Consider the following 48,220-nt stretch of genomic DNA (forward strand, 5'->3'; position numbering starts at 1 on the left):
GCCCGGATCCAGGGGATCCGGGCCTCAGGCGTTCTCCATCAGTAGCGGGGACAGGATTTGAACCTGCGACCTCTGGGTTATGAGCCCAGCGAGCTACCGAGCTGCTCCACCCCGCGTCGGTGAACCCAACCTTACGCCACTTCGCGCCCCTCGGTGACCAGCGACGGTCCGCGCCCCACACCGCCCGGAGCCTTTGCCTGCACGACCATTCCTGACGGGTCGTCAGTTCAGTAACCTGACAGAGCGTCAGCAAACCGCGCCTGCCCCACACGGACACCGGGCCGGCGGGCCATCGAGCAGGACCATCGAGCAGGAGTGGCGGAACGATGCTTGGATCGACTCACGGCACCCTCACCACCGACTTCCGCGCCCGGGTGGTGGCCTGCGGCGAGGAGCCGCACGCCTCCGTCGTCAGCCTGCCCACCGCCACGCGGCAGGGCGGGCTCGATGTCAGCGGCCGGCCGCTGCACCTGGCCGTGCCCGACCTGGACCACTTCTTCCGGCCGCGCTCCGTGGCCGTCGTCGGCGCCTCCGACACCGAGGGGCGCCCCAGCACCGGCATCACCCGGCAGCTCATCGCCTGGGCCGAGCGCGTCGGGGCACGGCTGCACCCGGTGCACCCGGCCCGGGAGGCAGTCTTCGGGCGGACCTGCGTCCCCTCGGTCGCCGAGCTGTCCGAACCCGTCGACCTGGCGGTCCTGCTGGTCGCCGACCCGCTCCCGGTGATCGAGGAGCTGGCGGAGGCCGAGGTCCCCTTCGCCGTGGCCTTCGCCTCCGGGTTCGCCGAGACCGGGGAGGCGGGCGCGGTGGCGCAGGCCCGGCTGGCGGCGGCCGTGGAGCGCTCCGGGGTGCGGCTGCTCGGGCCGAACACCAACCTCAACGCCTTCGAGGAGTTCCGGGACGACCTGGACGGCCCGGCCATCGCCCTCATCACCCAGTCCGGACACCAGGGCCGGCCCCTGTACGCCCTCCAGGAGCTGGGCATCCGGCTCTCGCACTGGGCGCCCACGGGCAACGAGGCCGATCTGGAGACCGCCGACTTCATCGCGTACTTCGCCCAGCGCCCCGAGGTGGGGGCCATCGCCTGTTACGTGGAGGGGCTCAAGGACGGCCGGTCCTTCCTGCTCGCCGCCGACCGGGCCGCCCGCGCCGGGGTGCCCGTGGTGGCGGTGAAGGTGGGGCGTACGGAGGCCGGGGCCGAGGCAGCCGCCTCGCACACCGGGAAGCTGACCGGGGCGGACCAGGTGGTGGACGCGGCGATGCGGCAGTTCGGAGTCATCCGGGTGGGCGGTCTCGACGAACTCCAGGACACCGCAGCCCTGCTGGCCCGGGCCCGGCCGCCCCGGGCGGAGGGCGTCGCCGTGTATTCCATCTCCGGCGGCACCGGCGCCCACTTCGCCGACCTGGCGACGGCGGCCGGGCTCCTGCTGCCCAGCCTCTCCCCCGCCAAGCAGGACGAGCTGCACACCTGGATACCCGGCTACCTCAACGTCGCCAACCCCATCGACAACGGCGGCCACCCGGTCGGCGACCGGCGCGGCCGGAAGATCATCGACGCGATCCTCGCCGACCCCTCCATAGGCATCCTGATCTGTCCGATCACCGGCCCGTTCCCGCCCATGAGCGACCGCCTCGCCCAGGACCTGGTGGACGCGGCCGAGGCCACGGACAAGCTGGTCTGTGTGATCTGGGGCTCCCCCGTGGGCACCGAGGACGCCTACCGCACCACGCTCCTCGGCTCCTCCCGCGTCGCCACCTTCCGTACGTTCTCCAACTGCGTCACCGCCGTGAAGGCCTACCTCGACCACCACCACTTCGCCACCGGCTACCGCTCCCCCTTCGACGACGTCCCGCGCACCCCCTCCCCCTCCTTCCGCAAGGCGCAGAACCTGATGCGCCCGGGCCGGCAGCTCAGCGAGCACGCGGCGAAGCAGCTCCTGCGCGCGTACGGGATCCGGGTGCCGCGCGAGCAGCTGGTGACCAGCGCGGCGGGCGCCGTCCGGGCGGCCGGGCCGGTCGGCTACCCCGTCGTGATGAAGGCCTCCGGGCCTCGCCTCGCCCACAAGACGGAGCTGGGCCTGGTGAAGGTGGGCCTCACCTCCGCCAGCCAGGTGCGCGACGCCTACCGGGAGTTGACCGACATCGCCCGGTTCGAATCCGTCGACCTGGACGGCATCCTGGTCTGCCAGATGATCGACCGGGGCGTCGAGATGATGGTCGGCGTCACCCATGACGCCCTCTTCGGGCCGACCGTCACGGTCGGGCTCGGCGGGGTCCTGGTGGAGGTGCTGCACGACACGGCGGTACGGGTGCCGCCCTTCGGCGAGAAGGAGGCACGGGACATGCTCGGCGAGCTGCGCGGCCGGGCGTTGCTGACCGGTGTGCGCGGCGGGGCGCCCGTCGATGTGGACGCGCTGGTGGAGGTGGTGCTGCGGGTGCAGCGGATGGCCCTGGAGCTCGGCGACGACCTGACCGAGCTGGACATCAACCCGCTGGTGGTGCTGGGGCGCGGGCAGGGCGCGGTGGCGCTGGACGCGCTGGCGGTGTGCCGGTGAGCGCGGAACCGGCACAGGAGGCCCCTCGGTCCACCGTCCTCCACCGCACCACCACCGACGGCGTCTCGTGGATCACCCTCAACCGGCCCGAGGCCATGAACGCCGTCACCTGGGAGCAGCGCGAGCGGGTCATCGCCCTGCTGGCCGACGCCTCCGCCGACCCCGCCGTACGGGCCGTCGTGCTCACCGCCACCGGCCGGGGCTTCTGCGCGGGCGCCGACCTGCGCGGTACCCCCGCGCAGACCCGCGAACGGGTCCCCGGGGACGTCGCCCGGACCATCCGCCTCGGCGCGCAACGCCTCATCGCCGCCGTGCTGGACTGCGAGAAGCCGGTGATCGCCGCCGTCAACGGGACCGCCGCCGGAATCGGCGCGCATCTGGCGTTCGCCTGCGATCTGGTCCTGGCGGCCGACACGGCGACGTTCATCGAGGTCTTCGTACGCCGAGGGCTCGTCCCGGACGGCGGCGGCGCCTATCTGCTGCCCCGGCTGGTGGGGCCGCAGCGAGCAAAGGAGCTGATGTTCTTCGGGGACGCCCTGACGGCGGCGGACGCGGAACGGATGGGCCTGGTCAACCGCGCGGTACCGGAAGGCGAGTTGGCCGGCCTCGCCGCCGCGTGGGCCGGGCGGCTGGCCTGCGGGCCCACCCGGGCCATCGCCCTGACCAAGCAGCTGGTGAACGACTCGCTCACCGGCGACCGGGCCACGGCGTTCGCCGCGGAGGCGGCCGCGCAGGAGATCAACATGACGACCCGGGATGCCGACGAGGGGATCGCCTCGTTCGTCGAGCGGCGCACGCCGGAGTACCGGGGGCGCTGAAGGGCGCACCGGGACGCTAAGGGGCGGGCACGGCCAACACCCGCCGGTAGGCTGCCAGTCGGGAGGTCCGGCCGATGGTCAGGGCGCCCACCAGACGGCCGTCCAGGTGGTAGCTGACCTCCAGGCGCCGGGCCTTCCGGTCGCACTCGTGGACCTTCACCGTGTCGCCGAGGGCGGGGAGGCCCACCGAGCGGAGCCGGACGCCGTGGAAGTCGGACCAGAAGGACGGCACCTCGGCGAAGACCGGGGCCGCCTCGCCCCGCAGCAGCGTACGGGCGGCCGCCGCACCCTGCTCCACCGCGCCGGACCAGTGGCCGAGGGCCGGGGCCGCACCGCCCGCCAGGGGTTGCGGGACCCGGGCCGCGTCGCCCGCCGCGACCACGCGGGGTACGGCGCTGCCGTCCGGGAACAGGGCCCGCAGCCGGGAGTCGGTGGGCACTCCGCCGACCGCCTCGATCCCCGATCCGGCCAGCCAGCCGGTGGCCGGCACCGCGCCCAGGGCCAGCACCGCGACATCGGCCTCGACGGTCCGGCCGTCGGCCAGCCGGGCCCCCGCGAGCGTGCCGTCCGGGGCGGTGCGGAACGCGGCCACCGTGGTGCCGGTACGCAGGTCGATGCCCGCCTCCCGGTGGAGCGTCCCCACGAACGCGCCGGCCTCCGTACCGACCGCGCGCTCCAGCGGTACGGACCCGGCCTCCACAAGGGTGACGTCCAGCCCGAGCTCCCGGCCCGCGGCGGCGACCTCGCCCCCGAGGAACCCGGCGCCGACGACGAGCAGCCTCCGCCCGGGGATGAGCGCGGCCCGCAGCGCCGTAGCGTCGTCGCGGCCGCGCAGGGTGAACACATCTTGCTCCGGGCCGGGTTCGCCGGGCACGGCACCGGCCCGAGCGGCAGCGCCGGTGGCGATCAGCAGGCCGTCGTAGGGCAGGCGGGTGCCGTCGGCGAGGGTGAGGATCCTGCTGTACGGGTCGAGCCGGACCGCGGCCCGACCCAGCCGCCAGCAGGCCCGGAGGCCGTCGGGGACCGGGAGCGTGGTGTCGGCGCTGATCTGCCCCGTCAGGAAGCGTTTGGAGAGCGGCGGGCGGTCGTAGGGGGCGTGCGGTTCGGCCCCGACGAGGGTCAGGTTCCCGGTGAACCCCTCGGCGCGCAGGGTCTCGGCGGCCCGCAGCCCCGCCAGCGAGGCCCCGACGATCACCACGTCGCGCGGATGGCCGGCGGCGCTCATGAGGCGGCCACGGTGATGGCCCGGACCGGGCAGGAGGCTGCGGCCTTCTCGGCGCCCGCGCGCAGCCCGTCGTCCGGCGCGGCTTCGTACAGGAGGTAGTCGTCGTCGTCGAACGAGAAGATCTCGGGGGCGGCGAAGACGCAACTGCCGTGGCTCTCGCAGAGGTCCAGGTCCACGGTGATCTGCATGGTGACTCCGTCACGGGTAGGGGAGCGTCGGCCGGGGTTGACGTCAGCCGCTCGTTCGCGGGTTGAAGCGGGAGTAGGCGGGCGCGGACCAGCGCAGCGGGGAGGCCGCCGCCACTTCCCGTACCGCGGTGATCTCGAACTCCACCAGCCGCTGCGCGCCGGGGGTGCGGGCCACCTCCTCCTCGTCCCACACCGTGCGGGCCGAGCCCGTCAGGTGCAGGGAGGCACCGGTCGCCCAGCCGGGGAAGAAGAGGCCTGCGGCCGGGTTGAGTTCAAGGTTGCCCAGGGTCAGGAACATGGCGTTGCCCGCGTAGTCGGGCCAGCGCAGGAGCCGGGGCGAGAGCACCTGGACGAAACCGGGGTTGCCGCCCCGGTGCGAGGCGTCGGCGTCGCCCCGGTCGGAGGCGGTGGCGACGAAGAAGGTGTCGGCGGCCCGGAGCGTCCGCTGCTGCCCGGGGCCGAGCTCCGCACTGTCGACGGCCGTACGGGGCGCCGGAGCCCCCACCAGCGGCTGGTGGCCGCGTTTCTGGATGTACTTGGGGCAGTTGGAGATGACCTGGTCGAGCTCGACGCGCAGGCCGTCGCCGTCGCGGACCGCCCGGCCGTTCATCCGCATCCGGCGCCGGGTGGCCGGTTCGATGCCGATCAGCCCGATCCGGACGGGCTCGGAGGCGACGCCCGGCCCGCTCCCGAGCCCCGCTCCGGCCAGGACGGCGGCCAGCGGGTCCTCCGGCGGAGGAAGCGCTCCGATCCTCAGGGTGTGCGGCCCGGGTACGGTCAGGAACCCCGGCTCCCCGGTGAGCTGGGTCGCCCAGATCCGGCCCCGCTCGTCCGCGCCGCCCATCACCACGTGGGGCTGGTCCGCCAGGAAGGCCACCGCCACGTCGGGGACGGTGTTGCCGATGGCGCCCCGCGCCTGTCCGGCCTGACGGGCGAAGCCCGCCCGTTCCTGCACTGCGGTCTCGCCGCGGTGGTAGCCGCCCATGGTTCCGCCTTTCGTCCTGCGCCGAGAGTGCGACCGCTTTCGTCCTGCGCCGAGAATGCGACCGCTTTCGTCCTGCGCCGAGAATGCGACCGCTTTCGTCCTGCGCCGAGAATGCGACCGCTTTCGTCCTGCGCCGAGAATGCGACCGGTCGTCCTGGCCGGCGCCTAGAAGAATCCGCAGGTAGGAGCTCCGGAGGTGGGCGCGTCGGACGGGTCGGCGCCGGTGGGTGCGTAGATCTCCAGGCGGATGCCGTCGGGGTCGGTGAAGAAGATGCCGCCCGAGCTGCCGGTCTCCCCGTGCGGCACGATCCCGTCGTAGGCGAACGTGGCGCCCAGGGAACGCAGGACCTCCTCGGTGGCCCGGATCTCCTCGGCGGTGTCCACCTGGAAGGAGAGGTGGTGCAGGCCGGGCAGCGCGGGAGCGAACGCGCCCTCGCTCTGCTGCCACAGGGTCACCACGAGCCGGGAGTCCCGTCCGAGGAAGGCCCAGCGGCGGTCGCCGTCCTTGCCCTCGCCCAGCACCTCGAAGCCGAAGACCTCGCGGTAGAAGGCGATCGAACGGTCCAGGTCGGTGACGTTGAGGCCGATGTGGCCGGTCTGCAGGTTCTTCGCCTTGCTCATGGATCGGTCCCCACGCTTTCGGTCAGGGGCTGCGAGGCCACCTCGCAACCAGTAAAAGCGAATTTAAGGGTTAGAACGAGAGCCGTCAACCGGTGAAAGTCTCTTGTCCGGTTAGAATCGATGGAGACGGAAGAAGAACGAAGACACACCCCACGACGGAAGGATCCGCCGACGTGCCGCACCCCCCCGGGCCCGACCCCCGGCCGCTGACCGGCGAACCGCTCGCGCTGGATCTGCTCAACACCCGCTGGATCGGTGCGGAGGGCCCGCGCGACCTGCTGGAATCCGAGAACGGACTGGCGATCTGGCTGAACAGCGAGCCGGTGCGCGCCCACACGGGCCCCCTCGCCCCGCCCGTCGGCCGCGCCACGCTGGAGCGGCTGCTGGAGACCCGCAAGACCCTCGAAGCGCTGGCCGCGTCCGCCACCCGGCGGGAGCCGGCCGCGCCCGCCACCGCGGCGGCGCTCAACGAGGTGCTCTCCCACGGGCGCATCCGCCGCACCCTGGGGCCCGACGGGCTGCCGGAGTCGGCGGTGGAGCTGGACGCCCCGTCCTGGGGGCCCGCCTGGTACGCGGCCGACAACTGGCTCCACCTGGTGGCCGACCGGCCCGACCGCATCCGCCCGTGCGCCAACGACACCTGCGTCCTGCACTTCTACGACATCTCCAAGAACGGGACCCGCCGCTGGTGCTCGATGGCCGGCTGTGGCAACCGAGCGAAGGCTCAGCGCCACTACGCGCGCCGCACCGGCGCGTGAAGCGGGTACACCCGCCGCGCCTGCCGGTTCACATCTGACGGCACGTCAGCTCTAATGGCCGGGTGATGGGACACGCAGGCATGGCCGCCACCGCCGTCCGGTACCTCAGGTCCGTCGGCGCCGCCACGACAGCAGACCGGCCCCCTCTGGAGGCGCTGCCCCGGCCTGACCTCAGGGCCGTCCGGGACGACGAGCGGCTCCCCGTCGAACCGGGCGAATTCCGCCGCGTACTGGGTCACTTCGCCAGCGGCGTCACCGTCGTCACCGCGCACGACACGGACGGGCCGACCGGCTTCGCCTGCCAGTCCTTCGCCTCGCTCTCGCTGGACCCGCCGCTGGTCGCCTTCATGGTCGCCCGTACGTCGACGACCTGGCCGCGCATCGCCCGCGCCGGGGCCTTCTGCGTCAACATCCTGGGAGCCGGACAGGGGCCGCTCTGCCGGGGGTTCGCGGTGAGCGGGGCGGACAAGTTCGCGGGGGTCGCGTACGAGGACGCCCCGGCGACCGGGTCACCGCTGCTCGGCTCCGTACCGGCCTGGATCGACTGCCGCGTCCACGCCGTCCACACCGGCGGGGACCACCTCATCGTGGTGGGCCGGGTGGAGGCGCTGGGGGCGGCGGAGGAGGGCGAGCCGCTGCTGTTCCACCAGGGCGTGTTCGGCCGGTTCAGCCGCTAGCGGCCGCCGGAGCCGCCCGGACCCGCCGGATCACCAGCGACATCAGCGCCGCGACGGCGCACAGCGCCCCCGACGCGTACCAGACCACGTCGTAACTGCCGAAGACGTCCCGGGCGACGCCTCCGAGGAACGCCACGACCGCCGCGCCCACCTGGTGCGAGGCCAGCACCCAGCCGAAGACGATGGCGCTGTCCTCGCCGTACTGCTCCCGGCAGAGCGCCAGCGTCGGCGGGACCGTGGCCACCCAGTCAAGGCCGTAGAACACGATGAAGAAGACCATCGGCGGCTGCACTTCGGGTGCCATCAGCATCGGCAGGAACAGCAGCGAGATCCCGCGCAGCGCGTAATAGACGGCGAGGAGCCTGCGGGCGTCGAAGCGGTCGGTGAGCCAGCCCGAGAAGATCGTGCCGATGACGTCGAAGACCCCGATCACCGCCAGCAGCGAGGCGGCCGCCGTGATCGGCATGCCGTGGTCGTGGGCGGAGGGGACGAAGTGGGTGCGGATCAGGCCGTTGGTGGAGGCCCCGCAGATCGCGAACGTGCCCGCCAGCAGCCAGAACGGGCCGGTGCGCGCCGCCTTGAACAGCACCATCACCGTGCGGCGCGCGGCACCCCGGGCCGGGGCGGGCTTCGCCACGTACACACCGCCGTACGGGGCGAGCCCCGCATCGGCCGGGTGGTCGCGCATCAGGAGCCAGACGAACGGGACGACGACCAGGGCCGCCAGGGCGACGGTGACCGAGGCGGGCCGCCAGCCGTGCTCGTCGACGATCCAGGCGCAGAGCGGCAGGAAGACGAGCTGCCCGGAGGCGCCGGCCGCGGTGAGGATGCCGGTGACCAGGCCCCGGCGGGCGACGAACCAGCGGTTGGTGACGGTCGCGGCGAACGCCATCGCCATGGACCCGGTGCCGAGGCCGACGAGCAGCCCCCAGTAGATCATCAGCTGCCAGGAGGCCGTCATCCAGACACTGGCGAGCGCCCCGGCGGCCACCATCGTCAGCGCGGTCGCCACGACCCGCCGGATGCCGAAGCGGTCCATGAGCGCGGCGGCGAACGGCGCCGTCAGACCGTACAGCGCCATGTCGATGGAGACCGCGAGCCCGATCTCGCCGCGCGACCAGCCGAATTCGGTGTGGAGCGGGCCGATGAGCAGCCCGGGCAGGGAGTTGAAGGCCGCGCCGCCGATGATCGTCACGAAGGTGACGGCGGCGACGATCCACGCCCGGTGCACACGGGGGCGGCGGCGCGCCTCCAGGGGCGGCCGCCGGTCGTCGTCCTGGGCTGCGCTTTCGATGGTCTCGGTCACGTCGACCAGCTTCTTGGCCTGCGAGTTCCCCCACGAGTGGCCGGGAGGACATGGTTCACAGGAATCGGGCCACCGAGCACTGAGCACCCGACAGCACCGAGTCCCGGACGGCCGGGCCACGGCCTGCGGCCTGATCGAGGCCCTGCCCGAGCAGCTGACGCTCCTGCCGGTCTCCGTGCCGGTGTCGGTGCCGGGGCGTGGCGCTGTTCGTCGCGGGTACGGTCCGCCGGCAGGCCAGCGCCCACGTCCTGGAGGTCATCGAGATGCAGCGGGCCGAGGAGCGGCGGAAGAAGAAGCGGTAGCCCGCCTGCGGGCCCCCGCGTGCACGCCCCAGGCCGCCGCCGCGCCCACCGCGTACCAGAACAGGTCCGGGGCGTTGAACGTCGAGCCGAGCACCAGCCGGGCGGCCGTGCTCCGCGCCGCCAACTCCCCCGGCACGCCGGTGAGCTGGAGCAGCTCGACGGCCCAGCTCAGGGCGAGCGCGGCCCCCGCCACGGCAACGGGCCGCGCGCGGGGCGCGAAGAAGGCGACGAGGGCGCAGAGCAGCACCGTATAGAGCGCGCTCCCCGCGTACTTGGCGAAGGCGCCGTCCGCCCCGGCGCGCACGGCGAGGCCGGTGGTGAGGGTGGCGGCGGCCGCGCCCGCCGCGACGGCACGGACGCGGAGGGCGGAGCCCCGAGGCAACGGCCTCACGCGAGCCCCATCCTCTTCCGCTGCCGGATCGGCCTGGCCACCAGCAGCACCACCCTCCTGCGGCGGCGGGGGCCGGGTGTCACGCGAGGCGTCGGGAACGGACGCGGTCTCTGTCGGCTTCTCCATCACGTCGCTAGCCTGTACCAGCCCGTGGTCTATACCAGCCAGTGGGTTACCCGGTATGTTCCCCCAAGCCCGCCGGCGTGTTCCGAGGAGGCCCGCCATGCCGCACCGCGTCGCCGTCCTGGCCCTGGACGGACTGCTCCCCTTCGAGCTGGGCATCCCGGACCGGATCTTCGGCCGCTCCCTAAAACCCGTGCCGGGCGACAAGGGCGCGAAGCTGTACGAGGTCGTGACCTGCTCGGTCCGCCCGCCGGGGCCCGTCCGGACCGACGCCGACTACTCGATCCTGGTGGAGCACGGCCCCGAGGCGCTCGCCACCGCCGACACCGTGGTCATCCCCGCCTCCTACGAACTGGGCCCGGTCTTCGAGGAGGGCAGGCTCACCGAGGAGCTGGCGGCCGCCCTCGCGCTGGTCCGGCCGGGCACCCGGATGGTCTCCATCTGCACCGGCAGCTACGTGCTGGCCGCCGCCGGCTACCTGGACGGCCGCCCCGCCACCACGCACTGGTCGTCCGCCGACCACTTCCAGCGGCTCTTCCCGCAGGTCCGCGTCGACCCGGACGTCCTGTTCATCGACGACGGCGACGTCCTCACCTCGGCGGGGGTCGCCGCCGGGATCGACCTCTGCCTCCACCTCGTACGCCGCGACCACGGGTCCGCCGTCGCCAACGAGATCGCCCGGCGCACGGTCGTCCCGCCGCACCGCGACGGGGGGCAGGCCCAGTACATCCACCGCCCCGTCCCCGAACCGCAGTTCGCGACCACCACGGCCGCCCGCGCGTGGGCGCTGGGGCGGCTGGACCGGCCGATCCTGCTGCGGGACATGGCCCGGCAGGAGTCGATGAGCGTACGGACCTTCACCCGCCGCTTCCGGGAGGAGGTGGGGATCAGCCCCGGCCAGTGGCTGACCCAGCAGCGGGTGGAGCGAGCGCGCCACCTGCTGGAGTCGTCGGACCTGTCGATCGACCAGGTGGCCCGCGACGCGGGCTTCGGCACGGCGACGTCCCTGCGCCAGCACCTCCAGGCGGCACTGGGCGTGCCGCCGACGGTGTACCGGCGCACGTTCCGGGCGTCGGCGGACACCCCGTAGGCGCTGGAGCCCTCGTGCGACGCAGGTCCGCTCCTACCGGACTCGTGGATCAGAAGACCAGCACCCCCCGGGCCACCCGCCCGTGGTGGGCGTCGTCGGCGGCCTTGGCGAAGTCCTCCACCGGGTAGGTCTCGGTGACCAGTTCGTCCAGCAGGAGCCGGCCCTCCCGGTAGAGGTCCGCGTACAGGGCGATGTCGCGCTGCGGCCGCGAGGAGCCGTAGCGGCAGCCGAGGATCGACTTGTCCAGGTACATCGAGGAGACGACGAACGACGCCTCGGCGCTCGCCGCCGGGACGCCGAGCAGGACCGCCTGGCCGTGCCGGTCCAGCAGGTCGATCGCCTGCCGGATCAGCTCGGTGCGGCCGACGCACTCGAAGGCGTGGTCGGCCCCGTCGGGAAGGATGTCGCGCACCCCCTCCGCGCCCGTCAGGAAGTGCGTCGCCCCGAACTGCCGCGCCACCGCCTCCTTCGCCGCATTGCTGTCGACGGCGACGACGGTGAGCGCACCGGCCAGCCGGGCGCCCTGGAGCACGTTGAGGCCGATGCCGCCGGTGCCGATGACCACGACGCTGTCGCCCCGGTCGACCCTCGCCCGGTTCAGTACGGCCCCGACGCCGGTGAGGACCCCGCAGCCGATCAGGGCGGCGGAGGTGAGGGGCAGGTCGGACGGGATCCTCACGGCCTGCACGGCACGCACCAGCGTGACTTCGGCGAAGGCGGAGCTGGAGGCGAACTGGAACAGCGGCTCGCCGCCCCGCGAGAACGGCCGCCCCGGACGCCCGATCGCCTTCCGGCACATCGTGGGCCTGCCCCGGTCGCACTGGGCGCAGGCCCCGCAGTTGGCGAGGGTGGACAGCGCGACGTGATCACCGGGCCGTACGTGGCTGACGCCGGGGCCGACCGCCTCCACCACGCCCGCGCCCTCGTGGCCGAGCACGACGGGGACGGGAAAGGGGATCGTGCCGTCGATCACCGACAGGTCGCTGTGGCAGAGACCGGCGGCGGCCACCGCGACGAGCACCTCGCCGGGGCCGGGGCCGCGTATCTCCAGGTCGTCGACGACCTCGGTCCGTGTGCCGTCGAAGACGACGCCTCTCATCTCGGCTCCCTCGGTAGGCCGAGCACCCGCTCGGCGATGATGGTCCGCTGGATCTCGTCGGAGCCGCCGTAGATGGTGTCGGCCCGGCTGAAGAGGAACAGGTGCTGTGCGTCGTGCAGTTCGTACGGCCGCTGCTCCGACCAGGGCTGGGCGCCGACGGCCCCCGCCTCGCCCCTCACCTCCACCGCCAGCTCGCCGAGCCGCTGGTGCCAGCCGCCCCACAGCAGCTTGGCCACGCTGGGGGCGCCCGGGTCGCCGGTGGTGCCGAGGGTGCGCAGTGCGTGGCGGCGCAGGGTGACGAGTTCGGCCCACTGGCGTACGAGGCGGGCTCTGATGACCGGGTCCTCGGCGGCTCCGCCGGCCCGGGCGGCGGCGACCACCTGGGCCAACTCCTGGGCGAACCCGATCTGCTGGGCGAGGGTCGACACCCCGCGCTCCAGGGCGAGCAGCCCCGTGGCGACGGCCCACCCGTCGCCCTCCCCGCCGACCACCTCGGCCGCCCGGGCCCCGTCGAAGAAGACCTCGTTGAACTCACTGGTCCCGGTCATCTGGCGGATCGGCCGCACCTCGATCCTCCCCGGCTGGTCCATCTCCACGAGGAGGAAGGAGAGCCCGTGATGGCGGGTGGAGCCGGGTTCGGTGCGGGCGAGGACGAAGCACCAGTCGGCGTCCTGGGCGAGCGAGGTCCAGATCTTCTGCCCGGTGACGGTGTAGGCGCCGGTGCCGTCCGGGGTGGCGGTGGTCCGGATGCCGGCGAGGTCGGACCCGGCGCCGGGTTCGCTGTACCCCTGGCACCACAGGGTCTCCCCGCGGGCGATGGGGGGCAGATGGCGCTGCCTCTGCTCCTCGGTGCCGTACGCGATGAGGGTGGGGGCGAGGAGGTTCTCGCCGATGTGTCCCATGCGGGGCGGGGCGGTGGAGCGGGCGTACTCCTCGGCCCAGACGACCTGTTGGGTGAGGGTGGCGGGCCGGTTGCCGTAGTCTGCGCCGCCCTTCTCCGGCCAGCCGATGCCGATCCACCCCGCCTGTCCCAGCTCGCGTTCCCACGCACGGGGGCCGGGGGCGGGGGTTGCGGCGAGGCGGGTCTCCAGCCAGGTGCGGGCGTGGGTGCGGAAGGTGGGGTCGTCCTCGGTGAACCGGAAGTCCATACGTGCCTCCTCGATCAAGCCCGTCCGGAAGGGGCCGGCCCGTCCTCAGTCGCCGGAGGAGCTGGGCGCGTTCGGCCGCGCCCCGGCCCGCGCCGCCGCCGCCATCTCCTCCACCCGCGCCAGCATCGGCATCGGGTCGACGCCCACCGTCCCCGGCAGGAACTCCGCGATCCGTTCGGGGGTCCAGGACGCCCCCTCCGCGTACCCCGCCCGCAGCTCCCTCGGCTGGGCCCAGACCGCGATCTTGGGTCCGGCGATCGTGTACACCTGGCCGGTGATCCTCTCCGCCCGCGCCCGCTCGCTCAGCAGGTAGACCACCAGCGCCGCCACGTCCTCCGGCTCCCCGATCTGCGCCAGTTCCATCGGCACCCCGGCCGACATCCGGGTCCGGGCGACGGGCGCGACCGCGTTGGCCGTCACGCCGTACCGATGCAGGCCCAGCGCCGCGCTGCGGACCAGCGAGATGATCCCGCCCTTCGCCGCGCTGTAGTTGGCCTGGGCCACGCTCCCCTGGTGGCTGCCGCTGGTGAAGCCGATCAGCGTGCCCCCGCCCTCCTGCTTCCGCATCACCGCCGAGGCGGCGCGGAAGACCGTGAACGTGCCCTTCAGATGCGTCGCGAGAACCGGGTCCCACTCCTCCTCGGACATGTTGAACAGCATCCGCTCCCGCAGGATCCCGGCCACGCACACGACCCCGTCGAGCCGCCCGTACTCCGCCAGCGCCGTGTCCACGATCCGCTGCCCGCCCGCCATCGTGGAGACGTCGTCGGCCACCGCCACCGCCTGCCCGCCCGCCGCCCCGATCTCCTTGACGACGGACCGGGCGATCTCGCTCGTGGGCTCGGAGCCCTCCACCGAGACGCCGTAGTCGTTGACGACGATCCGCGCCCCCTCCGCCGCCGCGGCGAGCGCGACCGCCCGTCCGATGCCCCGGCCGGCCCCGGTGACGGCGACCACCTTGCCTGCCAAGAAGTTCCCCATGCCCGGCCCCTTCCCGCGGTTTCTGACGGACCGTTAGATTTTACGGGCAGTCGGACGCTTCGGCACAAGACCCAGGAGGTCCCCATGTCCCTGCCGGCCGAGTTCCACGAGATCGCCAAACGCGTGAACAACTGGGGGCGCTGGGGCGAGGCCGACGAGCGCGGGACGCTCAACCTGATCACCGACGCCGTCGTCCGGGAGGCCGTCGCCACCGTCCGGAGCGGTCGCCGGATATCCCTCGCACTCCCCCTCCGGCACGGCGGGGTGCAGAGCGGGTTCATCCCGGGCCGGATCGACCCGCTGCACACGATGGTCCAGATCAACCAGGAGATGTTCGGCCCGGGGACCGTCGCCACCAGCGACGACACCGTCACCATGGGGCTCCAGGCCGCGACCCACTGGGACGCCCTCACCCACGCCTCGCACAGCGGGAAGATCTACAACGGCCGCCCCGCGGACACCATCACGGCGCACGCCGGCGCACAGTTCTCCTCCATCGCCGCCGTGGAGCACGTCGTGTCACGGGGCGCGCTTCTCGATGTCGCGCGCGCTCGGGGCGTGGACCGGCTGGCCGGTGATCACGCCGTCACGCCGGGGGACCTGGCCGCGGCGGAGGAGTTCGGAGGCGTACGCGTACGGGCCGGGGACGTCGTCCTCGTACGGACCGGGCAGGTGCAGGTCGTCCTGGCCGGGGACCGGCACGCGTACGGCTATCCGTCGCCCGGGCTGTCCGTGCGCACGCCCGAGTGGTTCCACGCCCGGGACGTGGCGGCGGTCGCCAACGACACCCTGACCTTCGAGATCTTCCCGCCGGAGATCGAGGGCCTGTGGATGCCGGTGCACGCGCTCCACCTCGTCGAGATGGGGATGCTCCAGGGCCAGAACTGGGACCTGGAAGCGCTGTCCACGGCCTGTGCGGAGGAGGGCCGGTACGCCTTCCTGCTCACCGCCGCGCCGGAGCCGTTCACCGGGGCCACCGGATCTCCGGTCGCCCCGGTCGCCGTGCTGTGATCCCGTGAGGGGAGACGGCCCGGCTCAGGCCAGGTTGTCGGTGAAGACGCAGGAGGGCGGTTCGCGCACCTCGCCGCCCTGGACGACGACCTTCGGCGACGCCCCCCGGCTCCCCGCCGGACCGCCCCGGTCCACCTCGCACCAGATCTGCTTCCCGGCACCCTCCGGCTGCCAGCCCCAGCGGTCCGCGAGGCCGTCCACCAGCTCCAGGCCCCGGCCGTTGGTGTCGTCGCCCTCCGCGTGGCGCGGGCGCGGTGGGCAGTCGCTGGTGTCGGCGACCTCCACCCGGACGGTCCCGGCCTCCCCGGCACCGCCGCCCCCGCCGAACAGCATCCGCAGCACGGCGGGACAGCCCGTGTGGACGACCGCGTTGGTGACCAGCTCCGAGATCAGCAGGATGAGCGTCTCCGCGAGCGGCTCGTCATCCCCTATCCCGGAACCGACCAGACGGGACCGCGCCCATCTACGGGCCCGCCCCACCTCTGCGGGATCCGGACCGACCTCCAGCTGAACCTGAAGCACCTGCACCGCTCACACCATCCGAACCGGCGGACACATCGCCTCGCGCCTCCTCAGGGTCACGGAACGTGATTCCCTTACGCGACAGCATGGTTGACGTACAGTCACCGCATCAAGCGCTTCGGGCATATTCCAGCGCGAAGGAGTACGCGTGGTGCATACTGTGCGACGCACGCTGCGGGGAGTCGAACAGGAGCGCGCAGAGACCGCGAGAATCGCTCTTCGGGCAGGCCCGGCACATCTCCGGCAAGGGCCCTCGCCCCGGACCGGAGCCGCCGCACAGGCCGCCCCCGGGTCGCCCGGTTCCAGAACCACTCGCATCCCACGGAGAGTACCCGAGCCCGGCGCCGACTCCACCCGGTGACGAATCACGCAAAGGACACAACCCGGTATCGACGCCGACCGGCTGCACTGAGTCACCCTCCACCCCCCGCTTCGCCCGGCCCCTCAACCGTGGGCTGCTGAACCGCCGCGCAGCGGCCGTACGGGACCCAGATCGGCGGCCAGGATCTCCTCCGCCTCGGCCGCCGTGAGCCATCGGGCCGCCCGGAGCCAGGCCCGTTTCAGGTGGAGGTGAACATCTGCCTCCCAGGTGAAGCCCATACCGCCGTGGATCTGGAGGCAGTCCCGCGCGTTACGGACGGCCGCCTCGTCGGCGAGCAGCTTGGCCGCCGCGATCTCCACCGGGTCGCCGGTCACCGCGGCGGCGTATACGGCGCTGCGGGCCGGTTCGGTGCGGGCGAGCATGTCGGCGCAGAGGTGTTTGACCGCCTGGAACGATCCGACGGGCGCTCCGAACTGTTCGCGCGCACCGGCGTGTTGGACAGCCATTTCGGTGGTGCGGGCGGCGCTTCCGAGCTGTTCGGCAGCAGTGAGAAGCGCCCCTTCGCCGCGGAGTGCGCCGGGGTACGCCTCCGTGGCTGCCGCACGCTCCTCCACCCGGTGCAGCGGCGTCAGGGGATCCATCGACCGTACGGGACCGGCCCCGGTCACGAAGGCCGCCAGCGCCTCCCCCGTGAGCACCTCCGCGCCGCCCACCAGCACCGCGTCCGCGCCCACCAGGTCCGCCACCGGCCGGCCGCCTCCCTCCGCGGCCGTCACCACCGCCGCCCCCTCCGCGGCTCCCTTCACCGCCCCCGCCGCCAGGTGCGTGGCCACCAGCGGTCCCGGCAGGAGCGCCCGGCCCGCCTCCTCGAAGAGCAGTACCGCCTCCGGCAGCCCGAGCGCCACCCCGCCCGCCTCCTCCGGCAGCCGCAGCGCGAAGAACCCGGCGGCGCCCAGCTCCCGCCACAGCCCCCGGTCCACCCCACCGCCCCGCTCCACCGCCGCCCGCATCCGGTCCCGGTCGAACACGGCACCGAGCAGGTCGCGCATACCGGACCGCAGGGCCCGCTGGTCGTCCGAGAGCCGGAAGTCCATGGCCGCCTCAGCGCCCCTTCGGGAGGCCGAGGATGCGCTCGGCGACGATGTTCCGCTGGATCTGCGAGGTGCCCGCCGCAAGGGTGTACGAGAGGGAGGAGAGCCGGTCCAGGACCCACTCCTGGTCCAGGTCGAGGGCGTCGCCACCGCCCAGCACCTCCGCCGCCGCCTCGTACAGCTCCTGGCGGGCCCCGGAGTAGCGCAGCTTGAAGACCGAGCCGCCGATGCCCGGGACCCCGCCGGTGCGCTGGGACTCGCTGACGTTCCCCTGTGTGAGCCGCCACAGGGTCCGGAACTCGGCGTTGAGCCGCCCGAGCCTGCGCCGCAGCACCGCGTCGGCCCACCGCCCGTTCCGCCGGGCCTCGGCAGCCAGGGCCTCCAGGGTGCGGCGGCAGGCGACGACCTCGCCGACGAAGGCCGTACCGCGTTCGAAGGAGAGGGTGACCATCGTGATCCGCCAGCCGTCGTTCTCGGCCCCGACCCGGTTCCGTACCGGCACCCGGACCTCGTCCAGGAACACCTCCGCGAACTCCGTCGACCCGGCGAGCGTCCGCAGCGGCCGGACCGTGATGCCGGGCGCGTCCATGGGCATCGCCAGCCAGCTGATCCCCCGGTGCTTCGGCGCCCCCGGGTCCGTACGCACCAGCAGCTCGCACCAGTCGGCCACCTCCGCGTGCGAGGTCCAGATCTTGCTGCCGCTCACCACGTAGTCGTCCCCGTCGCGCACCGCCCGCGTTTGCAGCGCGGCCAGGTCCGAGCCCGCGCCCGGCTCACTGAACCCCTGGCACCAGATCTCGTCCCCGCGCAGCACCGGCGGCAGCCAGCGGGCCCGCTGCTCGGCCGTGCCCTCGGCGGCGACGGTCGGCCCGGCGTGCAGCAGCCCGACGAAATTGGCCCCGACGTAGGGCGCGCCGGCCCTCTCCGTCTCTTCCAGGAAGATCAGGTGCTGGGTGGGAGTGGCGCCCTGCCCGCCCGCGTCCACCGGCCAGTGCAGGCCCGCGTACCCGGCGTCGTACAGCATCCGCTGCCAGGTCGTGTCGTACGCCCGGCGCGCGGGCCAGTCGTCGGGCGAGGGCCTGGGGGGCAGGCCGGGGAGCGCGGCGGCCAGCCACGTGCCCAGCCGCCGCCGGAACTCCTCCTCCGCCTCCGTGTACGCGAGATCCACCGCCCTGCCCCCGCCTACTTGTCCAGGTCCAGGCCGAGCATCCGGATCGCGTTCCCGCGCATCAGTTTGTAGACCGTGCTCTCATCCAGTCCCTTGACGTGGTCGAGGGCGACCTCCTTGGTGTGCGGGAAGGTCGAGTCCACGTGCGGGTAGTCGGTCTCGAAGGTGGCGTTGTCGCGGCCGACGACGTCCAGCGAGGCGATGCCGTGCTTGTCGCGGAAGAAGCAGCAGAACATCTGCCGGTAGTAGTACGTGGACGGCGGCTCGGGGATCAGATCGCGCACCCCGCCCCACGCCCGGTGCTCCTCCCACACGTCGTCGGCGCGCTCCAGGGCGTAGGGGATCCACCCCATCTGGCCCTCGCTGTACGCCAGTCTGAGCGTCGGGAACGTGACCAGCACCCCGCTGAAGAGGAAGTCCATCATCGAGGCCATCGCGTTGTTGAAGGAGAGCGAGGCCTGCACGGCCGGGGGCGCGTCCGGGGACGCGGCGGGCATCTGGGAGCTGGAGCCGATGTGCATGTTGACGACCGTCCCGGTCTCCTGGCAGACCGCGAAGAACGGGTCCCAGTAGCCGGTGTGGATGGACGGGAGTCCGAGGTGGGTGGGAATCTCGGAGAAGGTGACCGCGCGCACGCCCCGGGCCGCGTTCCGCCTGATCTCGGCGACCGCGAGGCCGACGTCCCAGAGCGGGATGATGCAGAGCGGGATCAGCCGGCCGCCGCTGTCGCCGCACCACTCCTCGACCATCCAGTCGTTGTAGGCGCGTACGCAGGCGAGGGCGACCTCCTTGTCGTGCGCCTCGGCGAAGGTCTGGCCGCAGAAGCGCGGGAAGGTCGGGAAGCAGAGGGAGGCCTCGACGTGGTTGAGGTCCATGTCCTTGAGGCGTTCGGCCGGGTCCCAGCAGCCGGGCCGCATCTCGGCCCGCGTGATCCCCTCCAGGGTCATGTCGTCCCGGTCGAAGCCGACGGCGGCGATGTTCCGCTTGTACGGGAACTTCAGGTCCTCGTAGATCCACCAGTCGGCCGGCGGCCCGTCCGGGTCCATCGTGATGACGTACTTGCCGCCCGTGTACGCCAGCTCCCCGATGCCCGCCGTCAGCGGCTGCGGCCCGCGCTCGCGGTACTTCGCGGGCAGCCAGGTGGAGAAGAGGTGCGCGGGCTCGATCACATGGTCGTCGACGCTGACGATCCGAGGCAGTTCCGTATCCGTCATGGTGTCGTCCCCTCCGGCGCACCCGGCGGTACCCGGGGCGGTGGCCGTTTCTGATGACCCGTCAGGTTCTGGTGCGGCACTCAGGCTAGCCCCGCGCCCCTGGACCGACAAGGCGCGGAGCCCTACGCTCTCCGCACTGTCTGACTGATCGTCAGTTCGGAGGGACCCTGTGACCGCCGTGAACGACGTGACCGCGACCGCCCACGCCCTGGGCGACTCCCGCACCTTCTGGGAACTCATCGAACGCCGCGCCGCCCTCACCCCCGACCGCCCGGTCCTGCTCCAGGAGGACCGGTCCCTGACCTTCGGCGAGCTGAGGACCCGTGCCGAACGTGTCGCCGCCGGGCTGCACGGGATGGGCGTGCGGGCGGGCAGTGTGGTGGCCTGGCAGCTGCCGACCCGGCTGGAGACCGCCCTGCTCTCCTTCGCCCTGACCCGGCTCGGGGCCGTACAGACACCGGTCATCCCGTTCTACCGGGACCGTGAAGTGCGGTTCGCGCTGCGGGAGTCGCGGGCCTCGTTCTTCGCCGTACCGGGGGTGTGGCGCGGCTTCGACCACACGGCGATGGCCGAGCGCGTCGCCGGCGAGCTCACCGACCCGCCGCACGTCTTCGAGGCGTACGACGACCTCCCCGACGGCGATCCGGCGGTGCTGCCGCCTCCGCCCGCACCGCCGTCCGGCGAGGAGGTCCGCTGGATCTACTGGACCTCCGGCACCACCTCCGACCCCAAGGGCGTCCTGCACACCGACCGCTCCCTGATCGCGGGCGGTTCCTGCCTCGCCCACGCGCTGAAGCTCTCGGCGGGCGACGTGGGCTCGATGGCGTTCCCGTACGCGCATGTCGCCGGGCCCGACTACACGGTGATGCTGCTGCTGTACGGCTTTCCGGCGGTGATGTTCGAGCAGTTCGCGCTGCCGGACGCGCTGACGGAGTACCGGCGCCACGGGGTGACCGTGGCGGGCGGGTCGACGGCGTTCTACGCGATGTTCCTGGCCGAGCAGCGCAAGGACCCAGGCACGCCGCTCATCCCCTCCCTCCGGCTGCTCGCGGGCGGCGGGGCGCCGAAGCCGCCGGAGGTGTACCACGCGGTGGTGCGGGAGATGGGGGTCCAGCTCACCCACGGGTACGGGATGACCGAGGTCCCGATGATCACGATGGGGGCACCGGACGACACCCCGGACCACCTGGCACTGACCGAGGGGCGGCCGCCGGAGGGGATGGAGATCCGGATCACCGACGAGCGGGGCAAGCCGCTCCCGTACGGCGTGGAGGGCGAGGTGCGGCTGCGCGGGGAGGCGGTCTGCCGGGGCTATCTGGACGCCGGGGCTTCCGCCGCCGCCTTCGACGCCGAGGGGTTCCTGATCACCGGGGACCTCGGCCGGGTCCAGGAGAGCGGGCACCTCTCGCTCACCGGGCGGCTGAAGGACATCATCATCCGCAAGGGCGAGAACATCTCCGTCAAGGAGATCGAGGACCTGCTGCACACCCACCCCGCCGTCGCCGACGCGGCGGTCATCGGGCTCCCGGACGCCGAGCGCGGCGAACGCGTCTGCGCGGTGGTCGAGCGGCCGCCCGGTGTCCCGGCACCGACCCTCGCCGAGCTCTCCGCCCACCTCCGGGACGCCGGGCTCTCCGTCCACAAGGTGCCGGAGCAACTGGAGGTGGTGGACGCCCTTCCCCGCAACGAGACGCTGCGCAAGGTGCTCAAATACCAGCTGCGGGAGAGGTTCGGCGGGGGCGCCTGAGGGGGTCACGGGGGTGGCGCGCCACCCCCGTACGGCTTGGGGCGGTCAGTTGGCGTCGGGCTCGATCACCGTGAAGTACACGGCGAGCGCGGCCACCACATCGCTCTCGGCGATCAGCCCGTCCCGGTCGGTGTCCAGACTCTGGGCCGCGATGCCCGCGATCTCGGCGCTGGCCCCGAGCACCTTCAGCGCCCGCTCCACGGAGGCCACCGAAGCCCGGCCGTCGTTGTCCTCGCTGTCGGCCACCGCGATCGCCGCTCGCAGGAAGGGTCGGGCGATCTCCGCGAACCGCTCGGGACTGTCCCGCAGCCGCTTCACCGCCCCGCCGACGAACTCCTCACGGGTGACCCGCTGGTCCCCGTCCACATCGGCGATCCCCGCCATGCCCTGCCAGAAGGCCTCGGCCCCGGTGTAGAGCGCCTGGCCCTTGTCGCAGCGGGCCGTCGTACCGAACTCGGTGAGCAGACGGGCGGCTGCGGCGTTGAAATCGGCGTGATCGATGTAGCCGTTGCCGTCCTGGTCGAAGGCGGCGAAGCGGTGCGCGATCTTTCGCTCGTACTCTGCGCTGTCCATGCGGGGAGCGTACGTCTCCCACGGCCTCCACGTGTCACTGAGTGACGCCTCCCGTGTGACAACCTCGCTTCAGCACCGAACGCTTTCGGCCGGTCACACGTCGTGGCTCACACGTCTCCGCCGCGCTCAGGCCGTCAGCGGCTCGCACGCCTCGTCGACCGCGGACAGCGTGTCCGGGTAGACGTCGAAGAGTCTGCGCACCCCCAGTGCCCCCAGCACCTTGTTGACGTGGGAGCCGTCCTCGGCGCCCCGGGCCGGGAGGATCAGCCGCAGCCGACCGCCGCAGGACTTCATCAGGCGGCGCGAGGCGATCAGTACCCCGACCCCGCTGGAATCGCAGAAGAACACCTCGGACAGGTCGAGCACCACATCGTGCTGCCCCTCCGCCACCGCGTCGTGGACGGACTGACGCACGAGGGGTGAGCTCACGAGATCGAGTTCACCGCGTATCCGCAGCACGGTCCAGTCGCCCTGCTCGGTCTCGTCCACCTTCAGCGTCACGCGACTGGACCTCTCGTTCCGGGGCTCCCGGTAATCCGGAAGTTTCCGTTCCTCCTCGCGGCTGCCCAACCGCGCATCCATGAAACACCGCTCCCCCTCCCGAGGCCCAGGGGGTTTCCGGTGGAAATGATCACTTCGGCCGGTTTCCCCTGCTCAGGGAAGCCGGGGCGGTGAGAACGGCCGAAAGGGATCGGTGCGGCCGGGAGTCTCCTTACATCGGACAGTTGCGGCAAAGGCAGGTACGGGGCCCGCGCGGGCGACTACATTCGGACAGCAAGGGCAGAGGCTGGATCACGAAAACGTTCAGAGCGTCGGAGCAGCACGGAACTGGGCACAGGGCCGGGGGCTGGGGCTGGGGGTTTCATGGCGAAGGACGCACCGCCCCGCTGGGACCGCAGGATGCAGCAGAGGCTGGCCCGCGGTGAGGCGGCGGCGCTCGGTGAGCTGTACGACCGGTTCGCCGCGCTCGTCCACAGCCAGGCGCACCGGATGCTCGACGACGAGGACGCCGCCGACCTGGTGACCCGCGAGGTCTTCGCCCAGGTCTGGGAGAGCCCCGAGGCGTACGACCCGAAGCAGGGCTCGATGCGCTCCTGGATGGCCCGGCTCACCCACCGCCAGTCCGTGCAGCGGCTGCGGCGGGCGGCCGCCGCCGCGTACGCGGCGGAGCACGGCGAGGGTGCCGCGCCGGACCCGGAGGAGCTGGAGCGGCGGGTGCGCAGCGCCACCGCGGCGGCCCGCGCCGACTACATCGTCTCCTCGATGCCCGCCTCCCTGCGGCAGGCGCTGGAGCTGGCGTACACCCAGCGCCGGGACTACCGGCAGACCGCGGCCGACCTCGGGGTCACCGAGGACGAGGCCCGCCGCCGCCTCCGGCTGGGGCTCCAGCTGCTGTCCACCGCCAACACCCGGCCGCTCGAAGGGTCCTCACCACCCGGTTACGGGCGCGTCCGGTGAGCGGCGGCGGGCGCGAGGACGGCCGGCACGACGACGAGGTGCGGGATGCGCGCCGCATACCGGGCCCGCGCGGCGCGGTGGACGACCTCGACCTGGAGACGGCGGTGCGGCCTGTGCTGCCGCCGCCGGGAGACCACGCGCCGGACGAGGCGGTACCGGAGCAGGGGGCGCCGGAGGAAGTGGTTCCGGAACAGGGGGCGCCGGGCGAGGCGGTACGGGAGCAAGGGGCGCCGGAGGAAGTGGTTCCGGAGGAGGACGAGGACGTCGTGCCTCAGGCGGGCGCGGCGGACGAGGCCGAGCCTGGGGACGTCGCGACCGGCCCGGGCGAACCCCTCGAACCCGGTGAACCCGGTGAACCCGGGCCCGTTCCGCCCCTCGCCGTGACCGCAGGCGCCGCCCCGGTCCTCTCCCACCAGGTCCTCAAGGCCCTCCTCGGCGCCTGGGCGCTCTCCGCCTGCTCGGCGGAGGAGACCACCGCCGTCGAGGACCACCTCACCGCGTGCGCCCCCTGTGCGGACGAGGCGCTGCGGCTGCGGGACGCGGTGGGGCTGCTGCACACCGACGGCTCGCTGGACCTCGACCCGACCCTGCGGACCCGGGTGATGGACGGCTGCCTGGGGCGCCGCCCTGCCCGCGTCCCGATTCCGGAGTGGGCCACGGCGTACGACGCCGAGACCGCCCGGCTCGACGCGCTGCTCCGCGACATCGGGGACTCCGACTGGCACGCGCCGGTGCGGCTGCAGTGGTTCGAGGACGAACGCGCGGTGACCCGCAGGACCACGGTCGCCGGAGTGATCGGCCACCTGATGGCCGTCGACGGGCTGGTCTCCGCGGCGCTCGGCCTGGAAGACCCGCTCGGCGGGACCGGGGTCCTCGGCGCGAACGAGCTGACCGGCGGGGCCGAGGTGCCGCTCTCGCCGACCCGGCGCACCGAGACGTACTGGGCGGCCACGTATCCGCCCGCCACCCGGGCCGTCCGTGAGCCCTGGCGCGACCTCACCCACGAGCTGATCCGTACGGCGTCGCTCGCCGGGCGGAACGTGGCGGAGCGCTCCGTCTCGTACGGGGAGTTCGCCCTGCCGCTCCAGGACGCCCTGCTGGACCGCGCCTTCGAGTGCTGGGTGCACGGCACGGACATCGCGGAGGCGGTGGACTACCCGTACCGGCCGCCGTCCGCCGCCCATCTGCACCGGATGATCGACCTGGCCGCCCGGATGCTCCCGGCCGCCCTCGCGGGGCGTCGCCGCGCCGGGCTCGCGGGACCGGCCAAGGACCTGGTGACGGCCGGGGAGCCGGGCCGCTCGGTGCATCTGGAGGTCGAGGGGCACGGCGGCGGTGACTGGTACATCGCCCTCGACTCACCGGCCGCCGTCGGCTCGCCCGACCGCGCGGTGGCGCAGGTGGCCCTGGACGGGGTGGAGTTCTGCCAGCTGGTCGCGGGCCACATCTCACCGGTGGAAGCGGCGGCGGGCCAGGAGGGCGACCGCGAGGCCATTCGCGACGTGCTGTTCGCGTCGGCCTCGCTCAGCCGGCTCTGACCACTTCTGCGGGAGTCAGTTGAAGATCACCGTACGGCGGCCGTTGAGCAGGATGCGCCGCTCCGCGTGCCACTTCACCGCCCGCGCCAGCGCCTGGCACTCCACGTCCCGGCCGATCGCGACGAGCTGGTCGGGGGTCACGTCGTGGCCGACGCGCTCCACCTCCTGCTCGATGATCGGGCCCTCGTCGAGGTCGGCGGTGACGTAGTGCGCGGTGGCGCCGATCAGCTTGACCCCGCGCGCGTGCGCCTGGTGGTAGGGCTTGGCGCCCTTGAAGCTCGGCAGGAACGAGTGGTGGATGTTGATGATCCGGCCGCTCAGCTGCTTGCACAGGTCGTCGGAGAGCACCTGCATGTAGCGGGCGAGGACGACCAGCTCGACGTCCTCCCCGCGGACCAGCTCCAGCAGCTGCGCCTCGGCCTCCTGCTTGTTGTCCTTCGTCACCGGGAGGTGCCGGAAGGGGATGCCGTACGAGGCGGTGAGCTCGGCGAACTCCGTGTGGTTGGAGACGACCGCCGCGATCTCGACGGGCAGCGCCCCCGTACGGGAGCGGAACAGCAGGTCGTTGAGGCAGTGGCCGAACTTGCTGACCATCAGCACGATCCGCATCCGCTCCGCGGCCCGGTGGATCTGCCACTCCATCCGGAAGGCCTCCCCGATGGCGGCGAAGCTGGCCCGCAGCTTGTCGACCGTCACGGTGGTCTCCGCCGAGAAGTGGACCCGCATGAAGAACAGACCCGTGTCGTGGTCCCCGAACTGCTGGCTGTCCTCGATGTTGCAGCCGGTCATGAAGAGGTAACTCGACACGGCGTGCACGATGCCCTGTTTGTCGGGGCACGAGAGCGTGAGGACGTACTGCTCGGGCAGCGCGGTGTCCGAGGCGGCCTGGGGAGCGGTGGGCTGCGGTGCGGTCATCCTCGTAGGGTGCCACAGCCGCCGCGTACTAGGCGGCCCTGGTCATGATGCGGATGACGTCCAGCGAGCGCGGCGGGATGTCCGGGTCCTCGGCGTCGTTGGTGGCGAGCATCACATGCGCCTCGCGCGCCGCGCGGACCGCCTCCGGCCAGCCGTGGTGCTCCAGATAGGCGGAGACGGGGGCGTCCGCGCCGACCTGGTGCATGATGCGCAGCACCCGCAGCGCGGCGGTGTCGACGGCGGCCGCCTCGGCGGAGTCCCTGAATATGGTGCCGACGTACTTCTCGGCGGACCAGTTGTCGAGCCAGGTGTCCTCGACCAGGCGGTACACGGCATCGGTGACGTCCCCGTACCCCTCCCGGCCGGCGAGCCAGCACTCGTGGTGGAAGACGGGGTCGGAGAGCATGTGCAGCGCCGAGCGCACGTTGGTGCGCCAGCGCCACCACGGCATGTCAGTGAGCGGCATGACGCCCATGGTGGAGGAGCGACGGCCGCGACGGGAAGAGTTCTCCGAACCTTGCTGCACGGTCGTCGATCGTACGTTCCCTTCCGGCGGGACCGCACAGGCCCCCGTAATTCACCTGGCCGTCACCGAGCGTTGAACGCGGCACACCGTGGCGTTACCCCGGGGGCGGGAGCGTTGCTGTCCATGACCGGACGGAGACGTACCGCCTTCCCCCGCCCCTTCCAGTTCGTCATCGGCACGGCGGTGGCCGGTGTGCTGCTGCTGTCCGGCTGTGGCGTTCTCCCCGGGGGCCCGGGAGGCTCCGGGGAGCCGGTCACCGTCATGACCTGGGCGCCCGACCAGGTGGACGACGCCGACGCCGTGACCATGCCGGGCGTCCCCGCGATGGCGAAGACGTACGCCCGCTGGATCAACGAGCAGGGCGGCATCGGCGGGCGCGAGCTGCGGGTGATCACCTGCGACGAGCGCGACACCGCGGCGGGTGCCGAGCGGTGCGCCCGGCAGGCCGTGGACCGGAAGGTGGCCGCGGTCGTCGGTTCGTACAGCCGGCACGGGCAGAGCGCGATCCCGGTGCTGGAGTCCGGCGGCATCCCGTACATCGGCGGGTACGGCGCCTCCGACGAGGAGTTCCGCAGCTACCTCTCGTACCCGGTCAACGGCGGCCAGTCGGCCCTCCTGGCGGGCCACGGCCGGCAGCTGGCGGGCGGCTGCCGGCGGGTCTCGCTGGTGCGGCCCGATTCGCTCGGCGGCGCCCGGATGCCGCAGCTCCTCAACACCGGACTGCTCGCCGCCCAGCGGCCCGGGTCCACCGACATCCTGGCCCCGGAGAACGCCACCTCCTACGAAGAGCAGGCGACGAAAGCCCTGCGGCGGCGGGCGGGCGGCAGCTGTGTCGCGGCGGTGCTCGGTTCCCGTACGGAGACCTTCTTCGACTCCTTCCGCCGACTGGAGCCGGAGGGCGAGCGGGTCAGCATCTCCTCCGTGCTCGGCAGCGTCAGCCAGCCGCTCATCGACCGCACGGGCGGCCGCGCGAGCCCGTTCGAGGGGGCCTACGTGACCGGCTGGTACCCGGACGCGGGCGACGCCCGCTGGAACGGGATGCGCGAGGTGATCCGGAAGCACGCCTTCGGGGACAACAGCATCGACCCGGACGACACGGGCGTGCAGACGACCTGGATCGCCTACACGGCGCTGCGGGCGGTCGTCGAGGCGATCGACGACGACACCGTCACCGCCAACAAGGTCACCTCCGCCCTCAACCGGGGCACCGAGGTCGACACCGGCGGTCTGACCCCGGTGCTCCGCTGGCGCTTCAAGGACCTGCTCGGCACCTCGCCCTACCCGCGCATCGTCAACGCGGACGTGACCTTCCAGGTGGTCCGCGAAGGGCGGCTCATCGCCCAGAAGAAGGGCTTCGTGGATGTCACGGAGGCCCTGTCGGACGCCCGGCGGGCCGTCGGCTGACGCCGCCGGCATCCGCCGGTCCAAGTCCGGTCAGAGCTCCACGGGGGTGTGCTTGGTCAGGCCGTACTTCTCGGCGATGGCGTTCCACAGCCCGGAGGCCTCCTGCTTGGCCTTGGTCGCCACGCCGCTCTGCTGGTTGGCGCGGGCCGTCTCGTTGGTCGACCGGGCCTGACCACCCTTGCACACGTGCTTCTGCTTCTTGGCCTGCCGGGCCCAGGTCGCGTAGTGCTCATCGGCCGCGGCGGAGGCCTTCCACGCCCTGGTGAGCGAGGAGTTCAACGCCTCGTGCTGCGGCAGCTGGTCCAGGGTGAGCGCCTCCAGCCGGGTCACCAGGTCGCGGCGCTGCTGGGCGGCGCCCTTGAGGTCGGTGTTCGCCTGGTCCAGGTTCTTGCAGGACTTGATCTTCTCGACGGCGCTGATCACGGCGGCACGGCTGTTGTTGCTGTCGGCGAGCAGCTTGTCCAGCGCCTCGGCCTGCGGCTTGGCGGGGTCGACGGCCGCCTTCGTGGTGGGGGTGGTGACCGGTGAACTCTGCGACGCGACCGGCTGCTTGTCGTCCTTGACCGGGTCGTCGCCACCGCTGAGCAGGGCGCCCGCGCCGAGCCCGACGACCGCGCAGCCGACGACGACCGCGGCGATGAGCGGGATGTGGGCCGAGCGTCTGCGGGGGGCGTCGCCGCCGCCGTCGTACAGGGGCGGCTCGGCGGCACCGTCGCCGCCACGGGGACCCCGGAGCCCCGGCTGGTAGGCCCCCTGCGGAGCCTGGGGCGGCAACTGGCCGCCCGGGCCCGGGTACCCGTAGCCCTGCTGGGGCTGGGACTGGGGCGGCGGCTGCTGCTGGTTGTACTGCGGTTGCGGCATCTGCTGGGTGGCGCCCGCGGGCCCCTCCGCACGGAACAGGTTGTCGAACTCCGCGGGCGGCTGCCGGTCGTCCGGCGCGCCCGGCCCGACCCCGTACGCGGCTCCTCCGGGCACCGGCGGTATGTACTGCGTGGCGTCCGCGTCCCCGCCCGGCTGCGGCGGCAGACCGGCGGGGCCGGGCCCGCCGGGGACCGGCGCGATGTACTGCGTGGCGTCGGCCTCCCCGCCCGGGCCCCCGCCGTGACCGGCCCGGGACCCGGCTTCGGGCGGCAGCGGCTGGGCGTACGGCTGGGGTTGCTGGGACTGGTACTGCTGCGGCGGGTACTGCTGATGCTGCTGCTGGTACGGGTCGGAGTGCTGTGGCTGCTGCGTCTGCCGGTACTCCCCCGCGCCGCCCTGGCCGTACGACTGGTCGTACCCCGGCGCCTGCCCCTGGCCGTACTGCTGCTGGCCCTGAGCGGGCGGCAGCGGCTGCGCCTGCTGCGGCGGGTACCCGTACGCCCCCGGCGCCTGGGCGCCGCCCGGCTGCCCCGGGGCGTCGGACTGCGGCCCCCAGGGCTGGCCCCACGGCTGCCCGCCCGCGGGAACCGCCTGGCCGGCCGGCCGGCCGCCCTGGTCGGCCTGGCCGCCGGTGGGCGCCCCCGGGATCCAGGGGGCACCGCCGTCGGAGGGCAGCACGACACCTTCGTGCGCGGGTCGTCCAGCGGGAAGCTGCTGCTCGCCGCCCTGTCCGCTCTGCGTCACCGGGACTCCTACGTGTGAACCAACGGAATCGTCGGCTCACGCTATCGGGTGGTCGTCCGCCTCCGCCAAGCGCGTGGTCCCCCTCACCACCCCTTCACAGGGCGGGTAACACCCAGCGTCCGCGGAACGCTGTTAACAGCCGGCCCGCCGCGAGACCCCGCGAGCAGGCCCACCGGACTGCCGGCCGCCCTCTCCGCGCCGGCCTTCACCCCGTGCTTCGCACCACCTGGCCCCTCCAGCCGCTCGCCCCTCACGCCGCCTGGAGCTCCAGGCGCTCGCCGAACTCCCGGACCGCGGGCTCCTGCCCGTACGGCGCCAACCGCTGCTGGAGGTCGTCGAGATACTCGGCGCCCCGGCTGGAGCGCACCGTCCCGAGCAGCTCCATCGCCCGCGTCCCCGTGTGGCAGGCGCGCTCCACCTCGCGCTGCTGCACCTGGGCCGAGGCGAGCAGCACGAGCCCGATGCCCCGGCGCCTGGCCCGGGTCTCCGGCAGGGCGGCCAGCGCCTCCTTCGCCCGGCGCGCGGCCTCCGGCGCCTGGTCGAGGTCCCGGTGGCAGTGGGCCAGCTCGTCCGCGAGGTACCCGTGGTCGAAGTGGGCGATCCAGTCCGGGTCGTCGCCCGTCTCCGGATCGGCCTGCTCCAGCGCGGCGACCGCCCGCCCCATCACCACCTGGCAGGTCCGGGCGTCCCCGAGCAGCGCGTGGCCCCGCGCCTCCGCCGCGTAGAACATCGCCTGGGCGCGGGGGGTGACCTGGCCGCGGGCCCCTTCCTGGGCGGCGCGGGCGAGTTGGGCGATCTCGCGCGGGTTGCCGAGCTGCGCGGCGAGGTGGCTCATGGATGCGGCCAGCACATAGCCGCCGTACGCCCGGTCCCCGGCGGCCTGGGCGAGCCGCAGTGCCTGGATGTAGTAGCGCTGGGCGAGGCCGGGCTGACCGGTGTCGACCGCCATGTAGCCGCCGAGTTCGGTGAGGCGGGCGACCGCGGCGAACAGCTCGCGGCCGACCCGTTCGCGGTACGCCCCCGAAAGCAGGCCGGAGACCACGCTGTTGAGGTAGTGCACCAGCACCGGCCGGACATGGCCGCTGCCGAAGCGGTGGTCGAGGTCGGTGAGGGCGGTCGTCATCGCCTGCACCGCCGCCACGTCCGCCGTCCCGACCCGGGCCCCGGCGATCCGTTCGACCTGGGGGTCCTTGCCGGAGATCAGCCAGTCGCGGCTGGGCTCGACCAGCGCGGAGGCGGCGACGGCGGACCCGGTGAGCAGATCGCGGCGGCCGACGTCGCTGCGCCAGAGCTCGCAGACCTGCTCGATCGCCCCGGCGACGGTCGGCGCGTACTGGAGGCCCACACCGGAGGCCAGGTTCTTGCCGTTGGCCATGCCGATCTCGTCGATCGTGACCGTACGGCCCAGCTTGCGGCCGAGCGCCTCGGCGATGATGCCCGGGGCCCGGCCCCGGGGTTGCTGTCCGCGCAGCCAGCGGGCCACGGACGTCTTGTCGTACCGCAGGTCGAGGCCGCGCTCGGCCCCGACCATGTTGACGCGGCGCGCGAGGCCCGCGTTGGAACAGGCGGCTTCCTGGATGAGCGTCTGGAGCCGTTCGTTGGGCTGGCGGGCTGTGAGAGGCCTTGCTGCCATATTTCCCCCTGGAACAGTCGGAAATACCTGGATCCCCAGATACACGGATACGCGGTGACGGATGGAAGGATCACTGCCCGTCACCTGCACAAGAAATGCGCATATTCCATCGGCATTCGGTACGGGCACGGCGAGTTGCCCGGCCCTGCTGGGCTCTACCCGCCCTTCGTCGCACCGCCTCACGCGCGCCCCCGCCCGTGCTCCGATGCGCCCCGCGTGCAGGATCGATGCACCGTGACCGGGCTCCGCGCCCCCGTAACCCCGGGTGGTGCCGGGAGTTGTGCTGGGCGTGGAAGAGCCCATCGGAGTCACGGAAGCCGCACAGGTCCCCCAGCAGCGGGGCGAGCACCTGCTCGACGCCGCGGTGCGGTACGCGGAAGAGCGCCACTGGGACGTGTTCCCCGGCACCTGGCTGGAGGCGGTGGAGGGCAGGGAGCACTGCTCCTGCGGTGCGGTGGCCTGCCCGCTGCCCGGCGCCCACGCGGACCGGCCCGACTGGGCGGGCCAGGCGACCGGCAGCGGGGCCGCCGCCCGGCGCATGTGGTCCAGGCAGCCGCGCGCCTCGGTGCTCCTGCCGACGGGCCGCGCCTTCGACGCCCTGGAGGTCCCCGAGTCGGCCGGCTTCCTGGCGCTGGCCCGGATGGAGCGGATGGACCTCACGCTCGGCCCGGTCACCTGCACTCCGGACCGCCGGATGTTCTTCCTCGTGCTGCCCGGCGCGGCCGCCAAGGCCTCCGAGCTGGTGCGCGCGCTCGGCTGGAACGCCGAGGCGATCGACCTGACCGGCCGCGGCGAGGGCCACTACATCGCCGCCCCGCCCACCCGGGTCGGCGGCCGCGGGGCCGTGCAGTGGGCCCGTAGGCCCAGCCACGTCAACCGGTGGCTGCCCGATGTGGACGAGCTGATCAGCCCGCTGGCGTACGCCTGCGCACGCGAGACGGCGGACGCCCGCACCCGCGCTTCCTAGGGCCGGGAGGGGCCTTTCGTAGGGTGGTCCCCACCTAGCGGGGATATCGAAAGGCTGTGCCATGCCGGACCAGGCAGATGCACGTGACGTGACGGACACGCACGACGTGCGTACGGGAACGGACGCGACGGCGGGCGGGGCGCGGACCGCGCCCTCCGCGGTGCGCGTCCAGGGGCTGTGGAAGCGGTTCGGGGAACAGGTCGCCGTCTCGGGGATCGATCTGGAGCTGCCGGCCGGAAAGTTCATCGGCCTGGTGGGGCCCAACGGGGCGGGCAAGACGACGACGCTCTCCATGGTCACCGGGCTGCTGCGGCCCGACATGGGGAAGATCGAGGTCGCGGGCCACGACGTGTGGACGGACCCGGTCGCCGTGAAGTCCCGGATCGGGGTGCTGCCCGAGGGGCTGCGGCTGTTCGAGCGGCTGTCGGGGCGCGAACTGCTGGCTTACAACGGGCGGTTGCGCGGCCTGCCGGGCGACGAGGTCGACAAGCGGGCGGCCCAGCTGCTCGACGTCCTGGGTCTCGCGGGCTCGCAGCACAAGCTGGTCGTCGACTACTCGACCGGCATGCGGAAGAAGATCGGGCTCGCCGCCGCCCTCCTCCACAACCCGGAAGTGCTCTTCCTGGACGAGCCGTTCGAAGGCGTGGACCCGGTCTCGGCCCAGACGATCCGGGGCGTGCTGGAGCGCTACACCCGGTCCGGGGCGACCGTGGTCTTCTCCAGCCATGTCATGGAACTCGTCGAGTCGCTCTGCGACTGGGTGGCCGTGATGGCGGCGGGCCGGATCAAGGCGCAGGGCACGCTGGAGGAGGTCCGCGGTGACGCCCCGTCGCTGCAGAATGCTTTCCTCGAACTGGTCGGCGCGGGCGGCCGGGACACCACCGGCGACTCCCTCGACTGGCTGGGCGGCACCCGATGAGCGTGCTGGACACTCCCGTCACCGCCGCCGCCCCGGCCGCGCCGACGACGGGTCTGACCCCCGTCTTCGTACGGCTCAAGCTGACGCTCCTGCGCAACGGGCTGCGGCAGTCGTCCGGGCGCAAGGCGGCGTACATCGTCTCCCTCGTCTTCACACTGCTGCTCGCTGCGGGCCAGGTCCTCGGGCTCGTCCTGCTGCGCGGGAACACGCAAGCGGGCACGGTCGTGGTGCTGCTGACGGCCGTCGTGGCGCTCGGCTGGGCGGTGCTGCCGCTCTTCTTCCCGAGCGGGGACGACACCCTCGACCCGACCCGGCTGGTGATGCTGCCGCTGCGGCCGCAGCCGCTGGTCCGGGCGCTGCTGGTCTCCTCGATGATCGGCATCGGGCCGCTGTTCACCCTCTGCCTGGTGCTCGGCTCGGTCCTCGCGCTGGCGCACGGGCCGGCGGGCGTGCTGTTCGCGGTGCTCGCGGTCCCGTTGACGCTGCTGCTCTGCGTGGCGCTGTCCCGGGCCGTCGCCACCGCCAACGTACGGCTGCTCAACTCCCGCAAGGGCCGTGACCTGGCGGTGCTGAGCGGTCTGGTGATCGCGGTGGGCATCCAGTTCGTCAACTTCGGCGCTCAGCGGCTCGGTCAGTCCGGCGGTCTCTCCGCGCTGGAGCCGGCCGGGCGCGTGGCCCGGTGGCTGCCCGGCGCCTCCGCGACAGCGGCGGTGGACGCGGCGTCAAAGGGTTCGTACGGGGTGGCCGTCCTCCAGCTGCTGATCACGGTGGTGGCCCTGGTGGCGCTGGTGTGGCTGTGGCAGCGGGGGCTGGTGAAGCTGATGACCGCCCCGGACGGCTCCACGCTGGCCGCCGCGGCGCCGACCCGCAAGGAGTCGGGCCGCACGGGTCTTTCCGGGCTGCTGCCGGAGGGGCGTACGGCGACGGTCGTGCACCGCAGCCTGCTGTACATCGCCCGGGACCCCAAGACCAAGGCGGCCTGGGTGACGGCGCTGGCCCTCGGCGCGATCGTGCCGCTGATCAACGCGTTGCAGGGCACCGGCTCGATCTACTTCGCCTGCTTCGCCGCCGGGATGCTCGGCATGCAGATGTACAACCAGTTCGGCCAGGACACCTCCGCCTTCTGGATGGTCGCCCTGACGATCTCCTCGACGCGGGACGCGTACGTCGAACTGCGGGCGCGGGCCCTGGCCCTGCTGCTGATCACGCTCCCGTACACGGTGGTGGTGTGCGTGGCGACGGCGGCGCTCCTGGGCCACTGGCAGGCGCTGCCGGGGGTGCTGGGCATCTCCTTCGCGCTGTTGGGCGCGATGCTGGCGATCGGGGCGGTCGCCTCGGCGCTGTTCCCGTACTCGATCCCGCAGGAGGGCGCGTTCAAGAACGTGGCGCCGGGGCAGGGCGGGCTGGCCTGGATCTCCATCATCAGTGGCATGCTGGCCGCGCCGGTGCTGGCCGGCCCGGTGATCGCGCTGACGATCTGGCTGCACATCGCGGACCACCAGAACGCGCTGTGGCTGGTGATCCCGGCGGGTGCGCTCTACGGGGCGCTCATCGGGTGGGCGGGGCTGCGCATCGCGGCACCGCGCACGGCGAAGCGGCTGCCGGAGATCCTGACGGCGGTCAGCAAGGGGTGAGCGCCGCCCTGCGCTTCCCGGAAGGTTACGGGGCGACCGGCTCCCGGTCGCCCCGGGTGTCCTCGGCGAGCTGTTCCAGGAACGGCTCCACGGCCGCCCGCCACCCCTCCGGCTGGTCGTAGTGGACGAGGTGGCCGGCGTCCGCCACCTCCGCGTACTGGCCGCGGGGCAGGACGCGCACCATCTCCTGCGCCTCGGCCCGCCCCAGCTCCCCGTCGAGCCCGCGCAGCACCAGGACGGGGCACCGCACCTGGGCCAGCTCCTCCCAGTGCGCGTCGTAGACCCAGGTGGCGCGGGAACGGAGCATCTGACTGCGGGAGAAGACCGGGCGCCAGCCGTCCTCCGTCTCCGCCATCACCTCGGCGTAGAACGCGCCGCGCGAGGGGTTCGGCCGCTCCACCCAGGGGTCGTCCTCGCCGAACCACTTCCGCACGTCGGCGAGGGTGGCGAAGGGCAGCGGCCAGGACTCGAACCAGTCGCTCCACTCGCGCTGCGAGGCCGCCCCGAGGGCGGAGGCCCGCATGTCGCAGATGACGACGGCGCGGACCAGGTCGGGGCGCTTGGCGGCGAGCTGCCAGCCGGTGAGCGCTCCCATGGCGTGGCCGACGACGGTGACGGGTCCGAGGCCGAGCTGTTCGATCGCGGCCTCGGCGTCGGCGACGTACGCGTCGCGGGTGTACGGGCCTCCGGCGGGCTTGTCGCTGCGGCCGTGGCCGCGCTGGTCGAGGCCGACCGCGCGATACCGCTCGGAGAGCCAGCGGGCGGTGGGGGCCCAGTGGGAGGCCCGGCCCATCAGCCCGTGCAGCAGTAAGACCCCAGGGGTGCGGTCCGCTCCCGCACCGCCCGTCCCCGCACGCTCCTTGGGCGGATCCGCGAACTCCCACGCCGCGAGGCGTACGCCGTCGGATCCGGTCACATCGATGCGCCGCACCATAGTCCTGGCACCCCCTTCTGGTCCTCGATCACCATGGGCCCTCGATCACCGCGAGGCCGCGGATCACCGCGTGGTCGCGTTACGCCAGACTATCGAACTCTTATTCGAAAACAGGGATTCGCCGCCCAACACCCCACGTTCGAGTGACATGCGGGGAGGATTGCCGTCGGCCGCCCTGGGGAGATCTCCAACGGGAGGCGGACCGCTCGGGGACAGGGGTCCGTGGGGATTGACCTGCAGAGCTCGGGGCTCCAGGTCAGCACAGGGGAGGACAGACCCCGGCGCCTCCGGGCGCCGGGGTCGCCCCCTGTCCACGACAACGATGGAGGAGGACGCCGGAGCCGTTGCCGGACCGCTCCTGACCAGGACGGCATCACCCCTGACCAGGGCATACGGGACCGTGGCAGCCGCCGGTCGGCGGGCGTGCCGGTAAGACGGGCGCATTCCCTGCTCCCTCCCCGACCGTGCCGGCCGCATCCGGTCCGGCACCCTCAGGTCATATGCCTGGCCTCAGCCTGGCACGCGATCCGCCCGCCCGCTGCGATTCCGCCCTTTCCAGCCCGTCCGGCGTCCGAGGACGGAACCCTCGCCCCGGGGAGCGGCGCCCCGGCCAGGCCCCCAGGGGTTCGCGGGCCGAAGGCGCCGAAGGCGTCAGCGCTTGGCGACGAACACGTGCGAAGCGACGTCCGCGTCCAGCTCCGCCGCCTCCCCGCTGGACCCGACCAGCACCCCACCCGGTGACTCCGTCACGCTGACCACGGACCCGGGCTGGACCCCGGCCCGCCGCAGCGTGTACATCAGCTGGGCGTCCGTCTGGATCGGCTCCCCGATCCGCCGCACGACCACGGTCTTGCCCTCCGCGCCCGGGTCGAGCTCGGCCAGGCTCACCATGGAGTCGTCCAGGAACGGGTCGGCCTCGGCCTTCTCGCCCAGCTCCTCCAGGCCCGGGATCGGATTGCCGTACGGAGACTCCGTCGGGTGCCGCAGCAGCTCCAGCACCCGCCGCTCCACGGCCTCGCTCATCACGTGCTCCCAGCGACAGGCCTCGGCGTGGACCTGCTCCCACTCCAGGCCGATCACGTCGACCAGCAGGCACTCGGCGAGCCGGTGCTTGCGCATGACGCGGGTGGCCAGGCGCCGGCCCTCCTCGGTCAGCTCCAGGTGGCGGTCCCCCGCGACCTGGACCAGCCCGTCGCGCTCCATGCGGGCCACCGTCTGACTGACCGTCGGACCGCTCTGGTCCAGCCGTTCAGCGATACGGGCGCGCATGGGGACCACGCCTTCCTCTTCCAGTTCGAGGATGGTGCGGAGATACATCTCCGTGGTGTCGATCAGTCCGGACATACGTGCCCCTCGATGCTGTGACAGAAAATCGTCGTGCGATGGCCCTGCACCAATTCTGACGCATAGTGCCGACAACCGTGCCGCGCCGGGCGAAGGCGGTACGACGGAGGCCGCCAGGCGCTATTGACAGGCCGCTGGTCCAGACCGCAACGTGATCGGCGGCACAGCCGTTCCCACCTCGCCGAAACCCCGCGCAATCCCGTCGAAAGGGCTCTCCTCGATGAGCGACAGCAAGCTGGCCGGTCAGTTCTTCGATGCGGCGATCGGCCTGCTCCAGCGGGTACGGGACGAGGAGGCGGGCACCATCGCGGCCGCCGGGGCGGCCATCGCCGACACGGTCGAGGCGGGCGGCCGGCTCTTCGCGTACGGCGCCGGGCACTCCTCCCTCGCCGCCCAGGACGTCGTGTACCGGGCGGGCGGGCTGGCCCTGATGAACCTGCTCACGGTGCCCGGCACCACCGGCGTGGACGTCATGCCCGCCACGCTCGGCTCCGCCCTGGAGCGGGTGGACGGCCTGGCCTCGGCGGTCCTGGACTCCAGCCCCGCGACCGCCGGCGACGTCCTCGTCATCATCTCGCTCTCCGGCCGCAACGCGCTCCCGGTCGAGATGGCCCAGAACGCCCGCGCGCTCGGGCTGAAGGTCATCGGCGTCACCTCGGTCGCGTACGCGGAGAACACCCGCTCCCGGCACACCTCGGGCGGCTTCCTGCGCGACCACTGCGACATCGTCCTGGACAGCAAGATCGCGATCGGGGACGCGGAGCTGAGCGCCCCCGGCATCGAGGCCCCCTTCGCCCCGGCCTCCACCGTCGTCACCAGCGCGATCATGCAGTCGATGATGGCGGCGGCGGCCGGACAACTGGTGGCCCGTGGCATCGAACCGCCGCTCCTGCGCTCGGGGAACGTCGACGGCGGCCACGACTGGAACGGCCGGGTCATGACGGAGTACCGGGAGCGGATCTTCTACCGCCACTGAGTCCCCGACCTGCTCCGCGGCCCGCGCGGCGAGGTCAGCAGCGGCGGCTGGCTCAACGCGGCGACCGGCCGCTCCCCCTCGGCCGTGCTCGGCCACGTCCCGGCCGAACGCCTGGGCAGCACCAAGCCCGGGCAGCAGGCATGGACAGGCGACCGGTACTCCACGGTCACCGGCATCCTCGCCCCGCTCCCGCTCGGCCCGGAGATCGAACGCTCCGCCCTGATCGGCTGGGAGGGCACGAAGCGCCTGCTGGGCTTCGAGAGCCACCCGACGTCGATCTGCGAGCGGTCGCACGACGCGGCGGTGCGGGGCCGCCGCCGGATCAAGGCGCTGACGGAACGGCGTCCAGGGGGCCGTTAGGCCCCCACCGGACCGGGCGGCCCGGCTACTCCCCCCGCCCCCACCGCCCGCGCCAGGTCGACGGCCCCCGCGACCCGGGCCGCCACGGTCTCCGCGTACGCCGTGTCCGGGCGCTCGAAGGCGGTCCGGTTCGCCGCGCGCAGGAACGTCAGCACGCCCAGCGTCCGCCCCCGGCTCCGGAGCACCGTGCACAGGGCGTGGGCCGCGTCCCGGGGCCAGCGGCGCTCCGCCGCCCAGGCCGCCCCTCCGGCGTCCCCGGCGCCCGCACTCGTACGGACCGAGCCCGTCCGCTCGACGGCCTGGAGGGCCGGGTGCCCGGGCCCGTAACGGACCGGGATCGAGCCGCCCGCGACCAGCAGACACGGACCGGGCGCGTCCGAGGGCGTGGCGGCGGTACGCACCAGGCGCTCGCCCTCCATCACCTCGCCCGCCGCCGGGCCGCCCGCCGTCAGGTCGAGGAGCACGTGGTCGGCGAACCCGGCCTGCGCGAAGTCGAGCAGGGACGTCACCGCCTCCATCGGGTCCTCGCACTCGGAGGCCGTACGCACCGCCCGGTGCAGCTGACTCGTCCGGAACCGCAGCCGGTCGGCTTCCTGCTGCGCGAGCTTGGCGGCGGTGACATCCCGGAAGAGCCACCCCACCCCGAGCGGAACGGGCTCCTCCGCCAGCGGCGAGGCCAGCCGCAGGAACCCGCTGCGCCAGCACCGCCGCCGCTCGCCCTCCGCCGTACGCAACGTCACCCACAGCTCGGCCGGGGCACCCGGCGCGCCTTCGGCGAGCACGTGTTGCAGGGCCGCCTCCAGCTCCTCCACCCCCTGGACCACCAGCTCACCGAGCGGCCGGCCGAGGAGGGCGGTGCGGCCGCCGCCGAGCGCGCGGGAGGCGTACGCGTTGAGCACGGTCGGGCGGAGGTCGACGTCGACGAGCACCACGCCCCAGGACGCGTCCTCCAGCAGCGCCTCGCTCAGCGCGATGGCCCGCTCCAGGTCGATCTGGGCGTGCACCTCGCTGAACGCGCAGTACACCCCGGCCGGCTTGCCGCCGGCGCCCAGCACCCGGGCGGACTGGGTCCGCACGAGCACCCGGCTGCCGTCCTTACGCAGCAGCGCGAACTCGTGGACCTGGCGCCCGGGTGCGTCCATGGCGGCCATCAGCCGCCCCTGCACCTCGTGCGCGTCGGCCCGGCGCACCGCCCACCCGGCGAAGCCCGCACGCCCCACGGCCTCCTGCGCGGACCAGCCGAGGATGCGCTCGGCCTCGCGGTTCCAGTGCGTGACCACGCCGCCCGCGTCGAAGGCGCAGAGCGCCGCGTCCATGCCGTCGAGGAGGGCGGCGAGCAGCTCGGCCCCGGAGTCGGCGGCGGGAGCCCCTCCGTCGCCGTCGCTGCCCCTGCCACTGCCGCCGCCGTCACCGCCGGAGGCGGGCGGCTCGGGGCGCACGGGCTCCCCCGTGCCCCCGGCTCCCTCGTCGGGTCCGAGCGCGTCGGTGGTACCGCTGCTCCTGGAAGCACTCACTCCGTACCCCCCGCAGAACGTGTCGGCTGTTTCCCCGCGCGTCACCGCGCGTATTGCTGCACGTCAGACCATTCAACTCGAACGTGACCCAGCGCACAGCCCACTTCGCCAAATAAATGGGTTGAACGGCCGCCGGGACCGCTCGTAGGCTTGTGAGCACACAGGAAAGGAGGTGTTCCGGAAGTGATTTCTTCTCGGACTCGTGAGGTGACTGCGGGCTGACGCCCGTCGTCACGCACTTTCACAGTGCATGGCCGGACACCGGCCAATCCCCAGCAGTCACCGACCCGCAGGCTCGCCGGTAAGTCCGGCCGGCTCCTTCGTGCACGGAGGACCCAGAGCCTGCGGGTTTCTGCGTTTTCCGGGTGTTTCCGCAGGACACGAGCGCCCTACGGGCAGAGCCGCTCAACCCGCCACCCGGAGGCCGCATCGCCGCCCCTCACGTACCGCAGCCGGTCGTGCAGCCGGTTCCCGTGCCCCTGCCAGAACTCGATGGTCTCCGGGACGACGCGGAAGCCGCCCCAGTCCGGCGGGGCGGGCACCTTCTCGCCCTCCGGGTAGCGCGCGGCCAGCTCCTCGTACCGCTCGATGAGCTCCTCGCGGGAGCCGATCACAGTGGACTGGTCACTGGCCCAGGCGCCGAGCTGGGAGCCGTGCGGGCGGGTACGGAAGTAGCCGACGGTCTCCTCGCGGGAGACCCGGGAGGCGGTGCCGGTGACGATCACCTGGCGGGCCATCGGGTGCCAGGGGAAGAGGAGCGAGACGTGACCGTTGGCGGCCAGCTCGCGGCCCTTGCGGGAGCCGTAGTTCGTGAAGAAGACGAAGCCCCGGTCGTCGTACTGCTTCAGCAGGACCGTACGCGAGGAGGGGCGGCCGTCCGGTGTGGCGGTGGAGACGACCATGGCGTTGGGCTCGTGGAGCACGCCGCCCGCGGCGACCTGGCCGAACCAGCGGGCGAACTGGTCCATCGGGTCGGGGCTGAGGTCGGACTCCAGGAAGTCCTCCGAGCGGTACTGCTCGCGCATGGCCGCGGGATCGATGGTGGAATCGTCGGGGAGAGGTCCCGAAGAACCTTCTGGTGTGGGCACGGGCCCATCCTGCCGCAGCGACGCAGTGTGCCCGGCGGGGAGGGCCGGTAACCACGCACCGCTGAAATGGGGTCCTGTGCCGGATGTCACGCTTCCCCGCTCCGTGGGAACCCGCCAATATCTTGGGGCGGGCCCCTGTGGCCTTCGCACAGCCGCGGCGTCCGTACGGGAGTGGCCGCAGCGGCCGCAGCCCATCCGCCGCCGAACTGAGGGAGCCGCCTGATGTCCGACTTCGTACCCGGTCTTGAGGGAGTCGTCGCGTTCGAAACGGAGATCGCCGAACCGGACAAGGAAGGTGGTTCGCTCCGCTACCGGGGGGTCGACATCGAGGACCTGGTCGGTCACGTCTCCTTCGGCAATGTGTGGGGCCTGCTGGTGGACGGGGCGTTCAACCCCGGGCTGCCGCCGGCCGAGCCGTTCCCGATCCCGGTGCACTCGGGTGACATCCGGGTCGACGTACAGTCCGCGCTCGCGATGCTGGCCCCCGTCTGGGGCCTCAAGCCGCTGCTGGACATCGACGAGGCGACGGCACGGGACGACCTGGCGCGGGCCGCGGTGATGGCGCTGTCGTACGTAGCCCAGTCGGCCCGCGGCCAGGGACGGCCGATGGTGCCCCAGAGCGAGATCGACAAGGCGCAGTCCGTGGTGGAGCGGTTCATGATCCGCTGGCGCGGCGAGCCGGACCCGAAGCACGTCAAGGCGGTGGACGCGTACTGGACGTCGGCGGCCGAGCACGGCATGAACGCCTCGACGTTCACGGCCCGGGTCATCGCGTCGACGGGTGCGGACGTCGCGGCCGCGCTGTCCGGCGCGGTGGGCGCGATGTCGGGCCCGCTGCACGGGGGCGCCCCGTCGCGGGTGCTCGGCATGATCGAGGAGATCGAACGTACCGGGGACGCGACGGCGTATGTGAAGGGTGCCCTCGACCGGGGCGAGCGCCTGATGGGCTTCGGCCACCGCGTCTACCGGGCGGAGGACCCGCGCGCCCGCGTCCTGCGCCGCACGGCCCGCGAGCTGGCCGCGCCGCGCTTCGAGGTGGCGGAGGCGCTGGAGAAGGCCGCGCTGGAGGAGCTGCACGCGCGGCGTCCGGACCGCGTCCTGGCGACGAACGTGGAGTTCTGGGCGGCGATCGTGCTGGACTTCGCGGAGGTCCCGGCGCACATGTTCACGTCGATGTTCACGTGTGCCCGTACGGCGGGCTGGTCGGCGCACATCCTGGAGCAGAAGCGCACGGGCCGCCTGGTCCGCCCGTCGGCCACGTACATCGGCCCCGGCACGCGGAACCCGCGTGAGATCGACGGATACGCCAACATCACGGACATCGCGGACCTCGCGGGCTGAGTGCGGGGGCCGGGGATGTTGGATGTGCCGGCACGGGGTACTCGTACCGGCACATCAGAGGCGCACCACCCCTTGCGCGTCTCCGACCGAGGAGGCTCACCGTGACCACGCCCCGACCGCTGCGGCCGACCCTGACCCTGTCCAGCACGGTGATCGACGCCCCGGACCCGGCGGAGCTGGCGGACTTCTACCGCCGCCTCCTGGGGTGGGAGCCGGTGCAGGAGGAGCCGGACTGGGTGAAGCTCCTCCCACCGGGCGGCGGCTCGGGCCTGGGCTTCCAGACGTCGAAGCCGTACGTGCCCCCCGTCTGGCCCGCCTCCCCCGGCGACCAGCTGATGATGCTGCACCTGGACTTCGAGGTGACGGACCTGGAGGCGGGGGTGGCCCACGCGGTGGCGGAGGGCGCGACACCGGCGGAGTTCCAGCCGCAGCACGACGTACGGGTGCTGTTCGATCCGGTGGGCCACCCGTTCTGCCTGTTCGTGAGCGACCAGGTCCCGGGCGAGACACCGGCGATCAGCCCCGAGTGGGTGGCGGAGCAGGCCCGGGACTTCAGGACGCAGGACCGGCTGACCGCGGCGGACGCGGTGGAGCCGGACCGCCGGGAGGCGGCGGGCACGGGGGAGCCGGACGTGGCGTCGTAGACGCGCGGGTCCGTTCGTTCAGCTGAAGGGCACGGCGTCCTTGGGGGCGGGGGCGGTATGGTCCCCGCGCCTGCGGGGCTGGTCCGCCAGGCGTCGGCGGCCCGCTCGTCATGCCCCACGGCCGGGCACCGAGCACCGAGCACCGAGCACCGAGCACCGAGCACCGAGCACCGAGCACCGAGCACACGTAACGCCGTCCGCGTCCGACTCGTTGTCGCGAGAGGCGGAAAACATGGTGGTCGACGCCCGCGAAGGCCCAGGAGGCTTGGTAGACATGATCGAAGAGGGCGGCGGCCCCGGGAGATGCCCGGCATCGGGGGAGGAGACGCGCGTCGCGCACTCCCGCACGCTGCGATTCTGGCTCGATCCGGCGAATATCGCGGTGCGCCTCGGTCAGGCAGGTCCCGTCGCCAGGACGAAGGCCGGACCAGCGGTCGCCTTCCAGGTCAACGACCCGTCGCTGATCCGTAAAGTCGGCTGTGGGGAGGACATCTTCCAGGCCTGGAGCGCGGACCCGTGCCTGCGGGACTTCACCGGGAACGGTTTCTCCGGATCCGAGGGCCAGGCCCACCGGGACCGGCGCGCGCTGATGAAGCCGGCGCTCGCGGCGCCCCGTCTGACGGCTCTGGGACCGTCCGTACGGGACAGCACCGAGGCCCTGCTCGCCGGGCTTCCCGCCGACCGCCCGGTCGACATCCCCGTCGAGATGAGCCGCATCGTGGCGGGACTCGTCATCGAGACCGTGCTGAACAGCGGCATCTCCCCGGACATGCTGGCCGGGCTCGCACAAGCACGTTCCGTGCTGTCCGCAGGGGTGTTCTGGAGGTACGCGCTGTCGCCGTGGCCCTGGGTGCCCACGCCACGGGGCCGGGCTTTCCACCGTGCCTTGGGGACGCTGAACGAAGCTGCCCGGGAGGTGTATGCACGCCACCGGCCGGACGCGGACGGAAACGACGTCGTCTCCCTGCTCAAACTCTCGTCCGACAACCGGCCGGACGCGGCCCTCCAAGACCTGCGGGCGCTGCTGTTCGCCGGTATCGAGGCCACGGCCTCGACACTCGCCTGGGCCTGCTACGAGTTGGGCCGCCACCCCGACCACCAGGCGGCCATCCGGGCCGAGGCCGACGCCGTCCTGGGCACCGGCGCCCCGGCCGATGCGGTCCGGCCCGACCTGATGCCCCGTACCGCCGGCTTCGTCAGGGAGGTCACGCGACTCCACGGCATCCCTTTCCTGGTACGCCGACCCCGCCACGCGACGTACGTGGGCGAGCAGCCGGTACCCGCCGGCGCCCTGGTGACCCTGCCCCTGGGCGCACTGCGTCGTGACCCTGCCCGGTACGCGCGGCCTGAGGAGTTCGACCCGCTGCGCTGGTCGCCCGAGGCACACCCTCAGCTCTCCCCCGCCGCCCTGCTCCCCTACGGGCTCGGTCCGCGGTACTGCCCCGGCGCCGCAGCCTCCGAGATCCTGACGCCCGTCGCGCTGGCGAGCCTGGTCCGCTCGCGGACGCTCCACATGACGCCGCCCGGCAGGACCGTCCGGGTCAGCCTGGAACTCACCCCCATGCCCAAGGGCCTGACCATGATGGCCGCACCCCGTGAGCCGCACCCGCCCGTTCCCGGGCCGGCACACGGTGAACAAGCTGACCCCGTCCGACGGCCCTGAGCGAAGGGTCTCCGGGATGGCTCATGGGTACGAACGTGAGTACGGCAACTCATGTGGCGGGTGACAGCGGACGGCAGAGTTGCGGTCGTTGACAGAACAACCACCGCACCGGGCATACCGCCGTCCCAGGGAGAACCGACATGGCCAAGACCTCTCGTTCGCTGCCGCAGACCCTCCGCCACTACCTGGTGAACCCCCTGGCTCTGGGCTACCTGGGCATCGTGCTCGGAGTGTGCCTGTGGGTCGCCGCAGACACCTTCTCCGCCTCCTCCTCCGGAGACGCCAGCTTCGCCGGCGTGTGGGCCATCCTGGCCACCGCCCCGACCTCGCTTCTGTTCACCGCTCTGTTCACCTTCGCGGGTCCCGTAGGCCTGATAGGCATCCCGATCGGTGCCGTCGTCCAAGCCTTCGCTCTCGGTGCCCTGTACCGCTACGCCACCGAACGGCGCGCCCAGGGCACCGCGAGCGGCGTCAGCAGCGCCTGACCCCGGAAGGCCGGCCCGCTCCGGCGCCCACCGGCCTCGCCACGGCTTGCGACTCCCCTGACCGAGGCCGGTACGACGAGGGTGCGACGAGGAGGGCCGATCTCATCCGATCTGTAGTCAGGCGGTAACTCCTATGCCCTGGCAGGTCGGATGACTTCGCGCGGGTCCCGCAGCCAGACCTGCTGCCCCCGGTCGGTCACGGTGAGCCCGAACTGTCCGGCGTCGGGCCGCCCGACCGTCCCGTACTCCCACCAGACCTGTTCGATCTCCTCCCACAGGAACCCGGGCCCGTACTGCCACACCTCCTAACACCTCACCTGCGGGCCTCCCGCCAGACCCGGCCGAGCTTGACGGCCGTCGGACACGAAGCCCCGGCAAGACAGGTGGGGCAGTGCTGGGTGTGCCCGAGCCAGGTCTTGTAGGCGGTGTCACCTGGGGAGGTGGCCTTCACCAAACGACCTCGGAACAGGTGGGGCATTCGCAAGCGGGGTATTCGGGCGCATACTCCGGTCTGTCCAGTGGCACCACTTCGACTTCCGGACGGATCACTTGGGTGATGCCCGTGCGGTCCACTTCGTACACCTTGATCGTCATCGTCACGACACACGCCCTTCCACTACGCTCAGTTGCCTGGTCGTCACTGTGGCTACGAGGGTAGGGAGCAGGGACCGCCGCTTGAACTGACCGCGAGTACGGGTGTCCGGCTGCGGCCGACCGGCAAGGGGGGACACCAAGGACAACGGCTCACGCACTTCCCTGACCAGTGGTCGGGGAAGGCCGCAGAAGAGCCGTGGCGGCACCGTGTCCGGGTACGTTTTTCGCCTGATTCGCGAGCAGTTGGGCCACACCCAGGATTCCCTCGCGGAGCAGCTGCGACTTTCGTCCGACACCGTCGCAGGCTGGGAGTCGGGACGCCGCCCCCTGATCGCTGTACCGGTCGGGCAGATGCTCGTATACCGCCACCAGCTCTTACAGCTGGGCAGTGCGCCGGCCCTGCTCCTGACTCTGGAACGGGCCATGGAGGCCGACGTACTGCTGGCAGCGGCTCTCGACGAGGAAGTACCCGCCCGTGACAGCCCGCTCGGTGCGTGGGTCATGCAGCGCGAGCTGGTCGAGGTGCTGTCCTGGCCGCTCAACGGCGTGACTCCAACACCGTTGCGCACGCTGCCCGACCCACCGCGACCACGCCGGGGCCCCGTACCGCGAGGACCGGAGCTCCCCGCTGCGGACCGTAGTCGCTTCTTTTCCCGCATGCGCCAGGCGACGGAGCAGGCGCATGGCAGGGACCGCTTTCTGCTACGCCGCCAGGCCCTTTACCTGGCCGGGTACGACGCCGCATCCGACACTTCCGAGTGGCTGGCCCAACAGCAGCGGGCCGAGCGCCCGGACGGCTGGCTGACCGGCTGGCTCAACGCCCGTTCGGTCGCGGCCGTCGCCGCCAGGCAGGGCGATCGGGATCGGATGGAGCACTTCATCACCACGGCCCTCACCGATGACGACGCGGGCGAGGCAGCGAACCTCAACTACTGGGCGTACTGGATCGGAGAGGCACCGTATGTCCAGCTGTCCGACGACTTCATCGCCGAAACGAACCCAGGCCCGTGGCCTGGCGACAGACTGATGCGTCACCTCGTGCGGGGCTTGGCTCCGGACCACGGATTCTTCGATCTGAACGTCCACACCCTGTGGGCGTTGGTCGCCGCCCGCCCGAACCTGCTGCGGCCCGGAACCGTGATGGGCAACGAACTACGCGCAGCCATTCCTGTGATGTTGGATGGTCGGGAGCTGTCGGCGCGATCGCGCCGGGAGTTGGAGGGCATCCGGTACGCAATCCGCCTCGCCGAGGCGTGAGAGGAGGGGATCGTGGCTGACGACCTGTCCGCGGTGGGCCGTTTCCTGTACGAGGCGGGCACGCTCAAGCAGACACGGCGCACCGGCTGGTGGATGGCCGGGGTCCGTGACCCCGAGAGTGTTGCCGAGCACTCGTGGCGTACGGCACTGATCGCCACGATCATCGCGAAGCTGGAGGGCGCCGACCCTGCCCGGGCCGCCTACCTCGCCGTCTGGCACGACACGCAGGAAAGCCGGACCGGGGACGTGAACCACCTCGGAAGGAAGTACGCGCCCGTCGGCGACCCGCAGGAAGTCACGGCCGACCAGACGACGGGCATGCCCGAGGTGCTGGCCTCGGCGGTTCGCGAGCTGGTCGCGGAGTATGAGGCGAAGAAGTCGCCGGAAGCGGTCTGCGCTCGCGACGCGGACAAGCTGGAGTGCCTGCTCCAGGGCATCGAGTACAAGGCGCAGGGCTACGAGAACGCCCAGCGGTGGATCGACAACAGCCGCGGCCGTCTCGTCACGGGGACCGCGAACCGGCTGGCCGACGAGCTCTTGGCGCAAGGATCACTTGACTGGCTGCGCACCGCCCTCGGGGAGGGCGGGGAATAGCCCAGGTTCAGGGCCCGCGTGGCGTAGTTCCGGGTCTCGTCCACCCACAATCCCGGCGCTTTTCGTAGAGGCTGACCAGGTACGCACTATGCGCGCTTGCCCCGGCCCCTTCCGCTCCCGTAGTCGTAGTCGCCGCAGCACCGCACTCGGAGATGCGATGGAATTGGAGCCCGCGAGCACCGGAGGGCCATGCCCCCTGGGTGGGCGACGGCCTGCGCGCTGTTGTCCTGGGCGGCTTCCGAACGTCGCCCAGATTGCGCGCTGCGGGGGGGCAGTCAAGATCGCACGAGCGCTGCTGGCGGGCCCGCGCGTGCGGGGGTGTTCCGCTAGCCGTGCCGGGTGCTCACCGGCCGGAGTGCTCCTCGCTCGTCCGAGGCTCGGGTTTCGGGTCTCGGGTCTCAAGCTTCGGCCGCCGAGGTTCGGGACCGGCCGGTTCACTCTTGCGGGGGTACGTGGGCGGGGTCCCGGCCCGAAGCCCGGGTTCCGGGACTCGGGCGTCGGAATGCGAGACCCGGGATCCGAGCGCCTTCTTTAACCGGCAGGTAAGAAGAGGGGGTTGGGAAAACCTTCCCTACCTCCCCGCCCCGTCACGGCCAGCAAGTATGACTAATCGTGACAGCTTGCGGCGCAGCGTCACGACTGCTTACGGTTCGAGAACCAATCGACCCCGACACGGTGTTGGCACACCAGGCCGGGGTCTGACCGCAAGATCGCTAAGCAGAAGGTCGATCCCGTGGCTACCCAGCACCTTAGTCCTGACCTGCGCACCGCCGCACGGTCCACCGCGTACCCGATGGCGAAGCCCGGCTACGGCAAGCGCACGGCGCCGGACCAACGCCCACGCATGCCGCACGACTTCAGCCTGCTGCCTGTGCGTGAGCGGTACGTCGCCGCCTTCGTCGACCGCCTTCC

General features: G+C 72.6%; 44 protein-coding genes, 1 tRNA gene and 3 pseudogenes. 22 read left to right on the top strand and 26 right to left on the bottom strand.

What is annotated here, in order from left to right; all coding sequences use genetic code 11:
- Nucleotides 1-42: 42 nt before the first annotated feature.
- Nucleotides 43-116: transfer RNA gene (locus tag ABZ154_RS27500), tRNA-Met, on the bottom strand.
- Between the two features lie 210 nt (nt 117-326).
- On the opposite strand from ABZ154_RS27500, the gene ABZ154_RS27505 reads away from it, so the two are divergent.
- Together ABZ154_RS27505 and ABZ154_RS27510 are read left to right on the top strand one after the other, a co-directional pair.
- Complete coding sequence (locus ABZ154_RS27505) at nt 327-2,555, top strand: acetate--CoA ligase family protein (protein ID WP_356836920.1); 2,229 nt, start codon at nt 327-329, stop codon at nt 2,553-2,555.
- A complete protein-coding gene (locus ABZ154_RS27510) occupies nt 2,552-3,373 on the top strand; it encodes an enoyl-CoA hydratase-related protein (RefSeq protein ID WP_356836922.1) in 822 nt (273 codons plus the stop codon). The genes ABZ154_RS27505 and ABZ154_RS27510 overlap by 4 nt, the downstream gene beginning before the upstream one ends.
- Before the next feature lie 16 nt (nt 3,374-3,389).
- On the opposite strand, the gene ABZ154_RS27515 is transcribed toward ABZ154_RS27510, so the two are convergent.
- The 4 genes from ABZ154_RS27515 to ABZ154_RS27530 form a co-directional block, all read right to left on the bottom strand.
- Nucleotides 3,390-4,598 (bottom strand): FAD-dependent oxidoreductase, encoded by a 1,209-nt coding sequence (locus ABZ154_RS27515; RefSeq protein ID WP_356836924.1) that lies wholly within the window; start codon nt 4,596-4,598, stop codon nt 3,390-3,392.
- A complete protein-coding gene (locus ABZ154_RS27520; protein ID WP_356836926.1) occupies nt 4,595-4,786 on the bottom strand; it encodes a ferredoxin in 192 nt (63 codons plus the stop codon). Before ABZ154_RS27520 ends, ABZ154_RS27515 begins: the two co-directional genes overlap by 4 nt.
- Nucleotides 4,787-4,829: 43 nt before the next feature.
- Nucleotides 4,830-5,771 (bottom strand): pyridoxamine 5'-phosphate oxidase family protein, encoded by a 942-nt coding sequence (locus tag ABZ154_RS27525; protein ID WP_356836928.1) that lies wholly within the window; start codon nt 5,769-5,771, stop codon nt 4,830-4,832.
- Between the two features lie 165 nt (nt 5,772-5,936).
- Nucleotides 5,937-6,392, bottom strand: a complete 456-nt coding sequence (locus ABZ154_RS27530) for a VOC family protein (protein ID WP_356836930.1) — start codon at nt 6,390-6,392, stop codon at nt 5,937-5,939.
- A gap of 173 nt (nt 6,393-6,565) precedes the next feature.
- On the opposite strand from ABZ154_RS27530, the gene ABZ154_RS27535 reads away from it, so the two are divergent.
- Nucleotides 6,566-7,150, top strand: a complete 585-nt coding sequence (locus tag ABZ154_RS27535) for a CGNR zinc finger domain-containing protein (protein ID WP_356836932.1) — start codon at nt 6,566-6,568, stop codon at nt 7,148-7,150.
- 80 nt (nt 7,151-7,230) lie between these two features.
- Nucleotides 7,231-7,827: a flavin reductase family protein gene (locus ABZ154_RS27540; protein ID WP_356836997.1), complete on the top strand. Its 597-nt coding sequence runs from the start codon at nt 7,231-7,233 to the stop codon at nt 7,825-7,827.
- Here the strand turns inward: ABZ154_RS27540 and ABZ154_RS27545 are convergent.
- Nucleotides 7,817-9,133 (bottom strand): MFS transporter, encoded by a 1,317-nt coding sequence (locus ABZ154_RS27545; protein ID WP_356836934.1) that lies wholly within the window; start codon nt 9,131-9,133, stop codon nt 7,817-7,819. The genes ABZ154_RS27540 and ABZ154_RS27545 overlap by 11 nt on opposite strands.
- 255 nt (nt 9,134-9,388) lie before the next feature.
- On the bottom strand, nt 9,389-9,826 hold the full coding sequence (locus ABZ154_RS27550; RefSeq protein WP_356836936.1) for a DUF2809 domain-containing protein: 438 nt from the start codon (nt 9,824-9,826) through the stop codon (nt 9,389-9,391).
- 223 nt (nt 9,827-10,049) lie between these two features.
- Here ABZ154_RS27550 and ABZ154_RS27555 point away from each other — a divergent pair, with 223 nt between their 5' ends.
- Nucleotides 10,050-11,039 (top strand): helix-turn-helix domain-containing protein, encoded by a 990-nt coding sequence (locus ABZ154_RS27555; RefSeq protein ID WP_356836938.1) that lies wholly within the window; start codon nt 10,050-10,052, stop codon nt 11,037-11,039.
- Nucleotides 11,040-11,088: 49 nt separating this feature from the next.
- Here ABZ154_RS27555 and ABZ154_RS27560 read toward each other — a convergent pair whose 3' ends face one another.
- From ABZ154_RS27560 to ABZ154_RS27570, 3 genes are read right to left on the bottom strand one after another with little or no spacing between them, the layout of a single operon-like run.
- Nucleotides 11,089-12,138, bottom strand: a complete 1,050-nt coding sequence (locus tag ABZ154_RS27560) for a Zn-dependent alcohol dehydrogenase (RefSeq protein WP_356836940.1) — start codon at nt 12,136-12,138, stop codon at nt 11,089-11,091.
- Nucleotides 12,135-13,286, bottom strand: a complete 1,152-nt coding sequence (locus tag ABZ154_RS27565) for an acyl-CoA dehydrogenase family protein (protein ID WP_356836942.1) — start codon at nt 13,284-13,286, stop codon at nt 12,135-12,137. Before ABZ154_RS27565 ends, ABZ154_RS27560 begins: the two co-directional genes overlap by 4 nt.
- A gap of 45 nt (nt 13,287-13,331) precedes the next feature.
- Nucleotides 13,332-14,267, bottom strand: coding sequence for an SDR family oxidoreductase (locus ABZ154_RS27570; RefSeq protein WP_356836944.1), 936 nt, complete (start codon nt 14,265-14,267; stop codon nt 13,332-13,334).
- Between the two features lie 84 nt (nt 14,268-14,351).
- Here ABZ154_RS27570 and ABZ154_RS27575 point away from each other — a divergent pair, with 84 nt between their 5' ends.
- Nucleotides 14,352-15,278, top strand: coding sequence for a cyclase family protein (locus ABZ154_RS27575; RefSeq protein ID WP_356836946.1), 927 nt, complete (start codon nt 14,352-14,354; stop codon nt 15,276-15,278).
- A 24-nt stretch (nt 15,279-15,302) separates the two neighbouring features.
- On the opposite strand, the gene ABZ154_RS27580 is transcribed toward ABZ154_RS27575, so the two are convergent.
- From ABZ154_RS27580 to ABZ154_RS27595, 4 genes are all read right to left on the bottom strand, one after another.
- Nucleotides 15,303-15,806: an ATP-binding protein gene (locus ABZ154_RS27580; protein ID WP_356836948.1), complete on the bottom strand. Its 504-nt coding sequence runs from the start codon at nt 15,804-15,806 to the stop codon at nt 15,303-15,305.
- A 438-nt stretch (nt 15,807-16,244) separates the two neighbouring features.
- Entirely contained in the window at nt 16,245-17,216 is a 972-nt protein-coding gene (locus tag ABZ154_RS27585) for an acyl-CoA dehydrogenase family protein (protein WP_356836950.1), read from the bottom strand.
- Nucleotides 17,217-17,223: 7 nt separating this feature from the next.
- Nucleotides 17,224-18,381 carry an acyl-CoA dehydrogenase family protein gene (locus tag ABZ154_RS27590; RefSeq protein WP_356836952.1) on the bottom strand — a complete coding sequence of 386 codons (1,158 nt, stop codon included), beginning with the start codon at nt 18,379-18,381 and terminating at the stop codon, nt 17,224-17,226.
- Between the two features lie 14 nt (nt 18,382-18,395).
- On the bottom strand, nt 18,396-19,595 hold the full coding sequence (locus ABZ154_RS27595; RefSeq protein ID WP_356836954.1) for an amidohydrolase family protein: 1,200 nt from the start codon (nt 19,593-19,595) through the stop codon (nt 18,396-18,398).
- Nucleotides 19,596-19,764: 169 nt separating this feature from the next.
- Here ABZ154_RS27595 and ABZ154_RS27600 point away from each other — a divergent pair, with 169 nt between their 5' ends.
- The gene (locus ABZ154_RS27600) at nt 19,765-21,342 is read left to right on the top strand and encodes an AMP-binding protein (protein ID WP_356836956.1); all 1,578 of its coding nucleotides are present in this window, start codon (nt 19,765-19,767) and stop codon (nt 21,340-21,342) included.
- Nucleotides 21,343-21,387: 45 nt separating this feature from the next.
- Here ABZ154_RS27600 and ABZ154_RS27605 read toward each other — a convergent pair whose 3' ends face one another.
- Together ABZ154_RS27605 and ABZ154_RS27610 are read right to left on the bottom strand one after the other, a co-directional pair.
- Complete coding sequence (locus ABZ154_RS27605; RefSeq protein WP_356836958.1) at nt 21,388-21,915, bottom strand: EF-hand domain-containing protein; 528 nt, start codon at nt 21,913-21,915, stop codon at nt 21,388-21,390.
- Nucleotides 21,916-22,041: 126 nt separating this feature from the next.
- A complete protein-coding gene (locus ABZ154_RS27610) occupies nt 22,042-22,416 on the bottom strand; it encodes an STAS domain-containing protein (protein WP_356836960.1) in 375 nt (124 codons plus the stop codon).
- A gap of 363 nt (nt 22,417-22,779) precedes the next feature.
- Between ABZ154_RS27610 and ABZ154_RS27615 the strand changes: the two genes are divergently transcribed.
- Nucleotides 22,780-23,373, top strand: coding sequence for a sigma-70 family RNA polymerase sigma factor (locus ABZ154_RS27615; protein ID WP_356836962.1), 594 nt, complete (start codon nt 22,780-22,782; stop codon nt 23,371-23,373).
- Nucleotides 23,370-24,911: a zf-HC2 domain-containing protein gene (locus ABZ154_RS27620; protein WP_356836964.1), complete on the top strand. Its 1,542-nt coding sequence runs from the start codon at nt 23,370-23,372 to the stop codon at nt 24,909-24,911. Before ABZ154_RS27615 ends, ABZ154_RS27620 begins: the two co-directional genes overlap by 4 nt.
- Nucleotides 24,912-24,926: 15 nt before the next feature.
- Here ABZ154_RS27620 and purU read toward each other — a convergent pair whose 3' ends face one another.
- Both purU and ABZ154_RS27630 read right to left on the bottom strand, forming a co-directional pair.
- Nucleotides 24,927-25,826 carry a formyltetrahydrofolate deformylase gene (gene purU / locus ABZ154_RS27625; protein WP_356836966.1) on the bottom strand — a complete coding sequence of 300 codons (900 nt, stop codon included), beginning with the start codon at nt 25,824-25,826 and terminating at the stop codon, nt 24,927-24,929.
- 28 nt (nt 25,827-25,854) lie between these two features.
- Nucleotides 25,855-26,301, bottom strand: a complete 447-nt coding sequence (locus ABZ154_RS27630; RefSeq protein WP_018510773.1) for a hypothetical protein — start codon at nt 26,299-26,301, stop codon at nt 25,855-25,857.
- Between the two features lie 174 nt (nt 26,302-26,475).
- Between ABZ154_RS27630 and ABZ154_RS27635 the strand changes: the two genes are divergently transcribed.
- On the top strand, nt 26,476-27,756 hold the full coding sequence (locus tag ABZ154_RS27635) for an ABC transporter substrate-binding protein (RefSeq protein ID WP_356836968.1): 1,281 nt from the start codon (nt 26,476-26,478) through the stop codon (nt 27,754-27,756).
- A gap of 30 nt (nt 27,757-27,786) precedes the next feature.
- Here the strand turns inward: ABZ154_RS27635 and ABZ154_RS27640 are convergent, their stop codons facing one another.
- Nucleotides 27,787-29,361, bottom strand: coding sequence for a hypothetical protein (locus tag ABZ154_RS27640; protein WP_356836970.1), 1,575 nt, complete (start codon nt 29,359-29,361; stop codon nt 27,787-27,789).
- A 250-nt stretch (nt 29,362-29,611) separates the two neighbouring features.
- The gene (locus ABZ154_RS27645; protein ID WP_356836972.1) at nt 29,612-30,994 is read right to left on the bottom strand and encodes a transcriptional regulator; all 1,383 of its coding nucleotides are present in this window, start codon (nt 30,992-30,994) and stop codon (nt 29,612-29,614) included.
- Between the two features lie 280 nt (nt 30,995-31,274).
- Between ABZ154_RS27645 and ABZ154_RS27650 the strand changes: the two genes are divergently transcribed.
- The 3 genes from ABZ154_RS27650 (at nt 31,275) to ABZ154_RS27660 (ending at nt 34,514) form a co-directional block, all read left to right on the top strand.
- The gene (locus tag ABZ154_RS27650) at nt 31,275-31,961 is read left to right on the top strand and encodes a bifunctional DNA primase/polymerase (RefSeq protein ID WP_356836999.1); all 687 of its coding nucleotides are present in this window, start codon (nt 31,275-31,277) and stop codon (nt 31,959-31,961) included.
- A gap of 61 nt (nt 31,962-32,022) precedes the next feature.
- On the top strand, nt 32,023-32,880 hold the full coding sequence (locus ABZ154_RS27655; protein ID WP_356836974.1) for an ABC transporter ATP-binding protein: 858 nt from the start codon (nt 32,023-32,025) through the stop codon (nt 32,878-32,880).
- The gene (locus ABZ154_RS27660; protein ID WP_356836976.1) at nt 32,877-34,514 is read left to right on the top strand and encodes a transporter; all 1,638 of its coding nucleotides are present in this window, start codon (nt 32,877-32,879) and stop codon (nt 34,512-34,514) included. Before ABZ154_RS27655 ends, ABZ154_RS27660 begins: the two co-directional genes overlap by 4 nt.
- Nucleotides 34,515-34,539: 25 nt before the next feature.
- Here the strand turns inward: ABZ154_RS27660 and ABZ154_RS27665 are convergent, their stop codons facing one another.
- Entirely contained in the window at nt 34,540-35,448 is a 909-nt protein-coding gene (locus ABZ154_RS27665) for an alpha/beta hydrolase (protein ID WP_356836978.1), read from the bottom strand.
- A gap of 651 nt (nt 35,449-36,099) precedes the next feature.
- Complete coding sequence (locus tag ABZ154_RS27670; protein ID WP_109164245.1) at nt 36,100-36,792, bottom strand: metal-dependent transcriptional regulator; 693 nt, start codon at nt 36,790-36,792, stop codon at nt 36,100-36,102.
- Nucleotides 36,793-37,012: 220 nt separating this feature from the next.
- Between ABZ154_RS27670 and ABZ154_RS27675 the strand changes: the two genes are divergently transcribed.
- Nucleotides 37,013-37,768, top strand: a complete 756-nt coding sequence (locus ABZ154_RS27675; RefSeq protein ID WP_356836981.1) for an SIS domain-containing protein — start codon at nt 37,013-37,015, stop codon at nt 37,766-37,768.
- 6 nt (nt 37,769-37,774) lie between these two features.
- Nucleotides 37,775-38,104: pseudogene (locus tag ABZ154_RS27680) on the top strand (ABC transporter permease); the annotation flags it as partial.
- Between the two features lie 20 nt (nt 38,105-38,124).
- Here the strand turns inward: ABZ154_RS27680 and ABZ154_RS27685 are convergent.
- Entirely contained in the window at nt 38,125-39,642 is a 1,518-nt protein-coding gene (locus ABZ154_RS27685) for a PAS domain-containing protein (RefSeq protein WP_356836983.1), read from the bottom strand.
- Between the two features lie 389 nt (nt 39,643-40,031).
- Complete coding sequence (gene pdxH, locus ABZ154_RS27690) at nt 40,032-40,667, bottom strand: pyridoxamine 5'-phosphate oxidase (RefSeq protein ID WP_356837001.1); 636 nt, start codon at nt 40,665-40,667, stop codon at nt 40,032-40,034.
- Nucleotides 40,668-40,952: 285 nt separating this feature from the next.
- On the opposite strand from pdxH, the gene ABZ154_RS27695 reads away from it, so the two are divergent.
- The 4 genes from ABZ154_RS27695 to ABZ154_RS27710 all read left to right on the top strand — a co-directional run bounded on the left by ABZ154_RS27695 (nt 40,953) and on the right by ABZ154_RS27710 (nt 44,863).
- Nucleotides 40,953-42,071: a citrate synthase 2 gene (locus ABZ154_RS27695; protein ID WP_356836985.1), complete on the top strand. Its 1,119-nt coding sequence runs from the start codon at nt 40,953-40,955 to the stop codon at nt 42,069-42,071.
- Nucleotides 42,072-42,172: 101 nt separating this feature from the next.
- Nucleotides 42,173-42,715, top strand: coding sequence for a VOC family protein (locus tag ABZ154_RS27700; RefSeq protein ID WP_356836987.1), 543 nt, complete (start codon nt 42,173-42,175; stop codon nt 42,713-42,715).
- A 274-nt stretch (nt 42,716-42,989) separates the two neighbouring features.
- Nucleotides 42,990-44,378, top strand: coding sequence for a cytochrome P450 (locus ABZ154_RS27705; protein WP_356836989.1), 1,389 nt, complete (start codon nt 42,990-42,992; stop codon nt 44,376-44,378).
- Nucleotides 44,379-44,518: 140 nt separating this feature from the next.
- Nucleotides 44,519-44,863, top strand: a complete 345-nt coding sequence (locus ABZ154_RS27710; RefSeq protein ID WP_356836991.1) for a hypothetical protein — start codon at nt 44,519-44,521, stop codon at nt 44,861-44,863.
- 131 nt (nt 44,864-44,994) lie between these two features.
- Here the strand turns inward: ABZ154_RS27710 and ABZ154_RS27715 are convergent.
- Nucleotides 44,995-45,168 (bottom strand): annotated as a pseudogene (locus ABZ154_RS27715) (methyltransferase); the annotation flags it as partial.
- A gap of 142 nt (nt 45,169-45,310) precedes the next feature.
- A complete protein-coding gene (locus tag ABZ154_RS27720) occupies nt 45,311-45,463 on the bottom strand; it encodes a hypothetical protein (RefSeq protein ID WP_356837003.1) in 153 nt (50 codons plus the stop codon).
- Nucleotides 45,464-45,664: 201 nt separating this feature from the next.
- Between ABZ154_RS27720 and ABZ154_RS27725 the strand changes: the two genes are divergently transcribed.
- The 3 genes and pseudogenes from ABZ154_RS27725 to ABZ154_RS27735 form a co-directional block, all read left to right on the top strand.
- Complete coding sequence (locus ABZ154_RS27725) at nt 45,665-46,714, top strand: helix-turn-helix domain-containing protein (protein WP_356836993.1); 1,050 nt, start codon at nt 45,665-45,667, stop codon at nt 46,712-46,714.
- Nucleotides 46,715-46,726: 12 nt separating this feature from the next.
- Nucleotides 46,727-47,308, top strand: a complete 582-nt coding sequence (locus ABZ154_RS27730) for an HD domain-containing protein (RefSeq protein WP_356836995.1) — start codon at nt 46,727-46,729, stop codon at nt 47,306-47,308.
- Between the two features lie 733 nt (nt 47,309-48,041).
- Nucleotides 48,042-48,220: pseudogene (locus tag ABZ154_RS27735) on the top strand (MarR family transcriptional regulator); the annotation flags it as partial.

Origin of the sequence: Streptomyces sp. NPDC006261, from assembly GCF_040613515.1 — a bacterium.
GTDB lineage: Bacteria > Actinomycetota > Actinomycetes > Streptomycetales > Streptomycetaceae > Streptomyces.

What these genes read in the sequence shown, in the direction of transcription:
- ABZ154_RS27595 (WP_356836954.1), bottom strand. Translation starts at nt 19,595, where the DNA reads ATGACGGATACGGAACTGCCTCGGATCGTCAGCGTCGACGACCATGTG.
- ABZ154_RS27555 (WP_356836938.1), top strand. Translation starts at nt 10,050, where the DNA reads ATGCCGCACCGCGTCGCCGTCCTGGCCCTGGACGGACTGCTCCCCTTC.
- ABZ154_RS27530 (WP_356836930.1), bottom strand. Translation starts at nt 6,392, where the DNA reads ATGAGCAAGGCGAAGAACCTGCAGACCGGCCACATCGGCCTCAACGTC.
- ABZ154_RS27695 (WP_356836985.1), top strand. Translation starts at nt 40,953, where the DNA reads ATGTCCGACTTCGTACCCGGTCTTGAGGGAGTCGTCGCGTTCGAAACG.
- ABZ154_RS27660 (WP_356836976.1), top strand. Translation starts at nt 32,877, where the DNA reads ATGAGCGTGCTGGACACTCCCGTCACCGCCGCCGCCCCGGCCGCGCCG.
- ABZ154_RS27585 (WP_356836950.1), bottom strand. Translation starts at nt 17,216, where the DNA reads ATGGACTTCCGGCTCTCGGACGACCAGCGGGCCCTGCGGTCCGGTATG.
- ABZ154_RS27575 (WP_356836946.1), top strand. Translation starts at nt 14,352, where the DNA reads ATGTCCCTGCCGGCCGAGTTCCACGAGATCGCCAAACGCGTGAACAAC.
- ABZ154_RS27520 (WP_356836926.1), bottom strand. Translation starts at nt 4,786, where the DNA reads ATGCAGATCACCGTGGACCTGGACCTCTGCGAGAGCCACGGCAGTTGC.
- ABZ154_RS27565 (WP_356836942.1), bottom strand. Translation starts at nt 13,286, where the DNA reads ATGGACTTCCGGTTCACCGAGGACGACCCCACCTTCCGCACCCACGCC.
- ABZ154_RS27635 (WP_356836968.1), top strand. Translation starts at nt 26,476, where the DNA reads ATGACCGGACGGAGACGTACCGCCTTCCCCCGCCCCTTCCAGTTCGTC.
- ABZ154_RS27710 (WP_356836991.1), top strand. Translation starts at nt 44,519, where the DNA reads ATGGCCAAGACCTCTCGTTCGCTGCCGCAGACCCTCCGCCACTACCTG.
- ABZ154_RS27570 (WP_356836944.1), bottom strand. Translation starts at nt 14,267, where the DNA reads ATGGGGAACTTCTTGGCAGGCAAGGTGGTCGCCGTCACCGGGGCCGGC.
- ABZ154_RS27675 (WP_356836981.1), top strand. Translation starts at nt 37,013, where the DNA reads ATGAGCGACAGCAAGCTGGCCGGTCAGTTCTTCGATGCGGCGATCGGC.
- ABZ154_RS27505 (WP_356836920.1), top strand. Translation starts at nt 327, where the DNA reads ATGCTTGGATCGACTCACGGCACCCTCACCACCGACTTCCGCGCCCGG.
- ABZ154_RS27630 (WP_018510773.1), bottom strand. Translation starts at nt 26,301, where the DNA reads ATGGGCGTCATGCCGCTCACTGACATGCCGTGGTGGCGCTGGCGCACC.
- ABZ154_RS27705 (WP_356836989.1), top strand. Translation starts at nt 42,990, where the DNA reads ATGATCGAAGAGGGCGGCGGCCCCGGGAGATGCCCGGCATCGGGGGAG.
- ABZ154_RS27515 (WP_356836924.1), bottom strand. Translation starts at nt 4,598, where the DNA reads ATGAGCGCCGCCGGCCATCCGCGCGACGTGGTGATCGTCGGGGCCTCG.
- ABZ154_RS27665 (WP_356836978.1), bottom strand. Translation starts at nt 35,448, where the DNA reads ATGGTGCGGCGCATCGATGTGACCGGATCCGACGGCGTACGCCTCGCG.
- purU (WP_356836966.1), bottom strand. Translation starts at nt 25,826, where the DNA reads ATGACCGCACCGCAGCCCACCGCTCCCCAGGCCGCCTCGGACACCGCG.
- pdxH (WP_356837001.1), bottom strand. Translation starts at nt 40,667, where the DNA reads ATGCGCGAGCAGTACCGCTCGGAGGACTTCCTGGAGTCCGACCTCAGC.
- ABZ154_RS27645 (WP_356836972.1), bottom strand. Translation starts at nt 30,994, where the DNA reads ATGGCAGCAAGGCCTCTCACAGCCCGCCAGCCCAACGAACGGCTCCAG.
- ABZ154_RS27560 (WP_356836940.1), bottom strand. Translation starts at nt 12,138, where the DNA reads ATGAGAGGCGTCGTCTTCGACGGCACACGGACCGAGGTCGTCGACGAC.
- ABZ154_RS27605 (WP_356836958.1), bottom strand. Translation starts at nt 21,915, where the DNA reads ATGGACAGCGCAGAGTACGAGCGAAAGATCGCGCACCGCTTCGCCGCC.
- ABZ154_RS27670 (WP_109164245.1), bottom strand. Translation starts at nt 36,792, where the DNA reads ATGTCCGGACTGATCGACACCACGGAGATGTATCTCCGCACCATCCTC.
- ABZ154_RS27540 (WP_356836997.1), top strand. Translation starts at nt 7,231, where the DNA reads ATGGCCGCCACCGCCGTCCGGTACCTCAGGTCCGTCGGCGCCGCCACG.
- ABZ154_RS27615 (WP_356836962.1), top strand. Translation starts at nt 22,780, where the DNA reads ATGGCGAAGGACGCACCGCCCCGCTGGGACCGCAGGATGCAGCAGAGG.
- ABZ154_RS27655 (WP_356836974.1), top strand. Translation starts at nt 32,023, where the DNA reads ATGCCGGACCAGGCAGATGCACGTGACGTGACGGACACGCACGACGTG.
- ABZ154_RS27525 (WP_356836928.1), bottom strand. Translation starts at nt 5,771, where the DNA reads ATGGGCGGCTACCACCGCGGCGAGACCGCAGTGCAGGAACGGGCGGGC.